General features: G+C 66.4%; 61 protein-coding genes (2 of these 61 running past the window's edge). 22 read left to right on the top strand and 39 right to left on the bottom strand.

All coding sequences use genetic code 11. The features are described 5' to 3' along the window. Positions 1-265: the 3' portion of a saccharopine dehydrogenase family protein gene (locus DEA8626_RS15860; RefSeq protein ID WP_108854652.1), read on the top strand. 866 nt of this gene lie to the left of the window's left edge; the window shows 265 of its 1131 coding nt (coding positions 867-1131); its start codon lies off the left edge, out of view; its stop codon occupies positions 263-265. Between the two features lie 3 nt (positions 266-268). Here DEA8626_RS15860 and DEA8626_RS15855 read toward each other — a convergent pair whose 3' ends face one another. Both DEA8626_RS15855 and DEA8626_RS15850 read right to left on the bottom strand, forming a co-directional pair. Next, entirely contained in the window at positions 269-661 is a 393-nt protein-coding gene (locus DEA8626_RS15855) for a DUF3775 domain-containing protein (RefSeq protein WP_108854651.1), read from the bottom strand. A gap of 550 nt (positions 662-1211) precedes the next feature. Beyond that, positions 1212-1973: a LytTR family DNA-binding domain-containing protein gene (locus tag DEA8626_RS15850; protein ID WP_245890911.1), complete on the bottom strand. Its 762-nt coding sequence runs from the start codon at positions 1971-1973 to the stop codon at positions 1212-1214. Between the two features lie 196 nt (positions 1974-2169). On the opposite strand from DEA8626_RS15850, the gene DEA8626_RS15845 reads away from it, so the two are divergent. The 3 genes from DEA8626_RS15845 to DEA8626_RS15835 all read left to right on the top strand — a co-directional run bounded on the left by DEA8626_RS15845 (position 2170) and on the right by DEA8626_RS15835 (position 3995). Beyond that, positions 2170-2706: a DUF2141 domain-containing protein gene (locus DEA8626_RS15845; RefSeq protein WP_108854218.1), complete on the top strand. Its 537-nt coding sequence runs from the start codon at positions 2170-2172 to the stop codon at positions 2704-2706. Between the two features lie 21 nt (positions 2707-2727). Beyond that, the gene (locus tag DEA8626_RS15840; protein ID WP_108854217.1) at positions 2728-3354 is read left to right on the top strand and encodes a hypothetical protein; all 627 of its coding nucleotides are present in this window, start codon (positions 2728-2730) and stop codon (positions 3352-3354) included. 149 nt (positions 3355-3503) lie between these two features. Further along, a complete protein-coding gene (locus DEA8626_RS15835) occupies positions 3504-3995 on the top strand; it encodes an antifreeze protein (protein ID WP_108854216.1) in 492 nt (163 codons plus the stop codon). Between the two features lie 167 nt (positions 3996-4162). Here the strand turns inward: DEA8626_RS15835 and DEA8626_RS15830 are convergent, their stop codons facing one another. From DEA8626_RS15830 to DEA8626_RS15820, 3 genes are all read right to left on the bottom strand, one after another. Continuing rightward, a complete protein-coding gene (locus DEA8626_RS15830; protein WP_108854215.1) occupies positions 4163-4363 on the bottom strand; it encodes a hypothetical protein in 201 nt (66 codons plus the stop codon). A gap of 164 nt (positions 4364-4527) precedes the next feature. Continuing rightward, the gene (locus tag DEA8626_RS15825; RefSeq protein WP_245890890.1) at positions 4528-4884 is read right to left on the bottom strand and encodes a hypothetical protein; all 357 of its coding nucleotides are present in this window, start codon (positions 4882-4884) and stop codon (positions 4528-4530) included. Between the two features lie 56 nt (positions 4885-4940). Continuing rightward, positions 4941-6359, bottom strand: coding sequence for an arylsulfotransferase family protein (locus tag DEA8626_RS15820; protein WP_108854214.1), 1419 nt, complete (start codon positions 6357-6359; stop codon positions 4941-4943). Between the two features lie 210 nt (positions 6360-6569). Between DEA8626_RS15820 and DEA8626_RS15815 the strand changes: the two genes are divergently transcribed. The 6 genes from DEA8626_RS15815 to DEA8626_RS15790 all read left to right on the top strand — a co-directional run bounded on the left by DEA8626_RS15815 (position 6570) and on the right by DEA8626_RS15790 (position 12778). Next, positions 6570-8003 carry an FAD-linked oxidase C-terminal domain-containing protein gene (locus DEA8626_RS15815; RefSeq protein WP_108854213.1) on the top strand — a complete coding sequence of 478 codons (1434 nt, stop codon included), beginning with the start codon at positions 6570-6572 and terminating at the stop codon, positions 8001-8003. A gap of 72 nt (positions 8004-8075) precedes the next feature. Continuing rightward, the gene (locus DEA8626_RS15810; RefSeq protein WP_108854212.1) at positions 8076-9185 is read left to right on the top strand and encodes an FAD-binding protein; all 1110 of its coding nucleotides are present in this window, start codon (positions 8076-8078) and stop codon (positions 9183-9185) included. Next, the gene (glcF, locus tag DEA8626_RS15805; protein WP_108854211.1) at positions 9185-10501 is read left to right on the top strand and encodes a glycolate oxidase subunit GlcF; all 1317 of its coding nucleotides are present in this window, start codon (positions 9185-9187) and stop codon (positions 10499-10501) included. Before DEA8626_RS15810 ends, glcF begins: the two co-directional genes overlap by 1 nt. 51 nt (positions 10502-10552) lie before the next feature. Next, positions 10553-11362: a trypsin-like serine peptidase gene (locus DEA8626_RS15800; protein WP_108854210.1), complete on the top strand. Its 810-nt coding sequence runs from the start codon at positions 10553-10555 to the stop codon at positions 11360-11362. Positions 11363-11372: 10 nt separating this feature from the next. Further along, on the top strand, positions 11373-12188 hold the full coding sequence (locus DEA8626_RS15795) for a trypsin-like serine peptidase (protein ID WP_108854209.1): 816 nt from the start codon (positions 11373-11375) through the stop codon (positions 12186-12188). Positions 12189-12313: 125 nt separating this feature from the next. After that, complete coding sequence (locus DEA8626_RS15790) at positions 12314-12778, top strand: Hsp20 family protein (RefSeq protein WP_108854208.1); 465 nt, start codon at positions 12314-12316, stop codon at positions 12776-12778. 158 nt (positions 12779-12936) lie between these two features. Here the strand turns inward: DEA8626_RS15790 and DEA8626_RS15785 are convergent, their stop codons facing one another. The 3 genes from DEA8626_RS15785 to DEA8626_RS15775 form a co-directional block, all read right to left on the bottom strand. Beyond that, positions 12937-14928: a vWA domain-containing protein gene (locus DEA8626_RS15785; protein WP_108854207.1), complete on the bottom strand. Its 1992-nt coding sequence runs from the start codon at positions 14926-14928 to the stop codon at positions 12937-12939. Next, entirely contained in the window at positions 14925-15464 is a 540-nt protein-coding gene (locus DEA8626_RS15780; RefSeq protein ID WP_108854649.1) for an RNA polymerase sigma factor, read from the bottom strand. Before DEA8626_RS15780 ends, DEA8626_RS15785 begins: the two co-directional genes overlap by 4 nt. A gap of 249 nt (positions 15465-15713) precedes the next feature. Then, entirely contained in the window at positions 15714-16451 is a 738-nt protein-coding gene (locus tag DEA8626_RS15775; protein ID WP_108854206.1) for a winged helix-turn-helix transcriptional regulator, read from the bottom strand. A 150-nt stretch (positions 16452-16601) separates the two neighbouring features. Between DEA8626_RS15775 and DEA8626_RS21105 the strand changes: the two genes are divergently transcribed. Beyond that, entirely contained in the window at positions 16602-16784 is a 183-nt protein-coding gene (locus DEA8626_RS21105; RefSeq protein WP_181366482.1) for a hypothetical protein, read from the top strand. 153 nt (positions 16785-16937) lie between these two features. On the opposite strand, the gene DEA8626_RS15765 is transcribed toward DEA8626_RS21105, so the two are convergent. The 7 genes from DEA8626_RS15765 to DEA8626_RS15735 form a co-directional block, all read right to left on the bottom strand. Beyond that, a complete protein-coding gene (locus DEA8626_RS15765; protein WP_108854204.1) occupies positions 16938-17123 on the bottom strand; it encodes a hypothetical protein in 186 nt (61 codons plus the stop codon). Positions 17124-17203: 80 nt separating this feature from the next. Further along, positions 17204-17473, bottom strand: a complete 270-nt coding sequence (rpsO, locus tag DEA8626_RS15760; RefSeq protein ID WP_108854203.1) for a 30S ribosomal protein S15 — start codon at positions 17471-17473, stop codon at positions 17204-17206. Positions 17474-17620: 147 nt separating this feature from the next. Next, entirely contained in the window at positions 17621-18592 is a 972-nt protein-coding gene (locus DEA8626_RS15755; RefSeq protein WP_108854202.1) for a calcium-binding protein, read from the bottom strand. Between the two features lie 124 nt (positions 18593-18716). Then, positions 18717-19226: a DUF1643 domain-containing protein gene (locus DEA8626_RS15750; RefSeq protein WP_108854201.1), complete on the bottom strand. Its 510-nt coding sequence runs from the start codon at positions 19224-19226 to the stop codon at positions 18717-18719. Further along, positions 19223-19879, bottom strand: a complete 657-nt coding sequence (locus DEA8626_RS15745; protein ID WP_108854200.1) for an RluA family pseudouridine synthase — start codon at positions 19877-19879, stop codon at positions 19223-19225. Before DEA8626_RS15745 ends, DEA8626_RS15750 begins: the two co-directional genes overlap by 4 nt. A gap of 78 nt (positions 19880-19957) precedes the next feature. Beyond that, on the bottom strand, positions 19958-20851 hold the full coding sequence (locus DEA8626_RS15740; protein WP_108854648.1) for a homocysteine S-methyltransferase family protein: 894 nt from the start codon (positions 20849-20851) through the stop codon (positions 19958-19960). A gap of 4 nt (positions 20852-20855) precedes the next feature. Continuing rightward, complete coding sequence (locus DEA8626_RS15735; protein WP_108854199.1) at positions 20856-21479, bottom strand: LysE family translocator; 624 nt, start codon at positions 21477-21479, stop codon at positions 20856-20858. 124 nt (positions 21480-21603) lie between these two features. Here DEA8626_RS15735 and DEA8626_RS15730 point away from each other — a divergent pair, with 124 nt between their 5' ends. Then, positions 21604-22026 carry a VOC family protein gene (locus DEA8626_RS15730; RefSeq protein ID WP_108854198.1) on the top strand — a complete coding sequence of 141 codons (423 nt, stop codon included), beginning with the start codon at positions 21604-21606 and terminating at the stop codon, positions 22024-22026. 47 nt (positions 22027-22073) lie between these two features. Here DEA8626_RS15730 and DEA8626_RS15725 read toward each other — a convergent pair whose 3' ends face one another. Both DEA8626_RS15725 and DEA8626_RS15720 read right to left on the bottom strand, forming a co-directional pair. Next, positions 22074-22529 (bottom strand): GAF domain-containing protein, encoded by a 456-nt coding sequence (locus DEA8626_RS15725; RefSeq protein WP_108854197.1) that lies wholly within the window; start codon positions 22527-22529, stop codon positions 22074-22076. 68 nt (positions 22530-22597) lie between these two features. Further along, the gene (locus DEA8626_RS15720; protein ID WP_108854196.1) at positions 22598-23776 is read right to left on the bottom strand and encodes a thiolase family protein; all 1179 of its coding nucleotides are present in this window, start codon (positions 23774-23776) and stop codon (positions 22598-22600) included. Positions 23777-23869: 93 nt separating this feature from the next. Here DEA8626_RS15720 and DEA8626_RS15715 point away from each other — a divergent pair, with 93 nt between their 5' ends. The 3 genes from DEA8626_RS15715 (at position 23870) to DEA8626_RS15705 (ending at position 26625) form a co-directional block, all read left to right on the top strand. Further along, positions 23870-24214 (top strand): STAS domain-containing protein, encoded by a 345-nt coding sequence (locus tag DEA8626_RS15715; RefSeq protein ID WP_108854195.1) that lies wholly within the window; start codon positions 23870-23872, stop codon positions 24212-24214. Continuing rightward, positions 24204-24695, top strand: coding sequence for an ATP-binding protein (locus DEA8626_RS15710; RefSeq protein ID WP_181366481.1), 492 nt, complete (start codon positions 24204-24206; stop codon positions 24693-24695). The genes DEA8626_RS15715 and DEA8626_RS15710 overlap by 11 nt, the downstream gene beginning before the upstream one ends. A 349-nt stretch (positions 24696-25044) precedes the next feature. Next, positions 25045-26625, top strand: a complete 1581-nt coding sequence (locus DEA8626_RS15705; protein WP_108854193.1) for a gamma-glutamyltransferase family protein — start codon at positions 25045-25047, stop codon at positions 26623-26625. A 20-nt stretch (positions 26626-26645) separates the two neighbouring features. Here DEA8626_RS15705 and hspQ read toward each other — a convergent pair whose 3' ends face one another. Then, positions 26646-26972 (bottom strand): heat shock protein HspQ, encoded by a 327-nt coding sequence (gene hspQ / locus DEA8626_RS15700; protein WP_108854192.1) that lies wholly within the window; start codon positions 26970-26972, stop codon positions 26646-26648. A gap of 265 nt (positions 26973-27237) precedes the next feature. Here hspQ and DEA8626_RS15695 point away from each other — a divergent pair, with 265 nt between their 5' ends. Further along, a complete protein-coding gene (locus DEA8626_RS15695; RefSeq protein ID WP_108854191.1) occupies positions 27238-27816 on the top strand; it encodes a transglycosylase SLT domain-containing protein in 579 nt (192 codons plus the stop codon). 4 nt (positions 27817-27820) lie between these two features. Here the strand turns inward: DEA8626_RS15695 and DEA8626_RS15690 are convergent, their stop codons facing one another. Next, positions 27821-28438, bottom strand: a complete 618-nt coding sequence (locus DEA8626_RS15690) for a LolA family protein (RefSeq protein ID WP_438502441.1) — start codon at positions 28436-28438, stop codon at positions 27821-27823. Positions 28439-28576: 138 nt separating this feature from the next. Here DEA8626_RS15690 and DEA8626_RS15685 point away from each other — a divergent pair, with 138 nt between their 5' ends. Both DEA8626_RS15685 and DEA8626_RS20875 read left to right on the top strand, forming a co-directional pair. Next, entirely contained in the window at positions 28577-29050 is a 474-nt protein-coding gene (locus DEA8626_RS15685; RefSeq protein WP_219929213.1) for a BrnA antitoxin family protein, read from the top strand. A gap of 211 nt (positions 29051-29261) precedes the next feature. Beyond that, positions 29262-30143 (top strand): hypothetical protein, encoded by an 882-nt coding sequence (locus tag DEA8626_RS20875; RefSeq protein WP_146188888.1) that lies wholly within the window; start codon positions 29262-29264, stop codon positions 30141-30143. Between the two features lie 197 nt (positions 30144-30340). On the opposite strand, the gene DEA8626_RS15680 is transcribed toward DEA8626_RS20875, so the two are convergent. The 4 genes from DEA8626_RS15680 to DEA8626_RS15665 form a co-directional block, all read right to left on the bottom strand. Next, complete coding sequence (locus tag DEA8626_RS15680) at positions 30341-30580, bottom strand: hypothetical protein (RefSeq protein WP_108854189.1); 240 nt, start codon at positions 30578-30580, stop codon at positions 30341-30343. 112 nt (positions 30581-30692) lie between these two features. Continuing rightward, positions 30693-33554: a DNA translocase FtsK gene (locus DEA8626_RS15675; RefSeq protein ID WP_108854188.1), complete on the bottom strand. Its 2862-nt coding sequence runs from the start codon at positions 33552-33554 to the stop codon at positions 30693-30695. Positions 33555-33567: 13 nt separating this feature from the next. Further along, complete coding sequence (locus tag DEA8626_RS15670; RefSeq protein WP_108854187.1) at positions 33568-34746, bottom strand: aminotransferase class I/II-fold pyridoxal phosphate-dependent enzyme; 1179 nt, start codon at positions 34744-34746, stop codon at positions 33568-33570. Between the two features lie 125 nt (positions 34747-34871). Then, positions 34872-36200 carry an amidase gene (locus tag DEA8626_RS15665; protein ID WP_108854186.1) on the bottom strand — a complete coding sequence of 443 codons (1329 nt, stop codon included), beginning with the start codon at positions 36198-36200 and terminating at the stop codon, positions 34872-34874. Between the two features lie 82 nt (positions 36201-36282). Between DEA8626_RS15665 and DEA8626_RS15660 the strand changes: the two genes are divergently transcribed. Both DEA8626_RS15660 and DEA8626_RS15655 read left to right on the top strand, forming a co-directional pair. Beyond that, positions 36283-37509: an FAD-dependent monooxygenase gene (locus DEA8626_RS15660; RefSeq protein ID WP_108854185.1), complete on the top strand. Its 1227-nt coding sequence runs from the start codon at positions 36283-36285 to the stop codon at positions 37507-37509. A 224-nt stretch (positions 37510-37733) separates the two neighbouring features. Continuing rightward, on the top strand, positions 37734-38150 hold the full coding sequence (locus tag DEA8626_RS15655; RefSeq protein ID WP_108854184.1) for a hypothetical protein: 417 nt from the start codon (positions 37734-37736) through the stop codon (positions 38148-38150). Positions 38151-38286: 136 nt separating this feature from the next. Here the strand turns inward: DEA8626_RS15655 and DEA8626_RS15650 are convergent, their stop codons facing one another. From DEA8626_RS15650 to dapD, 7 genes are all read right to left on the bottom strand, one after another. Beyond that, entirely contained in the window at positions 38287-39147 is an 861-nt protein-coding gene (locus DEA8626_RS15650; RefSeq protein ID WP_181366480.1) for an alpha/beta fold hydrolase, read from the bottom strand. Positions 39148-39269: 122 nt separating this feature from the next. Further along, positions 39270-39452, bottom strand: a complete 183-nt coding sequence (locus DEA8626_RS15645; RefSeq protein ID WP_108854182.1) for a Trm112 family protein — start codon at positions 39450-39452, stop codon at positions 39270-39272. Further along, positions 39449-40087, bottom strand: a complete 639-nt coding sequence (locus DEA8626_RS15640; protein WP_108854181.1) for an LON peptidase substrate-binding domain-containing protein — start codon at positions 40085-40087, stop codon at positions 39449-39451. Before DEA8626_RS15640 ends, DEA8626_RS15645 begins: the two co-directional genes overlap by 4 nt. Before the next feature lie 27 nt (positions 40088-40114). Next, complete coding sequence (gene trxA / locus DEA8626_RS15635) at positions 40115-41026, bottom strand: thioredoxin (RefSeq protein ID WP_108854180.1); 912 nt, start codon at positions 41024-41026, stop codon at positions 40115-40117. A gap of 87 nt (positions 41027-41113) precedes the next feature. Continuing rightward, positions 41114-41437: a DUF8846 family protein gene (locus DEA8626_RS15630; RefSeq protein ID WP_181366479.1), complete on the bottom strand. Its 324-nt coding sequence runs from the start codon at positions 41435-41437 to the stop codon at positions 41114-41116. A gap of 53 nt (positions 41438-41490) precedes the next feature. Continuing rightward, entirely contained in the window at positions 41491-41736 is a 246-nt protein-coding gene (locus tag DEA8626_RS15625) for a GlsB/YeaQ/YmgE family stress response membrane protein (RefSeq protein ID WP_108854178.1), read from the bottom strand. A gap of 61 nt (positions 41737-41797) precedes the next feature. Further along, positions 41798-42625 carry a 2,3,4,5-tetrahydropyridine-2,6-dicarboxylate N-succinyltransferase gene (gene dapD / locus DEA8626_RS15620; RefSeq protein ID WP_108854177.1) on the bottom strand — a complete coding sequence of 276 codons (828 nt, stop codon included), beginning with the start codon at positions 42623-42625 and terminating at the stop codon, positions 41798-41800. Positions 42626-42791: 166 nt separating this feature from the next. Between dapD and DEA8626_RS15615 the strand changes: the two genes are divergently transcribed. Then, on the top strand, positions 42792-43658 hold the full coding sequence (locus DEA8626_RS15615; RefSeq protein ID WP_108854176.1) for an LOG family protein: 867 nt from the start codon (positions 42792-42794) through the stop codon (positions 43656-43658). A 6-nt stretch (positions 43659-43664) separates the two neighbouring features. Here DEA8626_RS15615 and DEA8626_RS15610 read toward each other — a convergent pair whose 3' ends face one another. The 8 genes from DEA8626_RS15610 to DEA8626_RS15575 form a co-directional block, all read right to left on the bottom strand. Continuing rightward, the gene (locus tag DEA8626_RS15610) at positions 43665-45242 is read right to left on the bottom strand and encodes a 5-guanidino-2-oxopentanoate decarboxylase (protein WP_108854175.1); all 1578 of its coding nucleotides are present in this window, start codon (positions 45240-45242) and stop codon (positions 43665-43667) included. Next, on the bottom strand, positions 45239-46432 hold the full coding sequence (locus tag DEA8626_RS15605; RefSeq protein WP_108854174.1) for a pyridoxal phosphate-dependent aminotransferase: 1194 nt from the start codon (positions 46430-46432) through the stop codon (positions 45239-45241). The genes DEA8626_RS15610 and DEA8626_RS15605 overlap by 4 nt, the downstream gene beginning before the upstream one ends. Then, positions 46429-47067: a TetR/AcrR family transcriptional regulator gene (locus DEA8626_RS15600; RefSeq protein WP_108854173.1), complete on the bottom strand. Its 639-nt coding sequence runs from the start codon at positions 47065-47067 to the stop codon at positions 46429-46431. The genes DEA8626_RS15605 and DEA8626_RS15600 overlap by 4 nt, the downstream gene beginning before the upstream one ends. A gap of 119 nt (positions 47068-47186) precedes the next feature. Next, a complete protein-coding gene (locus tag DEA8626_RS15595; protein ID WP_181366478.1) occupies positions 47187-47837 on the bottom strand; it encodes a DUF1353 domain-containing protein in 651 nt (216 codons plus the stop codon). Positions 47838-47964: 127 nt separating this feature from the next. Next, positions 47965-49257, bottom strand: coding sequence for a nicotinate phosphoribosyltransferase (gene pncB, locus DEA8626_RS15590; RefSeq protein WP_108854171.1), 1293 nt, complete (start codon positions 49255-49257; stop codon positions 47965-47967). Continuing rightward, positions 49258-49866: a bifunctional nicotinamidase/pyrazinamidase gene (gene pncA / locus DEA8626_RS15585; RefSeq protein ID WP_108854170.1), complete on the bottom strand. Its 609-nt coding sequence runs from the start codon at positions 49864-49866 to the stop codon at positions 49258-49260. A 52-nt stretch (positions 49867-49918) separates the two neighbouring features. After that, positions 49919-50407 (bottom strand): MarR family winged helix-turn-helix transcriptional regulator, encoded by a 489-nt coding sequence (locus tag DEA8626_RS15580; RefSeq protein WP_108854169.1) that lies wholly within the window; start codon positions 50405-50407, stop codon positions 49919-49921. Next, positions 50400-51530 (bottom strand): Acg family FMN-binding oxidoreductase, encoded by a 1131-nt coding sequence (locus tag DEA8626_RS15575; RefSeq protein WP_181366477.1) that lies wholly within the window; start codon positions 51528-51530, stop codon positions 50400-50402. Before DEA8626_RS15575 ends, DEA8626_RS15580 begins: the two co-directional genes overlap by 8 nt. Before the next feature lie 130 nt (positions 51531-51660). Between DEA8626_RS15575 and trhO the strand changes: the two genes are divergently transcribed. After that, positions 51661-52578, top strand: coding sequence for an oxygen-dependent tRNA uridine(34) hydroxylase TrhO (trhO, locus tag DEA8626_RS15570; RefSeq protein ID WP_108854168.1), 918 nt, complete (start codon positions 51661-51663; stop codon positions 52576-52578). Here the strand turns inward: trhO and DEA8626_RS15565 are convergent. Beyond that, positions 52575-53512 carry the 3' portion of a glycosyltransferase family 4 protein gene (locus DEA8626_RS15565; RefSeq protein ID WP_146188887.1) on the bottom strand. The gene runs 265 nt beyond the window's last position, so only the last 938 of its 1203 coding nucleotides appear in the window; the start codon falls outside the window, past its right edge; the stop codon is at positions 52575-52577. The genes trhO and DEA8626_RS15565 overlap by 4 nt on opposite strands.

Here is a 53512-nt window from a genome sequence, read left to right as displayed (position 1 = left end):
AGTGCTCGCCGTGTCGCTGAAGGCGGAACGGTCAGGCGTGCCGGTCTGGCACCGGACCTGGGTTCTTGACGCCGAGGGCGATGTCCGCGGCTCGGCCATGGCTCGGCTTGTATCGGGGACCGTCTCGCTTGCGGTCGAGGCCGTGATGGCGCGCGAAATCCCCGTGGGGCTCCACGGCGCGCCCCATGACCTGCGTCTGGTGAAACGGTGGCTTGACGAAACTCAGCACCTCGCGCAGTACATGCAACTCAAAGTGCATGTGTAGCAGTCAGAGAATGCCCTTCTCAGCGTCTTCGACCGAGATTCCAAGCGCGTCGAGACCGTTTTCCAAATGGTCGGCCAAGAGCGGCTCTCCCATGAGGTAGTCGGCGGTCGGGGAGGTGGCTTCGAGGCGCGCGGTTTCGATCGCCTCTTCGAGTTCGTCTGCGCCGAATGTCTCGCGTCCGATCCACATCACGGCGACGAGGCTGGCCTGCTCGTCCTCGTTCAAGTTTCCGATGAACTCGCGCAGTTCTGCCTCGGTTGCGTCGCCGGACCGCGCCTCAAGGATCGTGTCGGCGTCGCGGACGTCGCCGGAGGCATCCCAAGGGCTGACCTTAGCGTCAAGCTCGCGGGCGCGGACTATAACGTGGGCGACTTTTTCAGGGGCGATCTGAAGCATCGCGGTCTCCATATCTCGACTCGATATTGCCCCGCTCCGGGGCGCGCCGCAATTGGTCATGATGGCGCGGTAGCGGTGAAGCCCATGCCTTCGGAGACACGGGTTCCCTGCATTTCACGCGTAGAGCGACGATCAAACTACTGTAAATGCCTGGTTCCATGCACTTCTTCAGAAAATATTGGCCCGTTCACAGGCGTTGCAAGGCACAGTGAAGGCTGGATCCCGGCGGCGTGAAGCGTTTGGGCCCCGGCCGAAGAATCTCGCACCGCGGGATCGAGGACTACCTTGTGATAACATACATTTGCCTGTTGGTCTGAGGGTCCGGAACGAAACGGCGAGCGTATGCGGGCAAATCTCCACCCCTCTTGTCTCCGACATATCTGCGGACGATGCTGATCCGCTTCGCGGACGAAGAAGTTCGAAGCGGCAGGATGTCATCCCCTGGCCCTCGCGGCGCATCGATATCTGATCGGAGTCACACGTCCGGCCTGCGCAAGACCCGGCCCGACTGGCGTGTGCGAACAACCCGGCAAGAGGGGAGAACTTCCAACTAGAACCATCCCGCCGCTCGCAGCTTCCTTTCGAACGACCGCCCCACGGGGATCTCGGCCCCGTCGGTCGCGACAAGAATGCGCCGGCGGCCCCGGAGGCGGACCGCTTCGACTGCGGTGCGTGACACCCACCAGGACTTGTGAACCTGCCTGCCGTCGGTGTCCGCCAAATCCTCTACCGCGTCGCTCATCCGATGCAGGACCAGGCCGCTGCCCTCGTCGGTATGGACCCGCATGTAGTGATCCTCCATCTGCAGATAGCGGATCACTCCCGAGAGCCCCTCGGGCGGGCGGCGAAGCATCCCCACGGTCGGCGGCATGTCGCCTCGGCGCGCGCCGACGGAATCGACAATCGCCCCGCCCTCTGCATCGCCCATCTCCGGCCTGAAGAGTGGCCAGCGCTCGATAAGCCCGTACTGGATCAGTGAAAACACCACGTTGATCACCGATATGTTGAGATAGGTCACCCACGGCGCGGGCAGCCCGGCCTCGGGGGCGACGATCGTCTCGACCAGCCAGCGCACCTCGAAGGTCAGCGGCGCCGCACCGATGAACGCTTGGGCCAGCAGAAGCGCCCAGCCCGGATAGCGGTCGGTGCCGAACGAAGACCGCACGCCGCGGGCGATGAGGATCATCTGCAGCCAGCCGACCGTGACCGACGCGCCCCAAAACACAGCCTGATCGCGGAACTCCGCGCCCGTGCGTACCGCGTCCCCCGCCTGCCAGATCATCAGCGCGGCGGTGACAAGGATCGCGATCACGTAACGCAATGCGAGGCTCTCGACGCCCCGAAGCGTCCCTGACCGCCGGGAGGGAGCCGTACGGTTCACGCTTCGCGAACTGTACCACCGGCCGATTTAGCGAAACAACCGCCGCCGCTGACGAAGCCAGACTCGACCCGGCGGGAAATGCCCCTCAGATCTTCCGGCGTCTCAACACCACGCGAAGGGATAGCAGATGAAACAAGTACTTGGAGCGCTCGGCCTGATCTCCGGTCTGGGTCTTGCCTGCACGGCGAGCGCGGGCGGGATCGAACTCTTCGTCACCGGGTTTTCCAGCGATGCCGGCATGGCCCGCATCGTTCTCATGGAAGGCGAGGCGGGCTATCGTGGCGAGATGCCCGTCACCCGCGTCGCCTCGGTGCCAATCCGGGACGGGCGGGCGGAGTGGACGGCGGACGACATCGCGCCGGGCCGATACGCGCTGATCGCGCATCACGACAAGGATGCCGACGACGACCTGAACCGGCCTTTTCTCGGGCTGCCGCAGGAACCCTACGGCTATTCGAACGGCGCCTGGACCAGCATGGGCCTGCCCGCCTGGGACGCGGTCGCCTTCGACGTCGGCGCCGCGCCGGCGCGGCCGTCCATTCATCTCCGCATGAACGCCTTCGCCGCAGCCTCGCAGATGGCGCTTGTCGGACTTCCCGCGCTCGCCGCGATCTTCGGGAGCCTCGTTTTCGTCCGGCGGCTCCGCCGCCCGGCGACGGTGTAATCAGACAGAAGGGAGAGACAGATGACACTTGATTTCATTGCCCGCGCCGGCGCAGCCGGCATGATCGTCTCGGGTGCCGCGCTCGGCTATTCCTACGTCGCGCATCCTCACCACATGACCCCTGACACCATCGCGTCGCCGGGCTGGATCGCGATTCACACGCTCTTCGCCGTTTCGCTGATCCTTGGGCTCATGGGCACGACGGCACTCTACGCCCCCACGGCCGAGCGGAGCGGTTGGCTGGGTCTCGCCGGCTTCGCCACGCTCTTCGTCGGCATGATGATGATATTCGGCCTCGACTATTACGAGGTGCTGATCGCGCCTTTCCTCGCCGTACACTATCCACAAGTCATCGCCGATCACGGCGCGGGCGACGCAATGGGGGCGGTGGCGGCGGCCTTCCCGGCCGCCGGGCTCCTGACCGTCATCGGCTACGCGCTCCTCGGCTGGGCCTGGCTGCGTTCCGCTGTGGTGCCGCGCGCGCTCGGACTCGCGCTCATTGCGGCGTCGCTGGCCTTCGGGGTCGCGCTGAGCCCCGTTGGCGGGCTCATGGCGGCCAAGTTCACCGCGACGGCCTTCGGCCTGTCGCTCATCGCGGTCGGCCTCAACGCCTGGCGCGGTGCGCGGCACGACACAATCGCCGCCTGAGCCACCGCTGCGTCGGTCCTCCGGGGGGGCCGTCTCGCGCTACACCTCCGCAAATGGCCGTGTTATCGCATAACCGCCGGCTGATTTTGCCTAGCAGTATCCATTCAGCCCATTGTTGCATCATGTTCCAACCCCATCGAGGAATCGACATGCTGCACAAATCCCGTACCGCTGCCACGGCCGCCGTGCTGATCGCCGCGCTCGCGGCCGCGCCCGCCCATGCCTGGGGCAAGAAGGAGCAGAACCTGCTGAAGGGCCTCGCCGCCGCCGCGATCGTCGGCACCATCATCTATCAGAGCCGCAACAACAGCCCGGCCGCACGCTCCTACAGCACCCAGCCGCGCTACTACGCGGCGCCCGCGAGCCGCACCTACCAGGAGCCGACGCGCTACAAGCCCGCGCCGAAGTCCTCCGTTTATTCGACGCCCGCGGCGCGTGCCTTCAACAGCTACACCGCCTCGGAACGCCGGTTGATCCAGTCGCGCATGACCGATGCCGGCTACTACCATGGTGGCATCGACGGCGCCTTCGGGCCGATGACCTACCGCGCCACCAAGGCGCTGGCTGGCGACACGACGGGAACCGACCAGATCGCGACGGTGTCAGGCGCCTATGAATTCTACGACCTGCTGATCCGCTGACGGACAATGCGTCTGGCCGCCCGTGCCTGGTGGCAGGGCGGCCGGTCTCCCGGCCTGGAATGAAATCCCATGCGCCGGATAGCAAGAGCCCCGGACATGGTCCGGGGCCGTCACCACCGGTCTTTGCCGGTCTCAAAGATTAGGGAGTCCCTCGACCGAAACGCTTCTCAAACGGGTACGTTATCCCACATACTGTCGGGATCGTCGCTGGAACTGACGACACGCAGGCGCGAGAAGCGCCCGCTTTCCCAACCCTGGGCACCCAGACGGTCGCGAAGCCTGACCTTGAGTTCTTCGGCCCGCTCCGGACTCGCGAGAAGATCGTCGACGATCACATCTATCTCGTCGCGGCGTTTCGCCTGATTCATGACATCCTCCCGGTGCTTACGACGCTGCGCTTTTCGCGCGTGCAGTCAAGTGGCGCGGACAACCTACCACAACCCAAGCGATTCCCGCACCTCCCCATTCAAGAAATATTGACGCAGCGTAAAGTCGAGCGGCGGGATGTCGCCGATCGCCCCGAAGTTGTGCCCTAGCGGGCCAGTTCAAGCCGCGTCATTCCCCCCGACCAGCCGTCCAGCGTACATCGCGGCCGGATCAGGACATGGTCAGCATCATCGGGTATGACGACCCCGGACAGGCTGCGGGTGAAAGGCTGCTCTTCGACATGAGGATGCAGCAGCTCGCGATAGCCAAGCCGAGTGCCGTCCGGGGCAAGCACCTCCCACCCGTTGGCGTAGTGGTCCCAGCCGGTATCGGGATGCAGGATCGTGACAGCGACCGCCCAGCTGTCGCTCTTACGCGACGCCTCGGCGCCGACAATTCGCGGTGTGTCGGCGATGGCCGGCGCGGCGAATAGCAGAACTAACGGAAGACAGCGTCTGATCATGGGCCCAGACTGCCACAACCGCGTGGCAGGCGCGATCAATTAGCCGTGCGCTCCGATCAACCTCCGTTCAGCCGCCGTAGCATTGACCGACTGATGTATCGTGCGCCCTGTGTCTGCATCAGCGCAAGGACCGGGCCTTCGCGCCTGTCGCCCTCATCCGCGTAGTACGGCGCCACGTCGCTGATCGACCGATAGGACCAGATCGGCTTGCCCGATATCGTGTCGAACTCGATGACCCGTCCGCCCAGCGTTTCCGCGACCAGCGCCCGGCGACCGTCGTCGCTGAGTTCGACGTCCCCCTGCGCCTCCGAGAACAGATCATAGCCGGCCATGTCAGTGTGGCGGGGAAACAGCGTCTCGGGCTCGCCCGTCACAAGGTCGAGCTTCAGGATGCGCGTCCCCGCCTTCGTATCGATGCCGCCGAGATTATCGAAGACGACGACATCGCCATCGGGCAGGAAGCGCGGGCTGTGCTGGGCGACCATGGGACCAGTCAGGACGTGCTTGATGCGCCCATCGTCCTGATCGAGTAGGACAAGCGCCGAGCTCGACCTGAGCGAGACGAGCAGATCACCCTCACGCGCATCCTCGAGACGGGCGGCTGCCGCCTCGTTCACGAGCGCGATGCCGTTGACATGGTAAGGGTCGCAATCGTTTCGCACGGAATAGGCGAGGCCCTGCATGTCGCTTCGCCGGACGGCCTCGTCTAGCCAGAATTCGCGCAGCACCTGACCTTCGGGCGACAGGATGCGCACGCCTTCCTGAAACACCGCGCCAAACTTGCAGTCCAGCTTTTCTTTGGTGCCGGCGACATAGGCGCGATCGCGCTCGATGCGCGCCATCGGCACGTAGATGCGGCCGTCGGGACCGGCCGTCGGCCAATGGTGGCTGTCGTCGATGCGTATCCAGTCGAACCGCGCGACGGCGAGCTGATACGGATACATGTTGCGCGTTTGGAAGGTGACGATCAGGTTGCCGTCCGGATCAATATCGGCGCCTTGCACGTAGATGTTGGAGACGTCGCGCTCCCCGTCATGGCCCGACAGCTTTTCCTCATCGAAGAGCTTGGACGGATCATATTGCCAGCGGTGCAGCACCTTGCCGTCGCGCTCCATGACCCAGGCGAGGCAACCGAATTCCGGGCAGAGGTCGCGCCGGTACTGAAATCCTCCGGTCATCAGGATGACATCGCCCGCGGGCTCGGGGCCCAGGAGCAATACCGGGTCGACGCGCTGAGCATCGGGCGCGAGCTCGATCATTGGGTGTGGCCATTTCGTTCTGTCCAGCTTTGTGAGCGCGTCGAACCCGCTTTCGAGGTACACGAGCTGATCGTGCGGAAAGAGTTTCCACTTGATGGTCGCCACACCCCAGCTGAAGGCGCCCGCCATGAGCAATAGGAACGCGCCAAACCTCCAGAGACGTTCGCCGTTGACGATGGAACGCGTGGGGGAGCTTCGCCAGGATTCGGCGTGCATTGGGCATCCTTCTGGTTGTCCAGCCGACTTCCCCCTCGCGCCACACTAGCCGAACTCCGTCCAAACAATGTATACGGCTGGCAAGATCTTGGTTGTCAGGCGGATTGCTGCCGATCCTCGGCCGCATTCAGCGCTTCGTACGTACTGGGTTTCGTTTGTCAGATCGCAATTTTGGTTATATAAATTTACCAATTCTTGCGGAGACTTTGCATGGACCTTCCACGTCCGGACCCTGCGATTCTGGCGCAGAAGCCCCGGATCGTAGCCGCCCTTCGCGCCGTGCTACCGGCGGATGCGGTGATTGACGACCCGGCTGAAACCCGGGCCTATGAATGCGACGCGCTCAGCGCCTATCGCTGCCCGCCAATGGCGGTGATCCTGCCCCGCTCAACGCAAGAAGTGGCCGCGGCGCTGAAGGTCTGTCACCAAATGGGCGTGCCGGTCGTGCCGCGCGGTGCGGGCACGTCTCTGGCGGGGGGCGCGCTGCCCGCGGCAGACGGAGTGATCCTCGGAGTCGCGCGCATGAACCGGGTGCTCGAAGTAGACTACGACAACCGTTTCGTGCGGGTGGAGACGGGCCGGACGAACCTCTCGGTCACCGGCGCCGTCGAGGGCGACGGCTTCTTCTACGCGCCCGATCCCTCGTCGCAACTCGCCTGCGCGATCGCGGGCAACATCGCGATGAATTCGGGCGGAGCGCATTGCCTGAAATACGGGGTGACGACGAACAACCTTCTCGGCGTCACGATGGTCACGATGGACGGCACGGTCCTCGAGATCGGCGGCGCGCATATGGATGCGGGCGGCTACGATCTGCTCGGCGTGATCTGCGGGTCGGAAGGCCAGCTTGGCGTCGTGACCGAAGCGGTGCTCCGCATCCTGCCCAAACCCGAAGGCGCGCGGCCGGTGCTTGTCGCGTTCAACTCTAACGAGGTCGCGGGCGCCTGCGTGGCCGATATCATCAAGGCCGGCGTCCTGCCCGTCGCGATCGAATTCATGGATCGGCCCTGCATCCGCGCCTGCGAGGATTTCGCCCATGCCGGCTACCCCGACTGCGAGGCGCTTCTGATCATCGAGGTCGAGGGCAGCCCGGCCGAGATCGACGAACAGTTGGGCCTCATCCGCCAAATCGCGGCGCGCCACGATCCCCTTGAATTCCGCGAAAGCGCGTCGGAGGAGGAGGCGAAGAAGATCTGGCTCGGCCGCAAGTCGGCCTTCGGCGCGATGGGCCAGATCAACGACTACATGTGCCTCGACGGGACGATCCCGGTCTCGTCCCTGCCCCGTGTGCTGAAACGCATCGGCGAGATGAGCCGCGATTTCGGGCTCGACGTCGCGAACGTTTTCCATGCGGGCGACGGCAACATGCATCCCCTGATCCTCTTCGACGCCAACAAGCCCGGTGACCTGGAAAGGTGCGAGGCGTTCGGGGCCGAGATCCTGAAGCTCTGCGTCGAGGTCGGCGGCTGCCTGACGGGTGAACATGGCGTGGGCATCGAGAAGCGTGACCTGATGAATGTGCAATACGATCAAGCCGACCTCGAGGCGCAGATGCGCGTCAAGGACGTGTTCGATCCGGAATGGCTCCTTAATCCGGCGAAGGTGTTTCCGCTCGCGATCAGCGCCGGGCGGCGCGCGGCTTGAGACCGGGCCGCCCGGGGGTTTCCCACCCCCGGACCCCCGGAGAGTATTTCCGAACAGAAGAAGGGACGGCGCGTGCGGGCTGGAAGCGAGGAGGAAGTGGCCGAGGCGATCCGCGTGGCGCGGGGACCGTTCCGGATCATGGGCGGCGGAACGCGGCCCGTGGGACGTACAGTGACGGGCGATGGGCTGGACGTGTCGGGGATTGCCGGAATCACGCTTTACGAGTCGGGCGCGCTCACTGTCGTGGCAAAGACGGGGACGCCGCTTGCCGATCTCGAGGCCGCACTTGCCGCCGAGGGGCAGCGGCTCGCCTTCGAACCGGCCGACTGGCGCGGGCTTCTCGGGACGGAGGGCGAGCCGACAGTCGGCGGGATGGTGGCCGCCAATGTCTCGGGCCCGCGCCGGGTCCAGGCCGGCGCTTGCCGCGACGCGCTTCTGGGCGTGCGCTTCGTCGACGGGACCGGCGCGGTGGTGAAGAACGGCGGTCGCGTGATGAAGAATGTCACCGGGTATGACCTCGTGAAGCTGATGGCCGGGTCGTGGGGCACGCTCGGCGTTCTGACCGAGGTGAGCCTCAAGGTCCTGCCCGCTCACGAAGCCACCGCGGTTCTCGTGATCGACGGGCTGAGCGGCGGCGAGGCGCTGGCGGCCATGACGAAGGCGCTGCGCTCGCCCTTCGACGTGACCGGGGCGGCGCACGGGCCGATGGGCACGCTCATCCGCGTCGAGGGCTTCGCAGGATCAGTCGCCTACCGCGCCGAGCGGCTGCGCGCGCTTCTCGCGCCCTTCGGCGCCGTCCGGGTCGAGTCGGCGCCGGAGCCCTGCCATTCGCTTTGGCGCGCGGTGCGCGATGTCGAGCCGTTCCATGGGACGCCGGGCGATGTTTGGCGGCTGTCGGTGAAGCCTTCCGACGGGCCAGAGCTCGTTCGCCGCGCCAAGGCGCGAGAGGCGATCCTCGATTGGGGCGGCGGGCTCGTCTGGCTTCTGATGCCTGAGGGCGAGGATCTCCGGGCACGGCTCGGCGCGTTTTCGGGACATGCGACGCTGCTCCGCGCAAGCGAAGAGACGCGCGCACGTATCGCGCCGTTCCAGCCCGAGCCTGCGCCGGTCACCGCGATTTCGGCCGGTCTCAGGGCGCGGTTCGATCCGAAGGGCATTCTCAATCCGGGGCTGATGGGCTGATGCAAACGACTTTCACCGAAGAGCAGCTCAAGGACCCGGGTATCCAACGGGCGAACAAAATCCTGCGCACCTGCGTCCATTGCGGGTTCTGCACCGCGACCTGTCCGACCTATCAGGTTCTGGGCGACGAACTCGACAGCCCGCGGGGGCGCATCTACCTCATCAAGGACATGCTGGAGAACGACCGGCCGGCAGACGAAAAGACCGTCAAGCATATCGACCGCTGCCTTTCCTGCCTCGCCTGCATGACGACCTGCCCATCGGGTGTGCACTACATGCACCTCGTCGATCACGCCCGCGTCCATATCGAACGGACCTACCGCCGGCCGTGGCGCGACCGGGCGCTGAGATGGGTGCTCGCGAAAGTCATCCCGAACCCGAAATTGTTCCGCCTCTCTCTGCTGGGCGCAAAGATCGCGCGGCCCTTCTCTGGGCTTCTGCCGGACGCACGGCTGAGAGCGATGGTGGCGATGGCGCCCCAGACGATCCCTCCGGTCAGTCGGAATGACGACCCACAGACCTTTCCGGCGAAGGGCGAAAGGCGGATGCGCGTCGCGCTGATGACGGGCTGCGCGCAGAAGGCGCTGAACACCGACATCAACGACGCGACGATCCGGCTGCTCACGCGGCTCGGGTGCGAGGTGGTCGTCGCGCAGGGCACGGGCTGCTGCGGGGCGCTTACCCACCACATGGGCCGAGAGGGCGAAAGCCACGTCTCGGCCGAGGCGAACATTCGTGCCTGGATGGCGGAGAAGCGCGCGGGCGGGCTCGATGCGATCGTGATCAACACTTCGGGCTGCGGCACGACAGTGAAGGATTACGGGCACATGTTCCGCACCACACCGCTTGCCGCCGAGGCGGCCGAGATCGCCGCACTGGCCAAGGATGTCACCGAGCTTTTGGCGCGGCTCGCACCCGAGACCAAGGCACCCGAGCCCATGCGCGTGGCCTATCACGCCGCATGCTCGCTCCAGCACGGCCAACAGGTGACGGCTGCTCCCAAGTCGCTTCTAAAGGCGGCGGGGTTCGAGGTGGTGGAACCCACCGACGCGCATCTCTGCTGCGGCTCGGCCGGGACCTACAACCTCTTGCAGCCCGAGATCTCGGCCGAGCTGAAGGCCCGGAAGGTGACGACGCTGGAGCGGACTGCGCCCGACGTGATCGCGGCGGGCAATATCGGCTGCATGATGCAGATAGGGTCGGCGACGCGGGTGCCAATCGTACACACCGTCGAGCTCATCGACTGGTCGACGGGCGGCCCCCGGCCCCGGGCGCTCGGGGAACGCGCGGCAATGTTGGGCGCGGCGCGGCCATAATCTTGCCCTATCGGACGGCTAAGCACGGGCCAGCAAGAGGGAGAGGGCAGGATGCGGGCGATCTTTCAGGCAATGGTCTTGGCTTGTCTGCCGATTGGCGCGGTCGCGGAGGGCACGGCTCTTCAGGCACTGACGACGGCGGACGCGACGCGCGGCTGGGAAGCGGTCGGGCGCATTGACATCGGCGAATCGGCCTTCTGTACGGGCGCGCTCATCGAACCTGCGCTTGTCCTGACGGCGGCGCATTGCCTATTCGACCAGAATACCGGCGCCGCCTTCGACAACTCGGACTTCACCTTCCTCGCCGGCTGGCGCAACGGACGCGCCGCCGCCTATCGCGGCATCAAGCGCGCCGTCGTCCATCCCGAATACGTCTACGAGGGCCGCAACCGGATCGACCGCGTGGCCTACGATCTCGCCTTTCTCGAGCTCGACCAGCCGATCCGCCTGCCCTCCATTCTGCCCTTCTCCACCGGGTTCGACCCCCAGCAGGGCGACCAGGTGGGCATCGTCTCCTACGCGCTCGACCGGTCCGAGGCGCCGTCTCTAGAGGAAAGCTGCGAAATTCTCGGCCGCCAGCCCGGCATCCTCGTGATGACCTGCTCGGTCGATTTCGGATCCTCCGGCGCGCCGGTCTTCGCGATGATCGACGGAGAGCCCAAGATAGTCTCGGTCGTCTCGGCGAAGGCCGAGATGGACGGCCTGCGCGTGGCGCTCGGGACAGCGATGCAGGATCCACTCGGCGACCTGCGCGAAGCATACGCGGCCAGCGAAAGCCGCTTCATGAAGGTGAAGCGCGGCTTCGGATCCGACGCGGCCCAAGTGACCGGTGCGGGCGGAGCGAAGTTTCTCAAGCCCTGATTGCGAGCGGATGCGCGCCCTCGTCATCGTGTTCGCGATCCTCAGCGCCGGCGCGGCATTCGCTGAAACGGCGCCCCTCAAACGGCTGACCCTGCGCCAGGACGTGCTTGGCTTCGAGGCGGTCGGACGCCTCGAGATCGGCGACAAGGGCTATTGCACGGGTGTCCTGATCGCGCCCGATCTGGTGCTGACTGCGGCGCATTGCCTGTTCGACCGCAGGACCGGAGCGGCCGAAGATGTCGGACTGATCGATTTCCGCGCCGGGCTGCACGACGGGACGACTATCGCGGAAAGCAGCGTGGCCCGTGCCGTGACGCATCCCGCCTACGACCCCGGTCACGAGGGAGATATTTCCAGCATTCGCCACGACGTCGCGCTCCTGGAACTCGCGGCGCCGATTCCGGCGGCGACCGCCGCGCCGTTCGCGGTGCGCCGTCTCAGGCCCGGCGCCCGCGCGGTCAGCGTCGTGTCTTTCGCCCGCGGCCGCGACGCGGCCCCATCCTGGCAGGACGGCTGCGAGGTGATCGGGCGGCAACAGGGGCTTCTCGCGGTCGATTGCGACCTCTCCTTCGGTTCGTCTGGCGCCCCGGTCTTCGACCGGACGGGCGGCCGGCCGAATATCGTCGCGATCATCTCGTCGGGCGGCATGATGGGCGACCGGACGGTCGCGCTTGGGATGGACCTCCCCGGCCCGATCGCCGATCTGCAAGAGGCGTTGCGGACCGGCCGCGACGTTCGGGTCGCCAGCGGGACGCCCGGGGTCAGGGCCCGGCGCATCGCCCCGGGCACGAAATCGTCCGGCGGAGCGCGTTTCGTGCGCCCCTGACCCCTTGAAACCGCGAAAATCCGCCTACATCTCATGGATGCCGGGGTGCCCGAACGGGGCTTCGGCGCAACGCACGCCCGTCCCAGAGGGGAGGGCATATCGACATCGCTCAATGGAGGATGACCATGCGAGGCCTTGATTTCACGCCGCTCTACCGCGCGACGGTCGGGTTCGACCGGATCGCGGATCTCATGGACCGGGCGCTCAGTGCCGACCCGGCCCAGACCACCTACCCGCCCTATAACATCGAAAAAACCGACGAGAACGCCTATCGCATCTCGATCGCCGTGGCCGGCTTCACCGGCGACGAGCTGGACGTCGAAGTTAAGGAGGGCAGCCTGCTCGTCTCCGCCCGCAAGGCGGCCGAGGACGAGGGCAAGACCTACCTGCACCGCGGCATCGCGACCCGCGCGTTCGAGCGGCGCTTCGCTCTCGCCGATCACGTGAAGGTCACCGGTGCCACCCATGCCGACGGCATGCTGCATATCGATCTCGTGCGCGAAGTGCCCGAAGCGCTGAAGCCGCGCAGGATCGAGATCGCCAGATCCGACACGGTCGAGGCGAGAGCGGTCGAGCAGGCCGAGGCCTGATCGCCGTCACGGTCCGATGCCAAAGGGCGCGCCGCGTGCGCGCCCTTTTCGTTTTCAGGGCGGAGCGCCCCGACGGGCGCAAGACAGTGTCGCGCCCCTTGACAATGCAAGGGACGCTTCGATGCCTCCGGCGGAGGTATTCCTGCAATGAAGTCGCGTTAGCGCGACAGGCTCTGGGCCAACCGCATGAGCTGGACTGCCTCGGCGCGGTAGCCGAACTCGTCCGTGCCTTTCGCGCCGTTGGCGAGCCCAATCGCCTCGTCCCAGCTCCAGTCGCCAAGATATTTCGACTCGCTCAACAACTGGCCCATCCCGGCGATGGCGGCGGCGAAGCGCGCGTCCGTGTCGGCTTCACCTGATGCGGCCGGGATCGGGGTCTCGATGAGGCGCGACCTCGCCTCGCCCGGCGCCTTGTAGCGCAGCTTCAGGAACCCGAGTTCTGCGACATCGCCGGCCAGTTCCGGTTCGGCGTAGCGCAGCGGATCGGAAAGCCGCGCGGGACTACCGACCGGCGTGATCTCGTAAAGCGCCGTCACCTGGTGGCCTGCGCCGATCTCGCCCGCATCGACCTTGTCGTTGTTGAAATCCTCGCGCGCCAGTGCCCGGGTTTCATAGCCGATAAGCCGGTACTCGGCGACCGCGGCAGGGTTGAACTCGATCTGGATCTTCACATCGTCGGCAATCGGGAAAAGCGCGCCGGAAAGCTGATCGACCAGCACCTTCTGCGCCTCCGACAGCGTGTCGATATAGGCCGCCGTCCCGTTCCCGTTCTGCGCAAGCGCCTGCATCGTCGCATCGTCGAGATTGCCGCGCCCGAAGCCCAGCACGGAAAGATAGGTCCCGCTCTCGCGTTTCGTCGCGATGAAGCCCTTCAACTCCTCCGGGTCATGGATGCCGACGTTGAAATCGCCATCCGTCGCCAGCAGGATGCGCCCGATCCGGCCCTCCTCGGCCATGCTCTCTGCGACCTGGTAAGCCTGCCGCAGCCCCTCCTGCCCCGCCGTCGATCCACCCGCATCGAGCCGGTCGAGCGCGGAGAAGATCGTATCGCGATCCGACGCCTCGGTCGGCTCCAGCACCAGCCCCGCCGACCCCGCATAGGTGACGATCGCCACTCGGTCCTCGGGGCGCAACTCGCCGAGCATCAGGCTGAAGGACTGCTTCAGAAGCGGCAGCTTCTTCGGGTCGTCCATGGACCCGGAGGTGTCGATCAGGAAGACGAGATTCAAGGGCGGGCGATCGTCCAAGTCCGTCATCTCGCCCTGCAGGCCGATCCGCAGAAGCTGCGTGTTGGCGTTCCAAGGCGTTGCGAACAGGCTGACCGAGGCGCGGAAGGGGGCCTCGCCCGCCTCCGGCGCCGCGTAGTCATAGGGGAAGTAGTTCACCATCTCCTCGATCCGCACCGCCTGATTCGGCGGCAGGTATCCGTTCGTGAGCGACGACCGGACGACGGAGTAGGACGCCGTATCGGTGTCGATGGAGAACGTGGAGACCGGTTCCTCGACGGCGATCTTCAAGGGGTTCGGGTCCGCCTCGGGATAGGCCTCAGTGTCGGGTTCGGGCGCTATCACGGCCTCGCGGCTCGGCACGGCGGCGACCCCCGCAACGTCCCCATCGGCGAAGAGCCCGCTTTCACGCGACCGCTCGAGCGCGGGGGCTGGGGCCTGCTCGACCATGGGCTCCGCCATGACCATCGGATCGGTCGCCGATTCCGGCTGGGCGCGGAATTCCTCCCGCTGCGTCGCCTCATCAGCCTCCTTCGGGGCCATCCGGCCCACGGGATCGCCGGACACCTTCGGCGCGGCCTGACGCAGATCATCGGCCGGCGCATCGGTCAGCACCGTGGGCCCGGGGAGGCCCGTCTCGCGCTTCACTTCGGGCCAGATCGCGACCGCGACACCGATCGCGGCGGCGGAGGCGGTTGCGGCCAGCATCTGCGGGGTCGTCAGTTTCATGAACATGTTGCGTACTCCTGTCAGAACATCCGCCCGTTCGGGGCGGTCCGACATGGGACGCGCAGGCTTGGCCGTTTCTTGGTGCCGGTCGAAGTTTTCCATCGCCCGGGCCAGCGCATCGGCCTTCGCTTCATTGTCGGGCGCGGGCGTAGCGGCCTTCAGGCCCTCGCGCAGGCGGTCGAGTTCGTCGCTCATAGCATGCCCTCCGCCCGCGCCATCTGGCGCAGGCGCTTTTTGACTTCGCTCATCCGCCAGGCGACCGTGCCCTCGGAGAGCCCGAGCGCCTCGGCGGCCTCCTTCTGGCTTAGCTGCTCACCCAGTGTGAGTGCGATCGTGTCCCTCAGTTCCGGCGATAGCCGCGCCATCGTTGTGGCCAGCCAATCCTCAGCCTCCGCCGCCTGCGCCATCTCGGCCCGGCGCGCGGTCTCCCAGTCTCCCCAGCCATCGGCTGCCTTCGCATGGCTCGCGGCCCGGCGGCGGCGGTCATGAGCGGCGTTCACCGTCACCCTGAAAAGCCAAGTCGTGAACCGCGCCGCCTGCCGGAAACTCCCCAGCTTCGCAGGCAGCGCGAGGCAGATATCCTGCGTCAGATCCTCCGCCTCGGCCTTCGATCCGGTTAGCCGGAACGCCAGCCCGAAAACCCTGTCGTAGTGCCGCGAGAGTAGCGCCGCGAAAGCATCACGGTCTCCGTTCGCGGCCGCAACGGCCAAGGCCTCATCCGGGGTTTGCATGCGCATGACAGGACTATGACGCATGGGCAGCGTCAATCCTTGGTGGCGGGGGCGTGAAAGCTAACTTCAAGACGCGTTGGTCCGCTTTGCGGGACATAGCCGCCGTTGATAGTAAGATTTTGGACGACCGCACGACCCTCAACAGTGGCCATTCGCGTGACCTGTCTTTTGACGTGATCAAGCTCTTTGCGGACTAGATCATGATTCCGCGGCGCATCTCCGAAGTCTTGGTTTGAAGGTCGTCGAATTTCAGTGCGTGACTGGACCTGCATGTTCGCCGGAAGTTTCCGGACTTAACAGAGCCGCACCCTGTTCAGGCTGATATTCGCAGATGCGCAGCCACCGGGGCATCGTTCTCTCAAGGAGCGCATCGCCACTCAGGAACAGCCGATCTGCTCCTACCTCTCGAGCAATGTTCGTCCGCCCCAGGAGCAATGCTGTCATGGATTTCACGCTCGTCTCCACAAACAGATCGACGTCGAAGCCCGGGATCGACGTACAGACTTCCACCGGCTTGCCTGGCTGAATGACTGCCCAGATGGTGTCGTATTCCAAATCGTCGCTGAAGTGGAACTGGAGTACTATTCGTCGCTTCGGAAGTTCCTCTGCGGCAAAAATCCTGGGCATGCACCGGATGAGGGAGGAAAGGTTGGCGTTTCGCAGAGCGATCTCCGCCGTGACATGTCTTTGCGCCCACATCGCCAGTTCGTTCAGCGCCGGTTCAAGGTCAATGGCCATCTGTGTGCGGATATAGTCGACGTTTCCCGTCGCGCGGTCTTCGATTCGCTCGACCAAGCCGAATTCCTCTAACTCCTTGAGTCGTTTCGACAACAATGCCGGCGATATGCTCCCTATCCCCCGACGCAGGTCGTTAAACCGCGTTGAGCCAGCCCAGAGTTCGGTCAGGATTGGAATCGTCCATCTCGGCTCCAGAATTTCACAGGCATGGGTAATTGGGCAGATCATGCCATAGGGTTGCGTCTTCATCGGACGAATACCTCCAAGGCAGAGTTTACCCGACCGAGTGCGGTCTGATCCAGTTCACAATCTGTACCGGAGGCGATTCATCTCGTGCACTACTCGCCTGTCCCCGCCCTTCGATATGAACAACTCAGGCAAGCCTCGAAGGATGGAGACATGAAAGAGATTTACCTGATTCAACTTGAAGCGAGGTACAACGAGGCCATTCGCAAATCGCGGGCAAATGAGCACAATCCCGATATCGGGCGGCTCAGACAGGCAACATCGCGGTCCATCTTCGCAATGTTGTTCGCCACTCTGAAAGACGCATCCTCCGCATTGTGGCGTCGTATTGCCTGAGATTTCGAATGGCTATCATCATCCGATTGCAATCATGACGGCATCGCCGTGCAGACGGCTACCCTGAGCTCGAAGCGGCCTCTCCAGATCTGGTCGTCACCGCTTCGCCGCGCGAGCGGGCGCGGCACCCCTGTTCCGCCCCGACCAGCCGGGTCACAGCTCGTCGATGAAATCCTCCGGTCTGTCATGCACCACCACGACGGACGGCGCGTCCTCGTCAGCGCGCGGAGCGTTAACGGGGCGCATCCGGCCCTTGCCCGCTGCGTTGCCATACGTTTTGCCGAAAGGACGCATACGCGGCGCCGACCGGCCAAACCCTGATTTCGTGCCGTTAACCATACGATTCTCCCCGATCCGGCCAGGCAAAAGAAAACGCGCCCGAAACGGGCGCGTTCGCGTCGGTCAGGCTTTGGCAGCGATCAGCGGCGGATGCTGAGACGCTTGATCAGGTCCTGGTAGCGCGCTTCGTCCTTGCCCCGAAGGTAGTCGAGGAGCTTGCGGCGCTGGGCAACGAGCTTCAAGAGGCCGCGGCGCGAATGGTTGTCCTTCGCATGGCTCTTGAAATGGTCGGTCAGCGTCGCGATCCGCGACGTCAGGATCGCCACCTGGACTTCGGGCGAACCGGTGTCGCCGTCCTTGGTGCCGAATTCCTTGATGACGCGGGCTTTGTCTTCAGCAGTGATCGACATCGGGGTCTCCTTTCGAGTTGAAGAGTCATGGCGCAAGCCGGGATGTCGTCCAGCAGGGCCCGTGGAGTAGCACCCGCCGTTCTAGGCGGATGCGCGCGTATAAGGGAAATAGTCCCGAATGGAAAGCGCAAATCCCCGCGCCCGGTGTCAGACGGCGGCCCCCGGCGCCTGCCCCTTGGCGATCAGCACAATATCGGCGGGGTCGGGCGCGTAACCGCCCAGCACCTCGGCGATGATCTCGCCGTCGATCAGAATGTTCATGGCCCCCGGCGTTTCCTCCGACGGCGCGACCGTAACCACCGGATCGGGGTGAATCTCGGGATCGTAGACCAGCGCCAGGCTGTCCTCCGCCGGATCGTAGTCGGCGATCACGGCGATGTCGTCAGCAACCGCGAGCCAGTCCGCCAGCTCGAACCGGTCGGCCCCCGCGCCGCCCTCGGCCCAGTCTCCCGAGCCGGCGAGAATTGTGTCCGCGCCCGCGCCGCCGTTCAGGAAGTCGCGGCCGTCGGTGTCAGGCTCACCCGCGCCTGGCACGCGGCCATCGAGGACGTCGTCGCCGTCATCGCCCATCAAAGTGTCCTGGCCTAGCCCGCCCTGCAGCGAGTCGTTTCCGAGCGCGCCCTGAAGGGCATCGTCGCCCTCCCCGCCAGAAAGCGTGTCGGCGCCGCCGCCGCCGATCAGCCGGTCGTTGCCCTCCCCGCCATCGAGGCTGTCGTCGCCCTCGTAGCCCGCCAGAAGGTCATCGCCGGCCCCGCCGGCAAGCAGGTCGTCGCCGTCACCGCCATGCAGCGTGTCGCTGCCGTCATCGCCCCTGATCGTGTCGTTGCCGCCCTGTCCATGCAGATCGTCGCGGCCAGTGCCGCCGGCGATCCGGTCGTCGCCGTCGTAACCTCCCAGCTGGTCGTCACCCGCGCCGCCTTCCATCACGTCCGCATCGCCACCTCCGGACAGGATGTCGTCGAGCAGCGAACCTTCGACCATGTCGGAGGTGGAGACCGCGCCCGTCGTCCGGGCATCGCCGCCCTCGGCCTCATCTTCCTCATCCTTGCCGAGAAGGTCCGAAAAATCCACTGCCGCCCCCACCATGAGAAGGCCCAGCACGCCGGCCAGCATGAACATATACGTCACCTGTTTCCCGCACCGGCAATCCCCATGGCCGGCGCACCCCACGGGCGATTGAAGCGATCAAGTCTTAAGTGATGACGAAGAACCCGGGGACGCGCGCAATTGTCGGTACTTTGCGCTAGCCTCCCGGCCAGATCTCGGGGCCGCGCGCATAGCCTACATAGAGCGGATGCCGCGGATGGCCGTCCCGCGTGAGCCCAAGTTGCCAGAGGGCCACGCCCGTTTCGCGCAGCCGCGCCTCCACCTGCGGTCCACGGTTCAGATGCGCCCCGTGTACGCCCCAGCCGCACAGCACCATGCGGGCCCCGCGCGCGGCTTCGAGAAGGGTAGCGTCATTCTCAGACCCGATCGGCTCGGCCGTGCGCTTCAAATCTGCCGGAACAGTCGCGCGATAGGCGAAGAGGTTCGCAACCGCGAAGCCGCCGAACCCCATCGCCCGCGCGCGCCGCTCGCACCGTTCGATAGTGGGATCGTTCCGTTCCTCGGTCGCGGTCGACGGGTTGAGGAGTATGTAGCAGCAAACTCCACCTCCGCCCCAGCGCCGTTCGAGCAAATAGCGGTAGTGCCCGCACTCCGAATAGATCGCCTCGGAGCGTGTGCCGCGCGCTTCGTTCCGCCGAATGATCATCGGAACGGACAAGGCGCCGCGAAGGTCATTCCGCGTCCCGTCTCGGGGTGGTTGAACCGCAGGGATTCAGCATGGAGCATGAGCCGCGGATGATCGCGGGCTGCCCCCTCCGCATAAAGCGCATCGCCGAGGATCGGGTGGCCAATCGACTGCATGTGGACACGCAGCTGATGGCTGCGGCCGGTCAACGGAAAGAGACGCACCCGCGTCGTGCCGTCCTCGTCATGGCCAAGCACCCTCCAGTCTGTCCGCGCGGGCCTGCCGTTCACGCGGTCGACCTTCTGGCGCGGCCGGTTCGGCCAGTCCACGATGAGCGGCAGGTCGACGCGCCCCTCCTTCGGTTCGAGATGGCCCCAAAGCCGGGCGCGATAGGTCTTGCGTACCTTGCGGTTCTCGAACTGCGCCGACAATTCGCGCTGCGCGTGGCGGGTCAGGGCGAAGACCATGACTCCTGAGGTGTCGCGGTCGAGGCGGTGGACAAGGAGGGCGTCAGATTGCAACTTCTGGACCCGCGCGATCAGACAATCCGCAAGCTCCTCGCCCTTGCCAGGCACCGACAGGAGCCCGGCCGGCTTGTCGACGACGAGGATCGCGTGATCCGCGTGGATCACCTCGAGCGGGTCGTCAGGAGGCGCATAGGCGGCGTCGGACATGCGCGGGGCGATAACATGGATGCGCCGGAAGATGCCATCCCGCGCAAGGCGTGCAGGAACCCGCCTGCCCCTTCCCGGTTACACGATCCGGTGACCGGCCCCTGACAGCCGGCGCGCGATCTCGGCAATATGTGTAGGCCCGGTTTCGCAACAGCCGCCGACGATCGTTGCCCCTGCATCGACCCACTGCAAGGCGAAATCGGCGTAGCGCGCGGGCGTCATTTCGGGCCGGCGGTGGAGCGCATCGACGGTCGGATCGTCGTTGAGGAACGCCTTGGTTATCTGCTGGAACCCGTTGGCATAGGCGCCGTAGGGCAGGCCGAAGCCCTTGTACACGCCAAGCGCCGCCGCCATCGCCTCGGGTGCCGAGCAATTGGCCAGGACGGCGGCCGCGCCCGCCTTCACGATCGGCGCGAGGGCCTCCACCGGCTCGCCCGAGCGGAGCCGCGATCCGTCCTCGTCGTCGACCGTCACCGACAGCCAGACCGGTCGCCCGCCGGTCCGAGCGCCCTCGAGCACGGCCTTAGCGTGGGCCAGCGAGGCGACCGTCTCGGCGAGGAAGAAATCGACCGCAGGCGCGAGTAGCCCCGCGATCTCGGCGTATTTCGCGACGGCCTCGTCATGCGGCGGATGGGTCTCGGGCCGGTAGGAGGCGACCAGCGGGCCGAGCGACCCGGCGATCCGGCCCTTGCCACGCTCGGCGCGGGCCGCCGCGGCCTCGGCCAATGCCTGGGTGTGGAGCGTCACGAAGCGGTCGTCGAGCCCGACCTTCTTCAGCCGGTCGTGGTGGATCGCGTAGGTATTTGCCGTGGCGACGGTCGCGCCGGCGGCGAAATAGTCCTCGTGCACCGAGCGGACGAGGCCGGGGTGATCGATCATCACCTGCGTCGCCCAGAGCTGCGTCGGCGCGTCGCCCGAGCGCGCGACGAGCTCCTGGCCCATGCCGCCGTCGAGAAGCGTGATGTCGGCCAGTGCCCTACTCCCAGACCAGCCGGACCGCGAGCCCGGCAAAGATCGCCGCCGCGATCCGGTTCATGATACCGCTTGTGCGCCTCAGTGACCGGCCCATCGCACCGGCGAGCGCCCCGTAGCCCATCGTGACGATTGTCCCAGTCACCGTGAAGATCGCGCCGAGGAACACGATCTGCGCCCAGATTGGTCCAAACGCGGGATCGGTGAATTGCGGCAGGAAGGCGAGGATGAAGACGATCACCTTCGGATTGAGCGCGTTGGCGAGAAAGCCCCGGGCGAGCGCCCGTCCCGGATCCGCCGCCCCGCGCGCGCCCGGTTCGGGCGGTCCGGCGTGCCAGACCGACCAGGCGAGCCAAAGGAGATAGCCCGCCCCGGCCCAGCGGATCGCGGTCAGCGCCGCCGGATGCGCCGCGACAAGCGCCGCGAGGCCGAGCGCAGCGAGCGAGACGTGAAGAACGCCACCCAGCCCCACGCCGAGACCAGCAGCCATGCCCGCCCGCGGCCCGCCCCTAAGTCCCGAAGCGGTGGCGAAGAGAACGTCCGCCCCCGGCGTGAAGTTGAGCGCCAGCCCCGCCAGTACGAACGCCAGGAGCTGCCCTCCCGGATAGGTCTGAACGATGTCCCACATGGTGCGCCCCCGGCTCTTGCGCAAGCGCTGACCGAATTCGGGCGCCGGGTCAAGTCCCGTGCGGGCATTGACTGGGCTGACTTTGCTTGCGAGCGTTCTTTGGCGGGCCAAGGCGGAGGCGGGGATGGACTACGAGACGGTGAAAGCGGAGGATTTCGGCAGGTCGCTGAAAGGAATGGGCCTCAACCTCCTCGTTCGGGACGTGCGCCGGCTCGCGGCGTTCCTCGAGGGCGTCTTCGGCATGACCGCGCACCGCCTGTCCGCGGATTTCGCGATCATGGACTATCACGGCGAACTCTTTCAGCTTCACGCCGACGGGACGTATCACAGCCATCCCCTGCCGGCGCTCTTGCCCGAGGCGGGCCCGCGCGGCGCGGGGCTCGAAATCCGGCTATACGTGACCGATCCCGACGCAGCGGCCGAGCGCGCAGCGGCCTTTCCCGACGCCGTGATCCTGCAACCACCGATGGACAAGCCGCACGGGTTGAGGGAATGCTACATTCTGTGCGAGAACGGCTATGCTTGGGTGCCGAGCCGGCATCTGTGACGCCGCTCAGGCCGGGTCGGACGAAGCCGGCGGCCTCCGCGTCCCGACTACAAGCGGCCGAAGACCGAAGCGAGGATCTCCGAGAGCCCCTCGCCGTCCACGTCGGTGAAGGCGTCGGGCTGATTGCTGTCGATGTCTAACACGCCGATGAGCCGCCCGTTTCGCCCGAAGACCGGCAGGACGATTTCGGATCGCGTGCTCGTCGCGCAGGCTATGTGGCCAGGAAAGGCGTCGACATCGGCGACGATCTGGATCTCGCCGGTTTGCGCTGCCGCGCCGCAGACTCCCTTTCCGAATGGGATCACGAGGCAGCCGTGTCCGCCTTGGTAAGGGCCGACCTTGAGAAGCCTCGGTTCGGTGACGCGGTAGAATCCGGTCCAGTCGAAGCGGTCGTCGGAATGGTGCACCTCGCAGGCGACGGTGGCCATGAGCGCGACCTCGTCGGTTTCGCCTTCGGCCAGGCTTGCGATCACGGCGGCAAGCTCGGTGTAATCGACTGTCATGGTGCTCCTCGTGATAGGCAATCGGGTGCCTTGCCCCCAGACTCCCCAGGTATTCGGGCCAGATGAAGTCAGGGGCGCTCTATGGCGATGGCAGTGCCTTCGCCGCCACCGATGCAGATCGCGGCGACGCCGCGCTTCAGATCGCGCTTTTCGAGCGCATTGAGAAGCGTCACCATGATCCGCGCGCCCGAGGCACCGATCGGGTGGCCAAGGGCGCAAGCGCCGCCGTTGACGTTGACGATATCGCGCGAGAGTCCCATCTCGCGCATGAAGGCCATCGGCACGACGGCGAAGGCCTCGTTCACCTCCCAGAGATCGACGTCCTTCACCGTCCAGCCGAGCTTGTCGAGTAGCTTCCGCGCGGCCGGAATCGGCGCTGTGGGGAACTCGGAGGGCGCATGGGCGTGGCCCGCATGGCCAAGGATGCGGGCGCGGATCCTCAGACCGCCTCCCTCAGCGGCGCGGCGCGAGGCGAGGACGAGCGCCGCCGCACCGTCGGAGATCGAGGAGCTGTTCGCCGCCGTCACCGTCCCGTCCTCGCGGAAGGCGGGTTTCAGCGTGGGGATCTTCTCGGGCCGCGCGGTCCCCGGCTGTTCGTCGGCGTCGACGACCGTCTCGCCCTTCCGGCTCGCGACCGTCACGGGCGTGATCTCGCGCGAGAACGCGCCGCTCTTCTGCGCCTCGAGCGCGCGGGAGAGCGAGGCGAGCGCGTAGTCGTCCTGATCGGTCCGCGTGAACTGGAAGGCCGAGGCGCAGTCCTCGGCGAACGTGCCCATCAGACGGCCCGGGTCATAGGCGTCCTCAAGACCGTCGAGGAACATGTGGTCGATCACCCGAGCGTGGCCGAGCCGCGCGCCGCCCCGCATCTTCGGCAAGAGGTAGGGCGCGTTTGTCATGCTCTCCATGCCCCCCGCGACAACGATGCCGGCAACCCCCAGCGCGATCTGGTCATGGGCCATCATCGCCGCCTTCATACCCGAGCCGCACATCTTGTTGAGCGTCGTCGCAGGCACTGCGTCGGTGAGGCCAGCCTTGAACCCTGCCTGCCGCGCGGGCGCCTGGCCCTGACCCGCGAGCAGGACGCAGCCCATGAGGACCTCCTCGATCTGAGCCGGACCCGCACCGGCATCTGCCATCGCCGCAGCGATGGCTGCACCGCCCAGCGTCGCCGCATCGGTGCCGGTGAAAACGCCCTGGAACCCGCCCATTGCGGTTCGCGCGGCGCCGGCGATCACTACTTCATCCATCCGGGCATCCTTCCTTGCGAGCCTCAATCACAGGCATACCGAATAGTAAGGATTGGCGTCTAGCCTCCGCGTGAGTTGAAGGAGAGCGTCTAGATGAATCTCATATCCGAGCCGATGGCTGACGCCCTGGTCGTACGCGTCCACGAGGACCGGATCGACGCCGCAGTCGCGATCCAGTTCAAGGATCGCATGCGCGAAATGGCGGCAGAGCCGTCTGGGCGGGTGATCCTCGATCTGAGCCGCGTTAACTTCGTCGACAGCTCCGGCCTCGGGGCAATCGTCTCGGTGATGAAGTTCCTCGCCCCGGCCGCCACGCTGGAGCTTGCCGCGCTCACGCCCAATGTCGGGAAGGTGTTCCGACTGACGCGGATGGACAGCGTGTTTCCGATCCACGATGCAGCGCCCGCCTCGGCGCAGGATCCCGGGAATGGCGGCTGAATTCGCAGGCGCGGCCGGCCGCGAGCCGGGCGCCGGTCGCTGCCGTGTCCAAAATCTCGACCGCTACGCCTGCAGCTTCCGGGCCGACCCCGGGGTCGTGCGCGACGTCCTGCGCGCCGCCGTGGCGCGTTTCGCGCGGCGCTTGAGCGCGGAGGAAGCGGGCACGCTGGAACTCGCTCTGGCAGAGGTCCTGAACAACGTGGTCGAGCATGGCTATGCCGGACTGCCGCCGGGACCGGTGGAAATCGACATTACCCACGATTCGGACGCGCTCTGGTGCCAAGTCTCGGACGAAGGCCATCCGATGCCGGATCTCAAACCGCCCGAGGGGCGTTTGCAGCCGGTCACCGGCATGATCGACGACCTTGCGGAGGGCGGCTGGGGCTGGGCTCTCATCCGGACGCTGACGGCGGATCTGAACTATGCCCGGATCGACGGGCGGAACGAGCTGTCTTTTCGCCTTGCGCTCGGCGAGGCGTGATGGCGGGATCCGCACCCTCGCCTGAACACGCCGGCCGCGAGACGCGCGCAATCCTGCGGCTGCTGAATTGCGCGCGGAGATCATGCCCGATCGAGGCTCCTCGTTCGGCACACCAGACAGGAAATCCGTTCAGATCCAGACATTTTCAGCCCGATTCCACCTCTCGAAGCGCCGCAAATATGCCTCAATGAGTCCGCAACTCGGCCCGAATGAACCGACAGAGTGATCCCTGTAGCTGCTTAAGGCTTCCCTCGGCGTCGCGTTCAACAGCCCCCACCCAATGCGCGGCGCCGAGGTCTTCCCTTTCCTGAAATCGCGACCTAGCCTGCCGCCCGGAACGGAGGGTGCCATGCGCGATTTCCAGCTGCCGGGGCGGTCCCCGCTTCTTGCACAGAACGCGATCTGCGCGACCTCACACCCGCTCGCGGCGAAGACCGCCATCGACATCCTGCAGGCAGGCGGCAACGCCGTCGACGCGGCGATCGCAGGCGCGGTGCTTCTCGGCTTCGCGGAACCGCAAAGCTGCGGCATCGGTGGCGATTGCTTCGCTCTCGTAAAACCTGCGGGCGAGGAGCGCATTCTTGCGCTGAACGGGTCGGGCCGCGCGCCGGCAGGTTTCTCCGCCGAAGCATTGCGCGAGGTCGGAGCGACCACCATCGGCACCGAAAGCGTGCATTCCGCAACCCTACCCGGCGCCATCGACGCCTTCTGCCATCTGTCAAAGGACTTGGGTCGCCTCGCGCTCGCCGAATGCCTCGCCCCGGCGATCCGCTACGCGGAAGACGGCATCCCGGTTGCCCCGCGCGTCGCCTTCGACTGGCCCGAAAACGGGGCGCGTCTCACGGGCGCGGCGCGGCGATTCTACATGAACGCGGACCGCCCGCTTCGGACCGGAGACATATTCCGCGCGCCGGAGCAGGCCGAGGTTCTCCGACGAATTGCAGCCGAAGGCCGCGCGGGATTTTACGAAGGCGAGGTCGCCGAGGACATGGTCCGCTCGCTCCGCGCTGCGGGCGGTTCTCATACGCTTGACGATTTCGCCGCCGTCGCCTGCGATTGGGTCGACCCGATTCAGGGCGACTACAGGAGCCACGCGCTTTTCGAGCACCCCCCGAACGGACAAGGCGCGACCGCGATCCTGATGCTGAAGATCCTGGCGGAGCTCGATCTCGAAAGCCTCGATCCGCTGGGGCCGGAGCGCGCGCATCTGGAGATCGAGGCCGCGAAACTCTCCTATGACGCGCGCGACCGTTTTATCGCCGACCCGGCACATGTGACGCGGCTCGATCACATGCTGGCGGACGACACCGCCCGCCGGCTCGCCGCGCTCATCTCGCCCGACCGCGTCCTGCCCGATGCGCGTGCCGCGAGCGAAGCGGTCCATCGCGATACGATCTACCTGGCGGTCGTAGACCGCGACGGCATGGCTGTGTCGATGATCTATTCCACCTACTGGGGCTTTGGCTCTGGCATCGCCTCGGACCGCTTTGGAGTTCTCTTCCAGAACCGCGGTGCGGGCTTCACGCTGGAACCCGGCCACCCCAACGAGGCCGGCCCGGGCAAGCGACCGATGCACACGATCATCCCCGCGATGCTCTGCCGTGCTGGCGCGTTGGTCATGCCCTTCGGCGTCATGGGCGGCGCCTACCAGCCCGCCGGCCACGCGCACGTCGTCTCCAACCTGCTCGATTTCGGGATGGACCCGCAAGAAGCGCTCGACGCGCCGCGCTGCTTTCCCGACGCTGGCGCCGTCCGTCTCGAACGCGGCTACCCGGAGGCCACGCGCGCGCGGCTGGCAGCACTCGGCCACCGGGTGGAGACGCCGAACAAACCGCTCGGCGGCGGCCAGGCGATCCTCATCGACCACGACCGGGGGGTCCTCTGGGGCGCGTCGGACCCGCGCAAGGACGGCTGCGCCCTCGGCTACTGATGGCTCAGCCGTCGGGCCACTCAGTTCATGTGGTAGTGAAGCGGATAACAGCCGTCTTCGAAATCGCCGAATAGGTCGGGCAGATCGGGATGGCCGACCGGCTCGCCCGAATAGTCCGCGACCAGGTTCTGTTCCGACACATAGGCGACGTAGTAGCTGTCGTCGTTCTCGGCCAGGAGATGGTAAAACGGCTGTTCCTTTGCAGGCCGGCTGTCCTCGGGAATGGCATCATACCATTCCTCGGTGTTGGAAAACTTCGCGTCCACGTCGAAGATCACGCCACGGAACGGGTGCTTGCGATGGCGCACCACCTGCCCGAGATAATATTTCGCGCATGTCTTCAACATTGGACCCACTTCCGCCTTCCATGTTTTAACCTTTGGGCGGGTTGAAGTCCATCACTCGGCCCGAATCTGACGGAAACAGTCTGTGAACACTGAATTTACAGTGATTTCCGGATGTTGCGTCCACAGGCTCCGCCAGGTGCTTCTTCTGACGACGCTGCAACCAGATGGGTTGCGGCAGGTGGCCGAACTCGCCCGCCGCTTTGTGATTTCCTCAGCGGGGGAAATTGCGTAGACTGCATGAAAAAAGAACATCGAGCGAGGCCAAATGAGCAGGATCCTACGCCTTACCTTATTGCTGTTGCTTGTTTCCTGCGGCGGCAAACATTCCGCACCGCGAAACCTCGACAATGCCTGTTCGATTGTCGACCAGCGCCCGAAGTACTTGGCCGCGATGCAGCGCGCCGAGCGCAATTGGGGCGTTCCGGTCCATATCCAGATGGCGACGATCTACCAGGAATCGAAGTTTATCGGCAACGCCCGCACGCCCCAGCGCTTTGCGCTCGGCATCATCCCTACGGGCCGGCAGAGCTCGGCCTTCGGGTATTCGCAGGCGCTTGACGGCACATGGGAGGATTACCGGCGGGCGACGCGGCGCTACGGCGCGCGTCGCAACAAGATCACCGACGCGACCGACTTCATGGGCTGGTACATGGACCGGTCCGAAAAGAAGCTCGGCATCTCGAAATGGGACGCGACCAGCCAGTACCTCGCCTATCACGAGGGACAGACGGGCTATTCGCGCGGCAGCCATCTGCAGAAGGGCTGGCTGATGCGGGTCGCGGCCGAGGTCGGCGCACGGGCCGAGATGTATCAGCTCCAGCTCATCGCCTGCGACAAGCTCTGAGCAATCAGTTGCGGCGGCGCTTGCGCTTGTCGGCTTCGGCGTTGATGGAAAAGAGCGAGGACGCGTAGGACTGGCCGGTCTTCAGCGGCTCCAGAACGACAGTCGTCCGGCCGCCTGTCTCATCCGTCACGACCCATTGCCGAAGGGCGACAGGGTTGGCGCTGAAAGCCATCTGGAGCTGGCCGTATTCGGGGTTTTGGGGGTCCTGCGCGGTGACGATCGTGAGGCCGTTCGCCTCGGAGTGACCGACCACCATCTTCGCGCGGGAAAGGTCGACTTTGCGCGCGAGGATCAGGTTCAGGGGCGTCTTCTTGAGCGGGTACTGTTCGGGCGGTTGGTTGGATTTTCCATCGAAAACAGCGACTTGACCGCCGGAGGCCAGGACGACGGTGCGGTCTGGGGCGGCGTATTCGAAGCGCATGCGGCCGGGGCGGCGGATGAAGACCCGGCCGGTCGAGGTCGAGCCGTCGGCGTTGATCTGGCGGAACCCCGCCTCGGCGGTCTGCAAGCCGTTGAGATAGTTGGAGATTGCGTTCAGCGAAAGCTTCTCGGCCTGGGCCGGAAGCGCCATGACGAACGCGAGGATCGGGGCGAAGAGCGGTGCGTATCTCATGGCCCCCATGTAGGGCAGACCGCGTGGTTATGCCATAACAGCCGCGTCACAAGGCCGTAGGTTTTCCGTAGCTACGGACCGCGCGGGCGGGAAACCGCCTTTTCACCCCTTCCAGACCACGATGGGGCCCCGCGTTCGGAGGCCGAAATGACCCGACAGACCAAAGCCGAGAAAGAGAAGCTTGCCGCCTATCACGAGCTTGCCGAGACCATGCGGGGGCTGGAGGCGGACCTGCGCTGGGGGCTGAACGACAGCTTGCGCTTGCCCCGTGAATGGCAGGAGATCGCCCGGCGGCCCGGCGTGCCGGCGAAGCGGATGGTGACGATCCGGCTGGACGAGGACGTCGTGGCCTTCTTCCGGGCGATGGGGGCGGGGTACCTGACGCGCATCAACGCGGTCCTCAGGACCTTCATGCTCGCCCGGCTCGCGGGGCTGGTGACGGGGCCGGAGGGCGTGCGCTATCAGCCCAGCCACGAGGAGGAGATGTATCTGCTCCGCCGCGAAATCCTCGACCACGCCATCGCCGAGACCGACGCAAGGGAGGCGCGGGAGAAGGCGGCGGAAGAGAAGAAGGAACTCGACGGGCGGCGGGCGTTCCGGGATGCGAGGTTGGGGAAGTAGGGTCGGCCATACACCGGCGGCGTCAGGATGATGGGGGGCGCGAGCACGATCACTACATGTACTTCTCTATGCTTACTCTACCGGCTCAGGCTGTCAGGTAGGCGCAGCGGTATGTAGTATACGGAGGGCCTTCAGAGGTCTTGCGATGCTGCGCGGATCGCACAATCTGAAGACTAAGTGAGGACGCATCAACGTAAAAGCAGGGAAACTGATGCTTCTAAATACGCTTACTCAGGACGATCTCAGAGCACTGTGCCGACGATCAATTGAGGGCCTGGAACTCTGGCTTAGACGGTTGATCGACTACCAACTTTCCGCCGCTTACGGCAATAACTATCTGGAAGCAAAACGCGATGACGGATCGAATGTCATCAACAATGAGGTCAAAAATAAACTCGTAACCCGCCTGAATAGCGATCCGAGTAGATACCCTCGCCCAATAGATGCAGCTACGCTTGAAGAAGAAATCAGGATAATTTGCAATCCTGATCTATATAGAAAATACTTTCGGGAAGCGCTTGGAACTGTGTTCCCACACGGGCACTCCGAGGTGCGTACATTTTTGTCTAGGATATCGAGCGTGCGGAACCCGCTCTCTCACGCTACACCCATTTCAGTTAGACAGGCTGAGCAGGTACTCTGCTATACCAACGATATCGTTGACGGTTTGAAGGCGTTCTACAGAGGTTTGGGAATGAGGAACGAATACAACGCACCGATGATCATAAGGATAAGTGATAGCTTTGGCGGCACGTTTCACGCCGACCAAATAAGTCGGAACAACACTGGTGGCGGAAGAGTTGATCGAACGAACGATCCCAATGCAGTACTTCGGCCCGGCGACACATTATCTATCGAAGTCGAAGTCGATCAATCGTTCGATCCCGCGACCTACGAAATCTCTTGGCCCGGCCCTAAAGGAGTTTCCAAAATTGACAATGGACTTAAGGCGTTAATCCAAATTGACGAATCACATGTTAGCACCGCCTTGAGCGTAGAATGTACTGTCACGAGTAATAAATCGTGGCATCGACGTGGGATGAACGACGATCAGGTGTTTATGATTTATAAGGTCTTACCTCCAGTCGAATAGAAACAGTGATTTCTGGCGCAGGTATGCGGACACAGACAAGATGGCTAGCACTTTCGCCCGGCGGCAACGCCGGGCAGCGCCCGACCCTCCCCCCCCCGGGGAGGGCGCTTCTCGCCCGCCCGGGTCGGGCGCTGCCCTCTGGGATTTGTTCCGAGCGTCGGGACAGGGTGGCGGGCTGAAGCTCGCCCTACTTGGCGCTATCCGGTCTTGGCTTGCAGCGCGCGGCTGATTTCTGCGAGTGTTCCGAGGGCGATGCCGACGAGAAGCGTGTAGGTGCCCTGATTGATCACCTGCCCGGTGGTCCTGCTGCCAATGTACGGGGATAAATCGGCACCTTCATCCATCCCAAAGGTAAGACCAAACCCCATTCCCAACCGCAGCAATCCGAAGGCGACAGCCAGAATTGCGACAATCTTGCATGCCTTGGTGAACGTCATTTGATGCTCCATTGAGTAAATCGAAGGATGCGGATTGGTTGCGCATCGCGGTAAGACGGATTAGGTGCGCAATGAATGCGCACCCTACCGGGTGGCGGGGTGGAACCCCGCCCTACTGCTCCGGCACCAATATCTCCCGCTTGCCGACATGGTTGGCGGCGCCGACGAGCCCCTCCTCCTCCATTTGCTCGACGAGCCTAGCTGCCTTGTTGTAGCCGATGCCGAGCTTGCGCTGGATGTAGGAGGTCGAGACCTTGCGGTCTCGCAAAACCACCTGCACGGCCTGGTCGTAGAGCGCGTCCTCGCTGCCGTCGCCGCCCAAACCGAGGACGAGGTCGATATCGGCCTCCTTCTCGTCATCCGGGCCCTCGACCACGCCGGACATGTATTCCGGGGGCCCGAAGGACTTGAGGTGGGTCACGATCTCCTCGACCTCCTCGTCCGAGACGAACGGCCCGTGGATGCGGGTGATCTTCGATCCGCCGGCCATGTAGAGCATGTCGCCCATGCCGAGGAGCTGTTCGGCGCCCATCTCTCCCAGGATCGTGCGCGAGTCGATCTTGGAGGTGACCTGGAAGGAGATCCGGGTCGGGAAGTTGGCCTTGATCGTGCCGGTGATGACGTCGACGGAAGGCCGCTGGGTCGCCATGATGAGGTGGATGCCGGAGGCGCGGGCCATCTGGGCGAGGCGCTGGATGCAGGCCTCGATCTCCTTCCCCGCGACCATCATCAGGTCGGCCATCTCGTCGACGATGACGACGATGTAGGGAAGCGCTTCGGGCTGGATCTCCTCGGTCTCGAAGATCGGCTCGCCCGTGTCCTCGTCGAAGCCGGTCTGGACGGTGCGCTTGAACATCTCGGCCCGGGCGAGCGCCTCCTTCACGCGGCCGTTGTAGCCTTCGATGTTGCGCACCCCCATCTTGGACATCTTGCGGTAGCGCTCCTCCATCTCGCCGACGGTCCATTTCAGCGCGACGACGGCCTTCTTGGGGTCGGTGACGACGGGGGAGAGGAGATGCGGGATGCCGTCATAGACGGAGAGCTCGAGCATCTTGGGGTCGATCATGATGAGCCGGCATTCCTCGGGCGTGAGCTTGTAGAGGAGGGAGAGGATCATCGTGTTGATGGCGACGGATTTGCCCGAGCCGGTGGTGCCGGCGATGAGGAGGTGGGGCATCTTGGCGAGGTTGGCGATGACGGGGTCGCCGGCGATGTCCTTGCCGAGGGCGAGGGGGAGCTTGAGGTTGGAGTCGCCGAAGTCGCGGGCGGAGAGGATTTCGCGGAGGACCACCTTCTCGCGGAAGGCATTGGGGAGCTCGATGCCGATGACGGTGCGGCCGGGGACAGTGGAGACGCGGGCGGAAAGGGCGGACATCGACCGCGCGATGTCGTCGGCGAGGCCGATGACGCGGCTGGCCTTGAGGCCGGGGGCGGGTTCGAGTTCGTACATGGTGACGACGGGGCCGGGGCGGACCGAGACGATCTCGCCCTTCACGCCGTAGTCGTCGAGGACGCTTTCGAGCATCCGGGCGTTTTCCTCGAGCGCCTCGTCGGAGAGCGGGCGGCGCTGGACGGAAGACGGGTTGGCGAGGAGCGAAAGCGGCGGCATCTCGTAGACCGGGCCGGACGGCTCCTCGAAATTCAGGCGGGGCTGGGCCTCGGCCATCGCCTGGCGCGAGGGCGCGGGGGCCTTGCGCGGAGCGTGCTGGACGCGGAGGCGGTGGGCATCGGGATCGCCCGGCTCGCCGGGGCCGAATTCCTCGTCGGTGTCGAAGAGCGGCTCGGCGGTCAGGGGTCCGCCGGTCTCGGCCTGGGTGGAATCGGGGGGCGCGGCGCGCATGAAGCGGGGCTCGGCGCTCAGCGGCGGTTCGTCGTCGCGCGTGGCGCGCAGGCCGTCGGAGGGGCGGGCGGGCGCGCGGAGCGGCGGCTCCGCCCGGCCTTCAAGCGCGGCATCGTCCGGCCGGTGCACGGCACGCGATTTCACGGCATCGGCGATGCGGGCACGGATGCGGTCCTCGCTCGGCGCGGCCATGTCCCAGCCTGCATAGGGGGCGTGGCGCTCCACCAGTTCCGGCTCCAGATCGGGCTCGAGTTCGAGCCCGCGCCGTGCGAGCCCCGCCATACGGGCGAGAATGCCGCGCCGCGCGCGGGGAGCGGCGTCGGGTTCGGCTGAGTCGAACCGCGGCTCGGCGCGGAGCATACCGGGCCGCGCGCCACGGGGGTCGGGCGCGTCATCGTCGTCCCACTCCGCCTCGGCGCTGACGGCGTCGCGGCGGGCGCGGCCCCGTTCGTGAAGCGCCTGTGCGCCACGGACAGAGGCCACCGCGCCCCAGCCGAGCGCCCGCAGGAACCAGTCATAGGCGACGATCGTCCCGACGATCAGAAAGCGCGCGACGGCGCGCAGCTCTCGCGGGTTGAAGCCCATGACGAAGAGCGCCATCGCCAGGGCGGCAACCCCAATGACCGCGGAGAGAACCTTCAGCCCGAGTGTCGCCGACACCGGTGCGATGCCGAGAAGCGCGCCGAGGACCGTGTCGCCGAAGAGACCGCCCAGCCCGAAGCTGTGCGCCCAGCCGGGCCCGCCGACATGGGTCGACGCGTAGACCGCCATCAGCGCGACCGCGATCGGCGCGAATATCACGCGGCCGAGCGCCCGTTCCTCGCCCTGATGGGTGACGAAGCGCACGCCCCAGGCGGCGAAGACCGCCGCGATGCCCCAGGCGCCGTGGCCCGCGATCACGAAGAGCGGGAGCGCGACCGCCGCGCCGAACCGGCCGAGGAGATTGTCGGCGGGTTCGTCGGTGGCGGCAAACCAGCTTGGGTCCTCGGGCGAGTAGCTGGCGAGCATCATCGCGGTCAGCACCGCCGCCACGATGAGCGCCACACCCAAAAGCTCCTTCCCGCGCCGCTCGATGGCGGCTTGCGTCGTCTGGTCCAGTAGCGGATCGCGCTGTCGTGCCTGGTAAGATGCCATGGTCCCTCGTCTTTCAACCGTAGAGGCAGTCGCGGAGCTTCGAGAGCCCGCGCCGCATTTCTTCTTTTGGGGCCACCATCGCGACACGGATGTAGCCCTTCCCCGGATTGTGCCCGCCAACCTCGCGGGCGAGATACGCGCCCGGGAGCACCCTAACCCCCGTGTCGCGCCACAGTTTCAGCGCCGCCTTCTCGCCGTCATCCACGGGCAGCCACAGGAAGAACCCCCCTTCGGGTCCCTGATAGCCCTGAACGCCCGCAAAGATCTTGTCGGCGATGGCGAATTTTTCCTGATAGAGCGCGCGGTTGGCCTCGACATGGGCCTCGTCGCTCCACGCCTTTTCGGAGACGTGTTGCACAGGCAGCGGCACCGGCGCGCCGCCGTAGGAGCGAAGCTGGCGGAAGCGGGCAATAGCCTCGGGCCCGCTCGCGACGAAGCCCGAGCGCAGCCCGGCGAGGTTCGACCGCTTGGAGAGCGAATGGAAGACCGCGACCCGTTCGGGGTCGGCGCTGGTCTCATCCGCGACCTGAAGCGCCCCTACGGGCGCATGGTCGCGCCAGATCTCGGAATAGCATTCGTCCACGAGAAGCGTGAATCCGTGCTTTTCGCCAAGGTTGAGAAGGTCGGCGAGATAGTCGCGCGAGGCGACCGACCCTTGAGGATTGGCGGGCGAACAGAGATAGACGAGCGCTGTGCGGTCGAGAATGTCGGGCGGAAGCGCGCGGTAGTCGGGCAGGAAGCCGGTCGCGGCGGTCGCGGGGACGTAGACGGGTTCGGCGCCGACCGACAGGGCGGCGGCGGAATAGACCTGGTAGAACGGGTTCGGCATCAGCACGATGGGCTGGCGGCCGTTCTTCACTTCGGGGCAAAGCGCCATACAGGCGTCGAACAGCCCCTCGCGCGTGCCGTTCAGGACCATGATCCGGTCGGGCCCGATCTCGGCGCCGTAGCGCAGCTTCAGCCAGCCCGCGACCGCCGCGAGAAGTCCGGGCGAGCCTTCGTTCGGCGGGTAGCGCCCGAATTCGGCAAGATGTTTCTGAAGGATCGGCCCGACGAAATCCGGGATCGGGTGGCGCGGCTCGCCGATCGACATGGCAAGGGGCTCGCCACCCGGTTCATGGGTGTCGAGCAGCTTCCGCAGCCGCGGAAACGCGTAGTCTGGCAGGTTCGAAAACCGCTCCGGAAACGCCATTACTGCCTCAAATGCGGGGTCGTTTCGCCCCGTTTTGCAGCCAGATTAGCGGCGCGGGGCAGTCTGGTCCAGAAAAAGCAATGCTTTCCGGGGGCTGGCGGGCGCGGAATGTGTCTTTTGCGCCGTCAGCGCAGTGCGGTCTCTGCCGCCGCGCCGAGCCTGAGAAGCCGTTCTTCGGCGAAGGGGCGGCCGAGGAGCGTGATGCCGGTCGCGGGAAGGCCGGTGGGCAGCGTCAGCGCCGAAAGCCCCATCAGGTTGCCGATCCTCGTATTGCGGAGCGTCAGCAGGTTTTCGGCGACGAAGTAGTCGTTGTCGGTGAGCAAGCGCTCTGCTTCGGGCGGCAGGTTCGGGACCGTCGGCACGAGAACCGCGTCGTATCCGGCCGTGCGCTCGGCCCAGATCGCGCGGATTTCCTCGAGCCAGCGCCAGGCGGCGACGTAGTCGGCCCCGGAATGCCCCGCGCCGGAGCGGAAGCGGTCGCGGACGGGCGGAAACATCTTCTCGGGCGCGGCTTCGATCTCGGACTTCCAGGTGCCATAGGCTTCGGTCGTGAAGAGAATGCCCGACAAGTCCATCGCATGGGCGAGTTCCGGCACCGCGCCGCGGACTAGGGTCGCCCCGGCATCGTTGATCCGTTCGAGCGCATGGTTGAACCCTGCCAGCGGCTCGGGGCGGATATCGTCGAGCGCGACGTTTTCCAGCACGAGGAAGCGCGCGTCTTTCAGCGTCGCGGCGCGCAGATCGGCGGGCTTCGCCCCCTCCATCGCGGCGAGCAGGAGGGCGGCATCCTCGACCGTGCGGGTCAGCGGGCCGACTGTGTCGAAGCGCGCGCAAAGCGGCACGACGCCTTTCAGCGAGAGGCGGCCTGAGGTGGTCTTGAGCCCGACGAGGTCGTTCCACGCGGCGGGCACGCGGACCGAGCCGCCGGTGTCGGAGCCGATCCCCGCCGCGGCAAGGCCGAAGGCGACCGATGCCGCCGCGCCCGAGGACGAGCCGCCGGGCGCAAGCGCGGGGTCGTGGATGTTGGGCGGCGTCGCGGTCTTGGGGTTGAGCCCGAGGCCGGAGAAGGCGAGTTCGGTCATATGGGTCTTGCCGAGGCAGACGAGGCCCTGAAGGGTGGCGTTCCGCAGCACCTCGGCATCCGCCCCCGGCACGCGGCCTTCGAGGAGGAGCGAGCCCGCCTCGGTCGCGGTGCCGGCGGTGTCGAAGAGGTCTTTCCACGAGATCGGCACCCCGTCGAGGGCCGAAAGCCGCTGCCCCGCCTTCGCCCGCTTCGCGGCCGCCTTCGCTTCTTCGAGCGCGCGCGCCTCGGTTACGCGGGCGTAGATTCGATCGCGAAAGGCGTGGACCCTGATCGCGTCAAGATGCGCCGCCGTCAGTTCCTCGGGGTCGATCTCGCCACGCCCGATCGCCCGGCCGAGATCCGCCGCGCTCATCTCCCGCCATTCGGCCATGGCCGCCTCCTGTGCATGACGGCAAGACGGTAGCGGCACGCGACCGCATGGACAATCCCGCGCGCGGGGGGATACTGGGACCATGGCTATTGACGCGGATGTCATCATCACCGGGGGTGGGCTGAACGGCCCGGCCTTGGCGCTCGCGCTGGCGCAGGCGGGGATCACGGTCGTGGTGATCGACGCGCAGCCGGCCCGCGCCCGTGCGGCGGCGGAGTTCGACGGCCGGGCCTACGCGCTCGCCATCGCATCGAAGCGTCTGCTGGGCGCAATCGGCGTCTGGGACCGGGTCGAGGGCGAAACCCAGCCGATCCTCGAGATCAAGGCGAGCGACGGGCGACCGGGCGAAGGTCCCGCGCCGTTCTTCCTGCATTTCGACGCTGCCGAGATCGAGGAAGGCCCGATGGGCTTCATGCTGGAGGACCGCCACCTCTACGCGGCCTTCCTTGACGCGATGGAGGCCGAGGCGCGGATCACCCATCTGCCCGCCACGACCGTCACGGCGCAGGAGGCCGGGCCCGCCGGGATCACGGTCACACTGTCGGACGGGCGCGAGTTGACTGGCCGGGTGCTTGCGGGCTGTGACGGGCGCGCCTCGGGCACCGCCGAGCGTGCGGGCATCCGGCGCACTGGCTGGGGTTACGGCCAGACCGCGCTCGTTTGCGCGGTGGCGCACGAACGGCCGCATGAAGGGATCGCGCATCAGTTCTTCATGCCGTCGGGACCGCTCGCCATCCTGCCTTTGCAGGGCAACCGGTCCTCCATCGTCTGGAGCGAGACCGAGAAAGAGGCCCGCGCCATCGCCGCGCTGAACGACGAGGATTTCCTCGCGGTGCTGCGCCCGCGCTTCGGCGATTTCCTCGGCCGGATCGAGCTTGCGGGCGGGCGGTTCACCTATCCCCTGAGCCTGACGCTTGCCGACAGCTACATCGCGGAGCGCCTCGCGCTCGTCGGCGACGCGGCGCACGGTGTCCACCCGATCGCGGGTCAGGGCCTGAACTTCGGCTTTCGCGACGTGGGCGCACTGGCCGAGGTGCTAGTCGAGGCGCATCGGCGCGGCGAAGATATCGGGGCGGCGGATGTGCTGGAGCGCTACCAGCGATGGCGGCGGTTCGACGCGACCGCGCTCGCGCTCGGCATGGACACGGTCAACCGCCTGTTTTCCAATGATAATCCACTGTTACGCGCGGCGCGCGATGTCGGCATGGGTATCGTGGGCAGCCTGCCCGGCCTGCGCCGGGCGTTCATCCGACAGGCCGCCGGGATCGCGGGGCACCCTCCCCGGCTTCTGCAGGGCCACCCACTCTGAACGCCGGCGCGACCGGCCCGGCGCGCATCTTGCTACCGCCACGGTTGTCACGTTTTGGGGCCGACGCTAGTCTGAGGCAAGCCAACTGCACATCGACCGGCAGCAGGTAGTTGTGGCCGTAGGGCTGGACGCCGCGCCCGGCATTTTGACATTGATTCAACGGGGCCAGACGCGAAGGCCCCGACGGCGTCTATGCCGAGCTCGCGCGGTACGAGCTGTCGGTCATGGCCGAACAGGCCGCGGCGGCGCCGGACCCTGCGCCCGAGGCCGAGCCCGAGGAACTCGCGGCGCTGGAACCGCCGCCCGCCGAACCGCAAGCCGAACCGACCTCCGCACGACCGACCGACCCGGACGCACCCATCGGATTCACGACGCCGCTCGCCATCGGCGGGCCCGAAGTCGAAGGCCGGAGCATCGCGCAGCTGATCGATGGCTCGCCGCTTTTCCCGCCGATCGAGGGGCTGCCCGAGGAGCTTTGGAAAGAGCAGAAATGCAGCGCCTGCCACAACTGGACGCAAGAGGCGCTTTGCGAGCAGGGCAAAACCTACCAGAGCAATGAAGAGGCGCTGAGCAAGCAGCACCCGCTCGGGGGTGGCCTGAAGCGGGCCCTGAAGGCGTGGGCCGCGGCCGGCTGCAACTAGCGGACCGGGCCTCGGACGAGGCCGGGTCCGCGCCGTGCATTCATAGGGTCTGGCTGTTGCAGAGACTCGTGCTTCGGTCTTCGTGACCCGCGCCGGAAGGGGAGTTGGCGCCAGGCCCGGGAAAGGCGCCTGGTCTTCAGCTCTGCGCGGCGATCGACGATATCCTCTCGGCGATCTCTTCGAAGCTGTCCTCCTGCACGAAATGCTTTCCGGCGACTTCATGCCAGCCTTCCAGGCCGAGAGCCTCACACACACTGGGGGCATATTTGTTCATCCTGAGTGCCGGATCGCTTCGGCCCCAGATTACCTGCGCGGGATAGCGCCGCGCCTTCAGGCCCTTCTTAATGCGGGTCTCGAAGGCTTCCGTGCGTTCGAAACCGCGCATGATCTTGAGGAATGCGCGGCCCCCGTCCTCGCGCTTGAGCAGGGCCCCGTAGGCCATGATTTCGGAGTAGGACGGCGCGCCGAGCATGCCCGAATAGCGCATGAGCAGCCACAAGACCGGCGTCTCCATCGGCGCGAGCCACAGGCGGCCGAGAACCGGCCATGCGAACGGCTCCATCATCCAGGGCCGGTGAAAGGACGCCACATCGACCAGCGTGTTCAGGGCGGTCAGCGACAATATGCGGTCAGGGTTCCGCGTCGCCAGTTCGAAGCCGATGGGGCCGCCGATGTCATGGACCACAAGATGAAATTTCCCGATGCCCGCCGCCGCGAGCGCCTCTTCGGTCCAGCGCGACAAGCCGGTCCAGGAATAGTCGAAACTCTCGGGGCGATCTGCGAAGCCAAGTCCGGGAAGATCGAATGTGATGCCTTCCATGCCGCGAGCGGAGAGGGCGGCGATGACCTTCCGGTACAGAAATCCCGAGGCGGGGACGCCATGCAGGCAAACCACCGGCGGCCCGCTTCCGACCCGCCAGATGCGCGAATTCGCCCCCGGAACCGACAACGGGGCGCCCTGTGCCTTCCACTCGGCAATCAGATCTCTCGCTGACACGCGCCCCGCCCCCCGCAGTCGCAGATGCGAGGACTGTAGCTGGCATTCGCCCCAATTCGAAGGCGAGTGCGAAAAACGCAGGGAACCGAATGTCCGAACAGTCCTGGAACCCGGGCGCGGCCTCACTCGATCTGCCGCGCCTCGTCGACGAGCAATACGGGGATGCCGCTCCGGATCGGAAAGGCGAGGCCGGCGGATTTCGAGATCAGCTCTTGCGTTTCGGCGTCATAGCGCAAAGGTGCGTGGGTCAGCGGGCAGACGAGCGCTTCGAGCATCCGGCGGTCGAACTGGGTTTCCTCGCTCATTGCACGACCTCCTCGCCGCCGCCCCTCAGTGCGAATTCCATGAGCGTCACCAGCGTCTCGCGCCGCGTCGCGAGCGACGGCGCTTCGAGGAGCGCCTGCTTTTCCTCAGGGTCGAAGGGGCAAAGCATGGCGAGCGAATTGACCAGAAGCTCGTCCTCGGCCTCCTTCAGGCTGTCCCAATCGGTCGACAGCTTCTGGTCCAGAAAATAGCGCTGCAGGATCCCCAGGAACACGGCGCGGTCGAAGCCCGCGTCGCGCTCGGGCGGGCCAAGGTCGCGGGTGAAATCCTGCCAGGCGATCTCGCCCGAGAGATAGGGCGCGAACCCAGAGACCTCGCGCATGAGGCGAAAGCGCGAGATGCCGGTGAGCGTGATCATGTAGCGCCCGTCATCGGTTTCGGAAAACGCGGTGACGCGGCCGGCGCAGCCGATCGCCGCAAGGCGCGGCTGGCCATCGGGGCCGGGGCGCGGCTGGATCATGCCGATGAGGCGGTCGGGCACTTTCAGCACATCTTCGAGCATGGCGAGATAGCGCGGCTCGAAGATCTGCAGCGGCAGGCGCGCGCGCGGAAGAAGCAGAGCCCCCGGCAAGGGGAAAAGCGGGATCTTCTCGGGCAGGTCGCCGCGCAGTTGCATGGTCCCGATCCTAGCGGGTGTCGGCCCTCAGGCAAAGATCATCGACGAAAGTCTGCGCCGGCCCTTCAGAACGATCGGGTCGGTCGGCTTCAGAGCCTCGAAAATGGTGAAGAGCTGCCTCTTCGCCGCGCCGTCGTTCCACTCGCGATCGCGGCGGAAGAGTTCGAGCAGCTCCTCGACCGCGCCCTCGACCTTGCCGGAGGCGTGCAGCGCCTGGGCGAGATCGAAGCGCGCCTGATGGTCGTCGGGATGCGACAGGACGCGGTCCAGGAGTTCAGCAACCGGGCCGGCATCGGCGGCCTGCTTCGCAAGCGCGAGCTGCGCACGGGCGGCTTCGATCTCGGCGGCGGTGGCGATCGCGGCGGGAACGGCGTTCAGGAGCCCTTCGGCCTGCTCCTCGTTGCCCATCGCGAGATGGGCGCGGACGAGCCCGCCATAGGCGGCGGCGTTTTCCGGCTCTTCGCCGAGGATCGCGGCGAAGGTCTCGGCGGCATCGACGGCGGCGCCTTCGGTCAGCATCGCTTCGGCCGCCTCAAGCGCTTCGCCGAGGCCGCCGTCGCCTGCGAGCCCGGCGAGCTTGTCGACGAAGGCCTTGATCTCGGAGCCCGCGACCGCGCCCTGGAAGCCGTCGACCGGCTTGCCCTGCCAGAACGCGTAAACGGTCGGGATGGACTGGATGCGGAGCTGGGCGGCGATCTGCTGGTTTTCGTCCACGTTGACCTTGGCCATGCGAACCTTGCCCTTGGCCGCCGTGACGGCGGCTTCGAGCGCGGGGCCGAGCGTCTTGCAGGGCCCACACCACGGCGCCCAGAAATCGACGATGACGGGCACCTGGGCGCTCGCCTCGATCACCTCTTTCATGAAATCCGCTTCGGTGACGTCGCGGATCAAATCCGCAGCACCGGCCGGCGCGTCCTGTTTCTGGCCGAATTCGAGCATGTCTGCCCCCTGATTACCGTGTCGCCCCCTATATGAGCGCGCCGGGCGGAAAGGCCAAGGGGGATGCGGCGATGAGGTCCGGGACTGTCATTCGAAGAAGGGCGTCACCTCGGCCACGATCACCGCGTTCTCGGCGAGCGCCTTGTCCATGAGCGTGCGCTCCTCCGCGGCGACCTCGTGGCCCTGGGCCGCGCGATCCTCCGGTGTGCCGTAGCCCGTGACGTCCAAGGGCGCCATGTCGGCCTGCTTGAGGATCGCCACCGTCTCGCGCACTGCCTCGTCCTCGTCGACGCCCGAGGCATAGATCATGAGCGCGGCGCCCGTGGCTTTCTTCGGCAGCCCGTCGCCCGCCTTGCGTCCGACCTGGACGAGAAGGGTATAGACCTGCTGGGGGCGCTTCGTCTTTTCCACCTGTCGACCCTTCCTGCGACCGGCATCGCTACGTGCGTATCGTTGACCCGGACTTAGCCCCTCATACGCCGCCAGATCCAGATCAGCAGGCTGGCCCCAACTATCCCGACGACCAGCTGGGGAATCCAGGCTTCGGCCGGATAGATCGACAGGAGTCTCAACAGACCGTTAAGCAGGACAGCCCCCAGGATGCCGAGGCCGACGTTGGCGAAGACGCCGGTGTCGGCCTTCATGATCATACTGGCGATCCAGCCCGCCAGCCCGCCGACGATGATCGCGCCGAAGAATCCGATGCCCATGTACTTACTCCCTGTTGAGAACCTTCGCCGACAGACTACACGAAATTGCGGACAGTGCAGATCAGTCGCGCAGAAGTTCGTTGATCGAGGTCTTCGAGCGGGTCTGCGCGTCGACCTTCTTCACGATAACCGCGCAGTAGAGGTTGATGCCGTTCTTCGACGGCATGGAGCCCGCGACGACGACTGACCCGGCCGGCACCTCGCCATAGGTGACGTTTCCGGTCTCGCGGTCGACGATCTTCGTTGACTTGCCGATGAAGACGCCCATGCCGAGGACCGAGCCTTCGCGCACGATGCAGCCCTCGACGACCTCGGAGCGGGCGCCGATGAAGCAGTTGTCCTCGATGATCGTCGGGCCGGCCTGCATTGGCTCGAGGACGCCCCCGATGCCGACGCCGCCCGAGAGGTGGACGTTCTTGCCGATCTGGGCGCAGGAGCCGACGGTGGCCCAGGTATCGACCATCGTGCCCTCGTCGACATAGGCGCCGAGATTGACGAAGGAGGGCATCAGCACGACGCCGGGCGCGACATAGGCGGAGTGGCGGACGATGCAGCCGGCCGCGGCGCGGAATCCCGCCTGTTTCCATCTGTTCTCGCCCCACCCGACGAATTTTGGCGCGACCTTGTCCCACCAGACGGCGCCATTGGGCCCACCGCTCTGCACCTCGGTGTCACGGATGCGGAAACCGAGCAGAACCGCCTTCTTGGCCCACTGGTTCACGTGCCAGTCGCCGTCCGCCCGCCGCTCGGCTACCCGGAGCTTGCCGCTGTCGAGCGCTTCGAGCGTGGCGCCGATCGCGTCGCGGGTTTCGCCCCCTGTCGCGGGCGTGATCGTGTCGCGCGCCTCCCAGGCGGCTTCGATGGCGGTTTCGAGTGCGGCATTGGACATGGGGGTCTCCGGGGTCAAGCGTCGCGTGACCATGGCCTATAGGACGCGCGCGCCCGTGAGGCAATGCAACCTTGCGCGTCACAGTTGCGCCATCCGCAGCGGCGCGGGCTGGCCTCACCCCGGCAAAGGGGCTAGGTCTGAGGCGACAAGACACCGAGGACGCGCGATGAAAGACGACCCACGCCAGCACCCGTTCCGCCACAGCCAGCAGGACGTCGAGGCCGCCGACCGCATTCCGGACACGCCCCAGACGCGCGCGCCGGCCTACCGGCTGGCCTTCACCGATCCCGATTTCCTGTGCCGCGAGGAGTTGAGGCCCGTGCGGCTCCAGCTCGAACTTCTGAAGCCGCAGATGATCATGGACGAACGCGGCATCGAATCGACCATCGTTCTGATGGGCAGCGCCCGCATCCCCGATCCGACAGGGACGGCGGTACAGGCCGAGCCGCCGCTGATCGAGACCGGGGGCGGCGCCCGGCACGACGAAGCGGCTGGCGCGGCGGCTTTGTCGCACTGGTACGATGAGGCCCGCAGGCTCGCCCGGCTCATGACGGAAAAAAGCCTCAAGAGCTACGGGCGCGAGGACGTGATCGTCACCGGCGGCGGGCCCGGCATCATGGAGGCGGGCAATCGCGGCGCGATGGATGCGGGCGGCGCTTCGATCGGGTTGAATATCGTCCTGCCGCACGAGCAGGCGCCAAACGAATACGTGACGCCGGATCTGTGCTTCAACTTCCACTACTTCGCGATCCGCAAGATGCATTTCCTGATGCGCGCCAAGGCGCTCTGCATCTTCCCGGGCGGGTTCGGCACGCTCGACGAGCTGTTCGAGAGCCTGACGCTCATTCAGACCGGGCGGATGCGGCCCGTGCCCTTCCTGCTTTTTGGCCGTGCCTTCTGGGAGGCCGTCATCAACTGGCAGGCGCTGGTCGAGGCGGGCACGATCTCGCCGGAGGACATCAAGCTGTTCCGCTTTGTGGAGACCGCCGACGAGGCCGTGGAGATCATCAACGGCGCAGAAGACGGCTCGTAGTCCCCGTCAGTCTTTCGCGTCGATCTCGATCATCACGGGGCCGGATTCGCGCCCGAGCCGGAGGAGCGCATCTCTGAGCGCCTCTGGCCGCATCTTGATGCGGGCGTGCGGAATGCCGCAGGCGCGAGCGATATGCGCGAAATCGGGCGGCGTCGGGTGGCAGCCGACGACCGCGATGCCCTTGGCCTCCATCGACGCGGCGATCTCCTGATAGGCGTAGTTGTTCCAGATGAGGAAGGTGATGGGCAACCTTTCGTCCACCGCCGTCATGATCTCGGGCAGGGTGAACTGCGCGCCGCCGTCGCCGGCGAGGCAGATGACGGGCGCGTCCGGCGCCGCGAGCGCCGCGCCGATGGCGGCCGGGATGGCGTAGCCGAGCGCGCCGAAGCCGGTCGCGGCGTTGAACCATCCGGCGGGCCGGTCGTGGTCGTAGCAGAGGTTGCCGGCGTAGATGGCTTGCGTGGAATCGCCGATGAAGACGGCGCCGGGCACCGTGTCGCGCACCGCCTCAAGCATCGCGATCTGGGCCCGCATCGGGGGATCGAGCGCCGCGCGGGCCGCCTTGCGGGTGGCCGCCGCGCGGGCAGGGCCGTCACGATCCATCGCGGCGGGAACCCCATCGGCCAACGCTGGGAGGACGTCTGATAGCGCGCCTTCGATGGCGATGTCGGCGGGATGGCGGGCGAGTTGTCCGGCGGAGATGTCGACGCGGATCATCCGGCGGGGCTGGGGCAGGCCGCCGCCGCCATACATGTCGTAGTCCGTGGGGCCGAGTTCCGTTCCGAGGGCGAGCACGACGTCAGCGGCACGGATGAGCGCGCGGACCGCGTCGAGGCTCGGGCTGGCGGGCACGGTAAGCGGGTGGCCGTGCATCAGGCCGCGCGCGTTCACCGTCTGAACGACCGGCGCGCCCAGCCGTTCGGCCAAAGCGGTGAGTGCGGCGTTTTCGAACTTCGCGCCGCCTCCGGCGAGGATGAGAGGGGCGTTGGCACCACCGAGGAGAACCGCAGCGCGCCGGATCGCTTCCGCGTCGGGACGCGGCGCGGTGGGCGTTGACGGGGGGGCCAGGGCGAGGGCCGGAAGGCCGAAGACGTCGATCGGCACCTCGATATGAGCCGGCCCCGGCCGGTCGCCCGTCGCCGCGGCGAAGGCGCGGTCCAGCGCGGCGGCGAGGTCATCCGCCCGTTCGATGCGGTCCGAGGACCGCGCGACGAGCGCCGTCATGCCGCGCTGATCGGGCAGTTCGTGCAAGTGGCCGAGCCCCTTGCCGAGCGAGTCGCGCCGGTTGACGCCGGAGATCACGATCATCGGCACCGAATCCGCCCGCGCCTGACCCATCGGCGTCATCATGTTCGTCATGCCCGGGCCGGTGATGACGAAGGCGACGCCGGGACGGCCCGAGATGCGCGCATAGCCATCGGCCATGAAGCCCGCGCCCTGTTCGTGGCGCGGCGTGACGTGACGGATCCTCGTTCCTTCGAGGCCGCGATACAGCTCGACAGTATGGACGCCGGGTATGCCGAAAACGGTGTCGACGCCGCGCGCTTCGAGCGCGCGGACGAGGGCTTCGCCGATGGTGGTCATGCGGTGGCTCCGGTTCTGGCGAGGGTTGAGGCGCGGCGGATAATGCGCCGGGTCGCATCCCCGAAGCGGGCGTCGTCGACGGTCAGGGCGACGCGGACCCAGCCCTGAAGCGTGGTGCCGAAGGTCGTGCCGGGCATCACCGCGACGCCTTCAGAGTCGAGCAGGTCGAGCGCGTAGTCGCGGTCCGAACGCCCTGACGCGCGGACGTCGATGAGTGCGAACATTCCGGCCTGGGGCGTCTGGACTACGAGGTTTGTCTCCGTAGAGAGCGCCTCGGCCAGCCGCCCGGCCCGGGTGGCGAAGCGCGTCCGCATTCCCTTCGCCGCCTCGGAGGGGCGCGACACGGCCTTCACCGTCATGTCGGCGATGAAGGGCTGGTTGCCGAAGAGCATGACCTCGGACAGCGGCAGCAGCCGGTCGGCGAAGGCGCGCGGCGCGACGCACCAGCCCGACCGGAAGCCGGGCGCGGCGTGGGACTTGGAAATCGAGGAGACGACGATCGTGCGGTCGGCGAGCGCGGCGACATCGAAGGGCGAGGCGAAAACAGTGCCGTCGAAGACGAGCTCCTCATAGACCTCGTCCACGACGAGCCAGAGATCGTGCCGGGTGGCGACCGCGCCGATCGCCGCGATATCCTCCGCGCCGAGAACGGCGCCGGTGGGATTGTGGGGCGTGTTGAGAAGGATTGCGCGCGAGGCGGGCGTGATCCGCCGGGCGATGTCGTCGGCCGCGATGCGGAACCCGCTCTCGGGTCGGAGCGGCACGGGGACGAGGGCCGCGCCGCTCGCCGCGACGACGCCTTCGTAGGTCGCGTACATCGGGTCCCCGACGAGCACCTCTGTGCCCGCCTCGGCGAGGCCCGTCAGGACGGCGAATAGCGCGGTCTGGGTGCCGGGGAAGCAGAGCACCTGTTCTGGCGACACCGCCCGCCCGGCGCGGCGGGTGTAACGCTCGGCCAGCGCGGTGCGGAGCGCGCGTTCGCCGCGTCCGTCGGAATATTGCGTCCGACCGGCGCGGATCGCGGCGATGGCGGCCTCGGCCAGGTCGTCGGGGACCGGCACGTCGGGATTGCCGATCGTCAGGTCGATCACGTCGCGGCCAGCCCGCGCCATGGCCTGCGCGGCGAAGTAGACCTCCCATTTCGCGCCGCCGAGGCCGGCGAGGCGGTCGAGGATCGGGGAATGGTTCATGTCGCCTCCTCATCCGCGCCGAGGTCGAGCGCGAGGATCGCGCCTACCGAGTCGAGACCCACGCGCGTCACTTCGCCGGGCGCGAACGCCTCGGGCAGCGCGCCGGCTTCGAGCCACAGCCCGTCGATGACCGCGTTGCTGGCGATGGCGAGCGGACGCGTCGCGTCGCCCGTGCGTCCCGCTTCGGCCAGCGCGTCGGCGATCAGCTGCTCCAGCCGGTCACGATAGCCGAGATAGCTTTCCGCGTGGGTTGCCCGCATGGCCGGATCGCGGCGGATCATGTGGATGAACGCGGCCCAGAGCGACAGGGTCCGGGGATCGACGACCGGTGGCATGAGCGAGGCCGTGACGAACCGCGCGAGCCGGGCGCGTGCGCTGCCACCCGTCCCGGCGGCGGCCTCGGTCGCCTCCATCTGCGCGGCCATGTGGGCGCCATAGGCGGCGTTCACGAGATCGTCCTTGGTGTCGAAGTGGTGCCTGATCATGCCTGGGGAGACGCCCGCCTCATCGGCGATTGCGCGCACGGTCGCGGCCTGCGGCCCCGCCCCCGCCATCAGCCGAAGCGTCGCCGAGATCAGCGCCGCGCGCCGGCTTTCGGGGTCGTCGCGCGTGAATTTCCGCCTTGTGGCACTCATGCAGGGCCGTCTTCGTCCAGTAATTATACAATCGTATAACTACACCCGGAACGGTACCTCCGCAAGGGGGATTGCGCTCTGGCGTTCCACCGATTCCGGCGCGCGGCCGACGGCGCGTTCTAGCGGGACGGGTCGAGGATGTCGGTGGAAAGCTGTTCGTCGGCGATGCGGTCAATCTCTTCAAGCGACATGGCGTCGAAATCCATGCCGACGACAAGCTCAGAGATGTCCCCATTTGGGACCTCGGGCACCAGGATCCAGTCCGGCTTTGCGACTCTGGCGACGCCGCAGTCGGTGTTGTCGGAACCGCACTCCGGCAGGCTGCGGGTCTTCAGATCCCAGCGTTTCCCGAAGCGGCGCACGGCGTAGTACATCAGCTTGGCCTGGGTGGCGGAAACGTCACCCGCCCGCATACCGTAGTAGAAAGCGCGGTGGGTGTCCTGCCAAGTGCGCACGCGCGTGCGCACATAGTGGTCGTGAATGACCGAGGCGCGGCGGTACTTGCCCGACCACGGTCCGCCCATCACGCTCCAGAAGGCCGCCGGGATCGACGCGCCGTTTACGCAGGTGCCCGACGGCACCGACCAGTCGATCTGGTTGGGGTCGATGAAGTGGAACTCCTCGACCAGCCGAAAGATGGAGAAAAAGCCGTCTTCGTCGGATGCGAAGCACTCGTCGAGCTGTTCGTCCGAGAGGATGAGTCGCCCGACGAAACGTCCGAATTCATCGGCGCGCACGGGCGTCATCGCGAGAGCGAGGGAGAGTGTCAAACAAATCAGTTTCATAGGCGACGCAGGGTTAAACCCGAATCCCGCAATCAGTTGGTTCAAACCCGGACATCTTACATCGGTGGGACGCCTTCGCAAAGCGCAAGCGCACCTGCCGGTCACGCGGCGCCTAGACGATCACCGCCAGCTCTTCCTGCTCGCCCACGCCAAATACGCGTTTGTAGCGCCTGATCTGGTCGGGCGGCCCCATCGCTTTCAGCGGGTTGTCCGAGAGCTTGACCGTGGGCCGCCCGTTCGCCGCGACCGCCTTGCAGACGATGCTGAACGGGGCCAGCCCGTCGTTCGGCGCGAAGCCCCGGAAATCGTTGGTGAGCAGCGTGCCCCAGCCGAACGAGACCCGCACGCGCCCGGCGAAACGCCTGTGCAGTTCCTCGATCTTGTCGACGTCGAGCCCGTCGGAGAAGATCACGAGCTTGTCGCGCGGGTCCTCGCCGCGCTCCTTCCACCAGCGGATCGCGATTTCCGCGCCTGTGGCGGGATCGCCCGAGTCGATGCGGATGCCGGTCCAGCCGGCCAGCCAGTCGGGCGCGTGCTTGAGGAATCCCTCGGACCCGTAGGTATCGGGCAGGATGATGCGGAGATTGCCCGAATGCTCCTCGTGCCAGTCGGCGAGGACCTTGTAGGGCGCGTCCGACAGTTCCTCGTCGGTATCGGCGAGCGCCGAATAGACCATCGGCAGTTCGTGGGCGTTGGTCCCGATCGCCTCGATGTCGCGCCGCATCGCGATGCGGCAGTTCGAAGTGCCGACGAAGGCTTCGCCCAGCCCTTCGATCATCGCCTGCACGCACCAGTCCTGCCAGAGGAAACTGTGCCGCCGACGGGTCCCGAAATCGGCGATGCGGAGGCCGTCGATCTTCTTCAGCCGCTCGATCTTTTCCCAAAGCCGGGCCATTGCGCGGGCATAGAGGACCTGGAGCTCGAACTTGCCCATCGCGGAGAGCACCGCGCGGGAGCGAAGTTCCATCAGGATGGCGAGGGCCGGGATTTCCCACAGCATCACTTCGGGCCACTTGCCCTCGAAGGTCAGCTCGTACTGATCGCCCTTGCGCTCGAGGTAGTAGGGCGGCAGGCGGAGTGCCTCGAACCATTCCATGAAGGTGTGGCTGAACATCTGGCGCTTGCCGTAGAAAGTGTTGCCCCTGAGCCAGGTGCTTTCGCCGCGCGCGAGCGACAGCGACCGGGCGTGGTCGAGTTGCTCCCTAAGCTCGCCCTCGTCGATGAGCTTGGCGAGCGGGATCGACTTGGTGCGGTTGATAAGGCTGAAGGTCACGGTCGTGTCGGGCCGGTTCCTGAGGACCGACTGGCACATCAGGAGCTTGTAGAAGTCGGTATCGATGAGCGACCGGATGATCGGGTCGATCTTGAAGGCGTGGTTGTAGACGCGTGTGGCGATGTCGACCATTCACGCCTCCAGCCGCACGCCGGCCGCGCGCAACTCGGCCTTCGCCTTCGCGAGCGAGCCGTCGAGGTCGATGGCCCTGCAGGCGTCTTCGAGGACGGTGACGTTGAAGCCGAGCTTCGCGGCGTCGATCGCCGAATAGGCGACGCAGAAATCTGTGGCGAGGCCGACGAGCGTGAGATCGGTCACTCCGCGCGTCCGCAGGTAACCTTCGAGGCCGGTGGGCGTTTCGTGATCATTCTCGAAGAATGCCGAGTAGCTGTCGACGGCGGCGCGGAAGCCCTTGCGGATGATGAGGTCGGCCGGATCAGTCCTGAGGTCGGCATGGAAGGCAGCGCCTTTGCTGCCCTGCACGCAATGGCTGGGCCACAGGACCTGCGCTCCGTAGGACATCTCGGTCACGCTGAACGGCTCGGCGCCTTCGTGGCTCGCGGCGAAGGAGGAATGGTCGGCCGGGTGCCAGTCCTGTGTCAGCACCTTGACGGCGAAACCGTCCATCAGGCCATTCACGCGGGGAATGATCGCGTCGCCCCCGGCGACGGCGAGCGCGCCGCCCGGGCAGAAGTCGTTCTGCACGTCGATCACGATCAGGGCTTCGGTCGTCGGGCGCATCGCGGTTCTCCCTTGGTCCGAGTCTCAGGGGTAAGGAGCGCTCCGCGCCGCGTCAACCTGTGGCCGGCTCGTCGGTGTCGCGGTAGCGGTCGAGATGACGGCGGAGGTCAGTCAGAAGCGGCAGCGCGGCCGCGATCCGGGCCGCGCCGACATCTCCCGACAGGCGGATCATGTCATCGGTGAGCGAGGTCACCGCCCGTCCATGCGCCGCCCGCCCCGCCTCGGTGAGCGTGACGAGCTTGCTGCGGCCATCCTCGGGGTTGGGTGCCATCGCGATCAGCCCGCGCTTTTCCAGCGTGGCGATCGTGTGGGTCATCGTCGTCTTGGGCTGCTGGAAGGCGCGCGCGAGGCGCAGCGGCGACCAGGCGCCGCCGAGCCGGACGAGATGGCTCAGCACGCCGAATTGCGGCAGGCTGAGGCCGTCGGGGTTCTTCGCTTCGAGAAGCGCGCGGGTGAGTTGCGCGATGATCCCGGCTTCGATCAGCAGCGTGAACGCCGCGTGTCCGGGATCATCAGGGATCGCTGTCGGGTCGTCAGGCATCCACGAGCCGCGTCTCCAGCGGCCAGCGGGGTGCCGGCCCTTGTTTCGGGCCATAGCCCAGACGGCCGAGCATCTGCAAGGTTTCTCCGCCCCGGGCGCAAAGCGCGTGGACCTCGGCGCGATGGTCGGCCATTTCGGGATATTCCTGCAAGGCTTGGCTGACCGGCTGCACCGCGAGGCCGAGCGCGGTGGCCTGAAGATGCGCGCGGACCCAGGACCGGCCGGCGGCGATCTGATCCGTCCGCGCATTTCCGGGCGTGGCCAGCCAGAAGAAGGCGGGCGTCGCGGCGAAGGCCGTGCGGAACATGTCGATCGTCTGCGCGAAGGTGCTGCTACCGGGATCCGCCATGGACTCCCGGGTCAGGAGGCCGAGCCGGCCGAGCGCATCCGGCAGCGGCCCGCCGACCGATATGCCGTCGGGGCTGGTCTCGATCTCGGCCTTGCCGATCCGCATCAGCCGAACCGATTCGTGATGCGTGCGCGGCGTCTCGGTCTCGACGATGATCGCGGCGAGCGTGAGGTCGCGCAGGCGCTGGGTGGATTCCGCGTCGCCGGTGCCATCGGCGCGCACGTCATCGGTCGCGGCCCCGAGAATCGCCGCGATGTCGGCCTCGGCGACGGGGCGGGCCATGTCGTAGGGCTTGCGGTTCGTGTGCCGATGCATCACTTGGGCGAAGAGCGGGTCGGGCGCGGCAGGTCCGGTGAAACGGGCATGAGCGACCGGGGCCTTGGGGCCGGTCCCTTCAGGGAAGAGGTTGAGCGCGACTCCGGTCGCCTCCTCGGCGGCGGCTTGCACCATCAGTTCGAGGAAGCAGCCCATGCCGATGGTCAATTGACGGTCGAAGGGATCGGTTTCCGGCAGGTTGCGGGTCGGGTCGCGGAAGAGTGTGAGCCCGTCGGCGCCGTCGAGCCGCGCCACCCAAGGCTGGCGGTTGTGCGGATTGGGCGCGAGGAGCGCGTAGGAGAGCGCCCTGAGTCGCGGGTCGTCGTAGCGGCCGGCGCTGTTCCAGGGGGTGAGCGCCGCGGTCGGCGTCCGGGTGCCGGCATAGAGGCCGGCTGCGCCAGCGGCCAGGATCGTGCCGCCGCCGATCAGGGTCAGGAACTTGCGTCTGGGAATGGACATGGCGGGTCTCCTTTCTCGATGCGACTCACCATATAGTACGACTTCGCACTAATCAAGTGCGAAGTCGTACTAGTTTCGCCGGCGCCCCCGCGCTTGCGCCCGCCGCAGCGCATGGGGTATCGCGCACGGCATGATCACCGTCGCCGCGCTCTACCGGTTCACGCCGTTTCCCGACCCCGCAGTCCTGCGCGGGCCGCTGCTATCGGTTTGCGAGGATGCGGGCGTGAAGGGGACGCTGCTGCTTGCCCGAGAAGGAGTCAACGGCACGATCGCGGGCCCGCGGGCGGGAATCGACGCGGTGCTGGCGCATATCCGCGCCCTGCCCGGCTGCGCCGGGCTCGACTGGAAAGAAAGCACCGCCACGGAGATGCCCTTCGGCCGCATGAAGGTACGGCTGAAGCGCGAGATCGTGACGATGGGAGAGCCGGATGTCGATCCGACGGGGGGCGCCGGCCATTACGTCGAACCGGCCGACTGGAACGAATTGATCAGCGCGCGAGATGTCGTGGTGATCGATACAAGGAACGACTACGAGGTGGCGATCGGCACGTTCGAAGGCGCGGTCGATCCGGGAACGAAGTCGTTCCGCGAGTTTCCCGGTTGGTGGCGTGAGAACGCGGCCCGGTTCGGCAACAAGCGCGTGGCGATGTTCTGCACCGGCGGCATCCGCTGCGAGAAATCGACGAACTTCCTTCTGAAGCACGGGGTGAAGGAGGTCTTCCATCTCAAGGGCGGCATCCTGAAGTATCTCGAAGAGGTGCCCGAGCGCGAAAGCCTCTGGCACGGCGCCTGCTTCGTCTTCGACCAACGCGTGAGCGTCGGTCACGGGCTGACGTCCGGCGGGCACGCGATGTGCCATGCCTGCCGGCGCCCGCTGACCGACGCCGACCGCGCGCATCCGGCCTATGAGGAAGGTGTGTGCTGCCCAGCCTGCGCGGATGAATATTCCGACGCCCAGCGCGCCCGCTTCCGCGAGAGGCAGCGCCAGATGGAGCTGGCCGCGCGGCGCGGGATGGCGCATCTCGGCCCTCGCGACGACCGGAACTAGACGCCGAGATAGGCGGCGAGCCGCGCGAAGCGCCTCGGCGCCACCCGGCTCCAGTCGTAGTTCATCACGGCGGCCCGGGCACGGACACCATGATCGCGGCGCAGCTCCTCGGAGGCGGCGAAGGCGGCGATCAGGTCCGAGAACGTCCCGGTCTCGGCGGGATCGATGATCGTGATCGCGTCGGTTTCATCCCCGATCCGACCGGCGCCCATCCGCGATGCGATGACGGGAAGACCGTGCCCCGCGGCCTCGTAGGTGACGATCGGATCGCCCTCTTCTATCGATGGCAGCAGCGCGACATCCGCAGCGCGGTACTCGGAGGCAACATCAAGGCTGAAGCCCGCGCAGGAAACGTCGGGGCGGTCGAGAACGTCCGCGAAGAGGCGGCGGATCGCAGGCTCGATCTTTCCGACGATGCGCAGGCTGGTGTCCGGCGGCGCATGGCGCCAGGCCCGGAGAAGATGGTGCATGCCCTTGCGCACCCCGGCGGTGCCCACGAACAGGAAGCGCACCGGGGCGCCGTCGGCGCGCGGCGGCCGTTCGGCAAGCCGCGCTGGAACGTGGCAGCCGTAGCTCGTCGGGATGAACCGGCGTTCGAGCGGCGTCCCGGTCAGGGCGTTCTCCGTCGCCGGGCTCGGCGCGAAGATCGCCGAACACAGCGCGTGACGGCGATCCTGCTCGGCGATGCGCGCCTCGGTGATCGCGTGGCCGGGGCTGATGCCAAGATCGGCATAGGCCGCGTCGAGGATCTGCCTGGCGACGGCCATGCGCGTGTTGACAGCCTCGCTCACGATCGTCACGCCCCGCGCGGCGAGGGCTTCATATATCTCGATTGGACAGAACGGCCAAAGATAGGCAACGTCGCCTGCCTCCAACCGCCCGAGGTAGTCGCGGTGAAGCCGTCGCAGCGCCGGTTCGCGCATAAGGCCGAAGG

Origin of the sequence: Defluviimonas aquaemixtae (assembly GCF_900302475.1) — a bacterium.
GTDB classification, from domain to species: domain Bacteria; phylum Pseudomonadota; class Alphaproteobacteria; order Rhodobacterales; family Rhodobacteraceae; genus Albidovulum; species Albidovulum aquaemixtae.
This window is presented reverse-complemented; position numbering and strand designations above follow the sequence as displayed.

What these genes read in the sequence shown, in the direction of transcription:
- DEA8626_RS15855 (WP_108854651.1), bottom strand. Translation starts at nt 661, where the DNA reads ATGCTTCAGATCGCCCCTGAAAAAGTCGCCCACGTTATAGTCCGCGCC.
- DEA8626_RS15845 (WP_108854218.1), top strand. Translation starts at nt 2,170, where the DNA reads ATGAAACAAGTACTTGGAGCGCTCGGCCTGATCTCCGGTCTGGGTCTT.
- DEA8626_RS15840 (WP_108854217.1), top strand. Translation starts at nt 2,728, where the DNA reads ATGACACTTGATTTCATTGCCCGCGCCGGCGCAGCCGGCATGATCGTC.
- DEA8626_RS15835 (WP_108854216.1), top strand. Translation starts at nt 3,504, where the DNA reads ATGCTGCACAAATCCCGTACCGCTGCCACGGCCGCCGTGCTGATCGCC.
- DEA8626_RS15830 (WP_108854215.1), bottom strand. Translation starts at nt 4,363, where the DNA reads ATGAATCAGGCGAAACGCCGCGACGAGATAGATGTGATCGTCGACGAT.
- DEA8626_RS15825 (WP_245890890.1), bottom strand. Translation starts at nt 4,884, where the DNA reads ATGATCAGACGCTGTCTTCCGTTAGTTCTGCTATTCGCCGCGCCGGCC.
- DEA8626_RS15820 (WP_108854214.1), bottom strand. Translation starts at nt 6,359, where the DNA reads ATGCACGCCGAATCCTGGCGAAGCTCCCCCACGCGTTCCATCGTCAAC.
- DEA8626_RS15815 (WP_108854213.1), top strand. Translation starts at nt 6,570, where the DNA reads ATGGACCTTCCACGTCCGGACCCTGCGATTCTGGCGCAGAAGCCCCGG.
- glcF (WP_108854211.1), top strand. Translation starts at nt 9,185, where the DNA reads ATGCAAACGACTTTCACCGAAGAGCAGCTCAAGGACCCGGGTATCCAA.
- DEA8626_RS15800 (WP_108854210.1), top strand. Translation starts at nt 10,553, where the DNA reads ATGCGGGCGATCTTTCAGGCAATGGTCTTGGCTTGTCTGCCGATTGGC.
- DEA8626_RS15795 (WP_108854209.1), top strand. Translation starts at nt 11,373, where the DNA reads ATGCGCGCCCTCGTCATCGTGTTCGCGATCCTCAGCGCCGGCGCGGCA.
- DEA8626_RS15790 (WP_108854208.1), top strand. Translation starts at nt 12,314, where the DNA reads ATGCGAGGCCTTGATTTCACGCCGCTCTACCGCGCGACGGTCGGGTTC.
- DEA8626_RS15785 (WP_108854207.1), bottom strand. Translation starts at nt 14,928, where the DNA reads ATGAGCGACGAACTCGACCGCCTGCGCGAGGGCCTGAAGGCCGCTACG.
- DEA8626_RS15780 (WP_108854649.1), bottom strand. Translation starts at nt 15,464, where the DNA reads ATGCAAACCCCGGATGAGGCCTTGGCCGTTGCGGCCGCGAACGGAGAC.
- DEA8626_RS15775 (WP_108854206.1), bottom strand. Translation starts at nt 16,451, where the DNA reads ATGAAGACGCAACCCTATGGCATGATCTGCCCAATTACCCATGCCTGT.
- DEA8626_RS21105 (WP_181366482.1), top strand. Translation starts at nt 16,602, where the DNA reads ATGAAAGAGATTTACCTGATTCAACTTGAAGCGAGGTACAACGAGGCC.
- DEA8626_RS15765 (WP_108854204.1), bottom strand. Translation starts at nt 17,123, where the DNA reads ATGGTTAACGGCACGAAATCAGGGTTTGGCCGGTCGGCGCCGCGTATG.
- rpsO (WP_108854203.1), bottom strand. Translation starts at nt 17,473, where the DNA reads ATGTCGATCACTGCTGAAGACAAAGCCCGCGTCATCAAGGAATTCGGC.
- DEA8626_RS15755 (WP_108854202.1), bottom strand. Translation starts at nt 18,592, where the DNA reads ATGTTCATGCTGGCCGGCGTGCTGGGCCTTCTCATGGTGGGGGCGGCA.
- DEA8626_RS15750 (WP_108854201.1), bottom strand. Translation starts at nt 19,226, where the DNA reads ATGATCATTCGGCGGAACGAAGCGCGCGGCACACGCTCCGAGGCGATC.
- DEA8626_RS15745 (WP_108854200.1), bottom strand. Translation starts at nt 19,879, where the DNA reads ATGTCCGACGCCGCCTATGCGCCTCCTGACGACCCGCTCGAGGTGATC.
- DEA8626_RS15735 (WP_108854199.1), bottom strand. Translation starts at nt 21,479, where the DNA reads ATGTGGGACATCGTTCAGACCTATCCGGGAGGGCAGCTCCTGGCGTTC.
- DEA8626_RS15730 (WP_108854198.1), top strand. Translation starts at nt 21,604, where the DNA reads ATGGACTACGAGACGGTGAAAGCGGAGGATTTCGGCAGGTCGCTGAAA.
- DEA8626_RS15725 (WP_108854197.1), bottom strand. Translation starts at nt 22,529, where the DNA reads ATGACAGTCGATTACACCGAGCTTGCCGCCGTGATCGCAAGCCTGGCC.
- DEA8626_RS15720 (WP_108854196.1), bottom strand. Translation starts at nt 23,776, where the DNA reads ATGGATGAAGTAGTGATCGCCGGCGCCGCGCGAACCGCAATGGGCGGG.
- DEA8626_RS15715 (WP_108854195.1), top strand. Translation starts at nt 23,870, where the DNA reads ATGAATCTCATATCCGAGCCGATGGCTGACGCCCTGGTCGTACGCGTC.
- DEA8626_RS15710 (WP_181366481.1), top strand. Translation starts at nt 24,204, where the DNA reads ATGGCGGCTGAATTCGCAGGCGCGGCCGGCCGCGAGCCGGGCGCCGGT.
- DEA8626_RS15705 (WP_108854193.1), top strand. Translation starts at nt 25,045, where the DNA reads ATGCGCGATTTCCAGCTGCCGGGGCGGTCCCCGCTTCTTGCACAGAAC.
- hspQ (WP_108854192.1), bottom strand. Translation starts at nt 26,972, where the DNA reads ATGTTGAAGACATGCGCGAAATATTATCTCGGGCAGGTGGTGCGCCAT.
- DEA8626_RS15695 (WP_108854191.1), top strand. Translation starts at nt 27,238, where the DNA reads ATGAGCAGGATCCTACGCCTTACCTTATTGCTGTTGCTTGTTTCCTGC.
- DEA8626_RS15690 (WP_438502441.1), bottom strand. Translation starts at nt 28,438, where the DNA reads ATGGGGGCCATGAGATACGCACCGCTCTTCGCCCCGATCCTCGCGTTC.
- DEA8626_RS15685 (WP_219929213.1), top strand. Translation starts at nt 28,577, where the DNA reads ATGACCCGACAGACCAAAGCCGAGAAAGAGAAGCTTGCCGCCTATCAC.
- DEA8626_RS20875 (WP_146188888.1), top strand. Translation starts at nt 29,262, where the DNA reads ATGCTTCTAAATACGCTTACTCAGGACGATCTCAGAGCACTGTGCCGA.
- DEA8626_RS15680 (WP_108854189.1), bottom strand. Translation starts at nt 30,580, where the DNA reads ATGACGTTCACCAAGGCATGCAAGATTGTCGCAATTCTGGCTGTCGCC.
- DEA8626_RS15675 (WP_108854188.1), bottom strand. Translation starts at nt 33,554, where the DNA reads ATGGCATCTTACCAGGCACGACAGCGCGATCCGCTACTGGACCAGACG.
- DEA8626_RS15670 (WP_108854187.1), bottom strand. Translation starts at nt 34,746, where the DNA reads ATGGCGTTTCCGGAGCGGTTTTCGAACCTGCCAGACTACGCGTTTCCG.
- DEA8626_RS15665 (WP_108854186.1), bottom strand. Translation starts at nt 36,200, where the DNA reads ATGGCCGAATGGCGGGAGATGAGCGCGGCGGATCTCGGCCGGGCGATC.
- DEA8626_RS15660 (WP_108854185.1), top strand. Translation starts at nt 36,283, where the DNA reads ATGGCTATTGACGCGGATGTCATCATCACCGGGGGTGGGCTGAACGGC.
- DEA8626_RS15655 (WP_108854184.1), top strand. Translation starts at nt 37,734, where the DNA reads ATGGCCGAACAGGCCGCGGCGGCGCCGGACCCTGCGCCCGAGGCCGAG.
- DEA8626_RS15645 (WP_108854182.1), bottom strand. Translation starts at nt 39,452, where the DNA reads ATGAGCGAGGAAACCCAGTTCGACCGCCGGATGCTCGAAGCGCTCGTC.
- DEA8626_RS15640 (WP_108854181.1), bottom strand. Translation starts at nt 40,087, where the DNA reads ATGCAACTGCGCGGCGACCTGCCCGAGAAGATCCCGCTTTTCCCCTTG.
- trxA (WP_108854180.1), bottom strand. Translation starts at nt 41,026, where the DNA reads ATGCTCGAATTCGGCCAGAAACAGGACGCGCCGGCCGGTGCTGCGGAT.
- DEA8626_RS15625 (WP_108854178.1), bottom strand. Translation starts at nt 41,736, where the DNA reads ATGGGCATCGGATTCTTCGGCGCGATCATCGTCGGCGGGCTGGCGGGC.
- dapD (WP_108854177.1), bottom strand. Translation starts at nt 42,625, where the DNA reads ATGTCCAATGCCGCACTCGAAACCGCCATCGAAGCCGCCTGGGAGGCG.
- DEA8626_RS15615 (WP_108854176.1), top strand. Translation starts at nt 42,792, where the DNA reads ATGAAAGACGACCCACGCCAGCACCCGTTCCGCCACAGCCAGCAGGAC.
- DEA8626_RS15610 (WP_108854175.1), bottom strand. Translation starts at nt 45,242, where the DNA reads ATGACCACCATCGGCGAAGCCCTCGTCCGCGCGCTCGAAGCGCGCGGC.
- DEA8626_RS15605 (WP_108854174.1), bottom strand. Translation starts at nt 46,432, where the DNA reads ATGAACCATTCCCCGATCCTCGACCGCCTCGCCGGCCTCGGCGGCGCG.
- DEA8626_RS15600 (WP_108854173.1), bottom strand. Translation starts at nt 47,067, where the DNA reads ATGAGTGCCACAAGGCGGAAATTCACGCGCGACGACCCCGAAAGCCGG.
- pncB (WP_108854171.1), bottom strand. Translation starts at nt 49,257, where the DNA reads ATGGTCGACATCGCCACACGCGTCTACAACCACGCCTTCAAGATCGAC.
- pncA (WP_108854170.1), bottom strand. Translation starts at nt 49,866, where the DNA reads ATGCGCCCGACGACCGAAGCCCTGATCGTGATCGACGTGCAGAACGAC.
- DEA8626_RS15580 (WP_108854169.1), bottom strand. Translation starts at nt 50,407, where the DNA reads ATGCCTGACGACCCGACAGCGATCCCTGATGATCCCGGACACGCGGCG.
- DEA8626_RS15575 (WP_181366477.1), bottom strand. Translation starts at nt 51,530, where the DNA reads ATGTCCATTCCCAGACGCAAGTTCCTGACCCTGATCGGCGGCGGCACG.
- trhO (WP_108854168.1), top strand. Translation starts at nt 51,661, where the DNA reads ATGATCACCGTCGCCGCGCTCTACCGGTTCACGCCGTTTCCCGACCCC.